Below are 54,063 nucleotides of genomic sequence, written 5' to 3' on the forward strand. Positions count from 1 at the left end.
CGCACACACCGTTTTTCACGGCCTGCCAGGTCTCGGCCACGTTATGGCCCAGGGGATTGACGCTCCCCATGCCGGTAATGACGACTCTGCGTTTTTCCATATTCGTTCCTCCTTACATGCCCATTCCGCCATCGACGGAAAGGACCTGTCCGGTGATGTAGGCGGCCTCATCCGAGGCCAGGAAGGCCACCGCGGCGGCTACGTCCTCCGGCGTGCCGGCCCGGCCGGCGGGAATGGAGGCCAGCATGGCCTCCCGGGCGGCTTCGGGCAGGGCGGCAGTCATGTCGGTGCCGATATAGCCGGGGGCCACCGCGTTGACGGTGATGCCACGGCCGCCCAGCTCCCGGGCCAGAGACTTGGTCATGCCGATGACGCCCGCCTTGCTGGCGCAGTAGTTGATCTGGCCCGGATTGCCCCGGAGAGCCACCACTGAGGAGAGGTTGATGATGCGGCCGTACTTGGCTTTCATCATGGGCCGGGCGGCGGCCTTCATGCACAGAAAGGCCCCCTTCAGGTTGGTGGCGATGACGGCGTCAAAGTCCTCTTCCTTCAGCATCATGGCCAGATTGTCCCGGGTGATGCCGGCGTTGTTCACCAGAATGTGGAGTCCGCCCAGTTCCTTCACGGCGGTGTCCATGAGGGTTTTCACGGCGGCGGCGTCGGCCACGTCCCCCTGGACAGCACGGGCCTCCACGCCCAGCTCCTTCAGGGCGGCCAGGGTCTCCTCCGCGGCGGCGGTGTTGCCGGCGTAGGAGAATACCACGTTGGCGCCCCGGCGGGCCAGCTCCAGACAGATGGCCCGGCCGATGCCCCGGCTGCCGCCGGTGACCACGGCGGTCTTTCCAGTCATACTCATAGCGTTATCCTTTCAGAGCGGCAGAGAGCGCGTCAATGTCGGCGCAGGTCTCCACGGCGTAGGTCTTGATGGAGGGCGCGGTCTTTTTCACAAAGCCACTGAGGGCCTTGCCCGGCCCGATCTCCACGATGGTGTCCACTCCCAGCGCCTCCAGACGGCGGATGGTGTCCTCCATGTAAACGGAGGACTGCACCTGCTTTTCCAGCAGGGCGGGGATGGTATCCTCCGGGCCCATCTCGTGGCCCAGACAGTTGAAGAGCACCGGGAACTTGGGGGTGCCGAAGGGGATCTCCTTGAACTTCTCCCGCAGGGCGTCCCCGGCGGGGCGCAGCAGGGAGGTATGGAAGGGACCGCTGACCTTCAGGGGCAGGCAGCGCTTGGCCCCCAGCTCCTTGGCCAGGGCGGAGGCCTTGTCCACGGCATCCTTCTGCCCGGCGATGACCAGCTGGCCGGGGCAGTTGTAGTTGGCAATCTCCACCACGCCCAGGTCGGAGGCCTGATCGCAGGCCTGCTGCAGTTTCTCCCGGTCCAGACCCAGCACGGCGGTCATGCCGCAGGCCATGCCGGCACAGGCGGAAGCCATGGCCTTGCCCCGGAAAGCGGCCAGAGAGATGGCCTGCTGGGGGGTAAATACCCCGGCGGCCTGGAGGGCGGAGTACTCGCCCAGGCTGAGGCCGGCGGCGTAGTCAGGGGTAATGCCCAGTCCGGCCAGGATGGCGGTCATGCCCGCGGCGAAGGCCACCATGCAGGGCTGGGTGTACTGGGTCTGATTCAGCACCCCGTCGGGGTCGGTAAAGGACACCGCTTTCAGATCAAAATCCACGTCGGCGCTGTCCAGGATCTCCTTGAATACCGGATAGGCCTCATAGAGGTCAGCACCCATGCCGGGGTGCTGGCTGCCCTGTCCGGCGTACAGAAACGCGAGGCTCATACGTTCAGTCCTTTCACCACGGCCTCACAGCCGCGCATCAGATCTTCAAAAATGGCGCGCAGGGGGCGGATCTCGTGGATCATGCCCGCCACCTGACCGGCCATAAAGCTGCCGGTGTCCACATCGCCGTCGAATACCGCCCGGCGCAGGGAGCCCAGGGTGAGCTTCTCCATCTCCTCCAGAGGCAGGTTCTGCTTCTCCATGCGCAGGTATTCCCGGGCCATCTTGTTCTTCAGCACCCGGACGGGAGCCCCGCCGGTACGGCCGGTGACGGTGGTGTCGTTGGCGCCGGCCTTGAGGACGGCCTGCTTGTAATTGGCATGGATGGGGCACTCCTCACTGGCCAGCAGGCAGGTGCCCACCTGGACGCCACAGGCGCCCAGGGCGAAGGCCGCGGCCATCTGCCGGCCGTCGGCAATGCCGCCGGCGGCGATGACGGGCACGCTCACCGCGTCCACCACCTGGGGCACCAGGGCCATGGTGGTCATCTCGCCCACGTGGCCGCCGCTCTCGGTGCCCTCGGCGATGACGCCGTCAATGCCATAGCGCTCCAGGCGCTTGGCCAGGATGGGGGCGGCCACCACGGGGAAAACCTTGATGCCCGCGTCCTTCCAGGCCGGGACGTACTTGCCCGGATTGCCCGCGCCGGTGGTGACCACCTGGACGCCCTCTTCCACCACAACCTTGGCCAGAGCCTCGATATGGGGGTTCATCAGCATCAGGTTGACGCCGAAGGGCTTGTCGGTGGCGGCCCGGGCGGCGCGAATCTCAGCGCGCAGGGCTTCGGCGTCCATGCCGCCGGAGCCGATGAGGCCCAGGGCGCCGGCGTTGGAGACGGCGGCGGCAAAAGCGCCGGTGGCCACGTTGGCCATGCCGCCCTGGATAATGGGGAATTCGGTCCCCAGCAATTCATTCAGTTTCATAGCAAACTCCTTGTTGGACGTTCATGCCAGTTCCAGCAGCGCGCCGGCCCAGGTGAGCCCGCCGCCGAAGCCCACGCACAGGGCCTTCTGGCCCGAGCGGAGCTGACCGGCGCATACCAGTTCATCCAGCAGAATGGGGACGCTGGCGGCGGAGGTGTTGCCGGTGCGGGCGATGTTGCCGGTGCATTTGGCCGGGTCCACACCCAGCTTCTTCACGGCAAAGTCGATGATGCGCTGATTGGCCTGGTGAAAGACAAAGCGGTCCACCTGGTCGGCGGTCAGGCCGGCCTGCTCCAGCACCTGGCGGGTGCAGCGGGGCAGGGCCTCCACGGCAAAGCGGAACACCGCCTGGCCGTCCATGTGGATAAAGGAAGGGGAGGCGGTATTTACCCCGGGGACGTAAAGGGCCTCCTGGTTGCCCCGGCAGCCCAGTACGGCGTGGAGTGAAGGGTAGTCCTCCCGCCACTCCACCACGGCCGCTCCCGCGCCGTCGCCGAAGAGCACGCAGGTGCTGCGGTCGGTGAAGTCGGTGATGCGGCTGAGTACCTCTGCGCCGAGGACCAGCCCCAGCTTCCGGGGGGCGGCGGCGAGCAGGCACTGGGCGGTGTGCAGGGCGTAGACAAAGCCGGAACAGGCGGCGTTCAGATCAAAACACACGGTGTCCTCCGGAAAGCCCAGCTCCCGCTGCAGCACGCAGGCAGTGGCGGGGGTGAGGCTGTCGGCGGAGAGGGTGGCCACAATGCACACGCCGATCTGCTCGGGGGAAATGCCGGAGCGCTCCAGCGCCTGCCGGGCGGCGGCCAGACACAGGCCGGTGTGGGTTTCCTCACCGGTGCAGTGGTGGCGGCTGCGGATCCCGGTGCGGGAGACGATCCACTCGTCGGAGGTGTCCACCCGGCGGGCCATATCCTCGTTGGTCAGGCACTGCCGGGGCAGGGCAGAGCCGGTGCTCAAAAGCTTGATCCCGTTCATGCGCGCTCCTTTCTCAGGGCCTTGGCGCCCATCAGACGGAATTTCTTATAGCGCCCCGCGGCCAGGGCGGAGGGGCTGAGTTTGCTCAGGGCGTTCAGTTCCCGGGCCAGAGCATAGTCCAGGGCCTGATAGAGAACGTGGGGATTGGTATGGGCCCCGCCGTCGGGCTCAGGAATGACGCCGTCGATGACGCCCAGTTCCAACAGGTCGGCGGCGGTGAGCTTCATCACGTCGCAGGCCTCGTCGCTGCGGGAGGCGTCCTTCCACAGAATGGCGGCAAAGCCCTCGGGAGAGAGGACGGAGTAGACCGCGTTCTCCAGCATGAGCACCTTATTGCCCACGCCAAGGGCCAGTGCTCCGCCGCTGCCGCCCTCGCCGGTGACCACGGCCACCACCGGTACGGTGAGACCGGACAGAAGAGCCAGGGTGCGGGCGATGGCCTCGCCCTGACCGTGGGCCTCGGCCTCCAGACCGGGATAGGCGCCGGGCGTGTCGATAAAGGTGATGATGGGCCGGCGGAACTTCTCCGCCTGGAGCATGAGCCGCTGGGCCTTGCGGTAGCCCTCAGGGGAGGGCATGCCGAAGTGATAGGCCATGTGCTCCTCCAGGGTGCGGCCCTTCCGGTGGCCGATGACCGTGACCGGTTTGCCGTGGAAGAGGGCCACGCCGCCCAGAATGCTGCCGTCGTCGGCGCACAGGCGGTCGCCCCGCTGCTCAAAGAATTCGGTGAAGAGGGCGGCGATGAAATCCGCCGTGCCCGGGCGCTCCGGATGGCGGGCCAGGGCCACCCGCTGGGCGGGTGTCAGCTTATTTGCCACGGGTGTCCTCCCCCTTTCCATGCAGTTTCAGCAGCTGGAGCAGGGTGGCGCGCAGTTCAGTCCGGGGGACGATGGCGTCCAGAAAACCGTGCTCCAGCAGGTATTCGGCGCTCTGGAAGCCCTCGGGGAGCTTCTCGCCGATGGTCTGTTCGATGACCCGGGGACCGGCAAAGCCGATGAGGGCCCCGGGTTCAGCCAGCATGACGTCGCCCAGGCTGGCAAAGCTGGCGGTGACGCCGCCGGTGGTGGGGTGGGTGAGCACCGAGATATACAGTCCGCCCTTCTGGGAGAACTTCTCCAGGGCGGCGGCGGTCTTGGCCATCTGCATCAGGGAGAGGATGCCCTCCTGCATCCGGGCCCCGCCGCTGGCCGAGAAGAGAATGAGGGGCAGCTTATACTTTGCGGCGAACTCCACCAGCCGGGTGACCTTTTCTCCCAGGGCGGCGCTCATGCTGCCCATGAAGAAGCGGCTGTCCAGCGCACCGACCGCCACCTTCTGGCCGCCGATGCGGCCGGTGGCGGTGACTACCGCCTCGTTCATACCGGTACGGCGGCGGGCGGTATCCAGCTTGGCGGCATAGCCGGGGAAGGACAGCGGGTCATTGGAGGACAGCGGGGCGTCCAGTTCCCGAAATGAGCCCTTATCCAGTACCAGGCTCAGCCGGTAATAGGCCCCGATGGGGTAGTGATGGCCGCACAGAGGGCAGACGTACCGCCCGGCCACCAGATCCCGGCGGCTGACCGTGCCGCCGCAGGAGGGGCAGGTCTCCTCCGTGTGGGCCGGAGCGGGGGAGGAGCCCCGCAGAGCCTTCAGAGAGAGCAGCTTCTGCCGCCGCTGGGCAAATACGTTGCTCATGCTTCACGCGCCTCCCCGCTGTTGCTCCAGGCCAGGAGGGTCTGCATATTGGCCTCCAGGAACCCGGTGTTGTAATTGCCCCGGACGAAGTCGGGGTGATGCAGGATCTGATGGAGCAGGTCGGCGTTGGTGGCCGGCCCCTCGATGATGAGCTCCTCCAGCGCCCGGCGCATCCGGCGGATGGCCTCCAGACGGGTGGGCGCGTGGACGATGACCTTGGCCATGAGGGAGTCGTAATAGGGGGGCAGCTCATAGCCGTTATACAGACAGGTGTCCACCCGCACTCCGCAGCCGCCGGGCAGGTGGACGAACTCCACCTTGCCGGGACAGGGCTGGAAGTTCCGGGCCGGGTCCTCGGCGTTGATGCGGCACTCGATGGCGTGGCCGTGGAGCTGTACCTCCTCCTGCGTGCGGGAGAGAGGGAGCCCGGCGGCCACCCGGATCTGCTCGCGCACCAGGTCCATGCCGGTGACCAGCTCGGTGACCGGGTGTTCCACCTGGATACGGGTATTCATCTCGATGAAATAGAAATGGCCCTCCGGGTCCAGCACGAACTCGATGGTGCCGGCGTTCTCATAGTGGGCGGCCTTGGCCGCGGCCACCGCCGCCGCCCCCATCTGCTCCCGCAGCTCAGGGGTGAGGGCTTTGGAGGGGGATTCCTCCAGCAGCTTCTGGTTGCGCCGCTGGATGGAGCAGTCCCGGTCGCCCAGCTGGATGACGTTGCCGTGGCGATCGGCCATGATCTGAAATTCGATGTGCCGGGGGTTGAGGATGAGCTTTTCCAGGTACATCTCCCCGCTGCCGAAGCAGGCCTCCGACTCGCTCCGGGCCTCCTCGAAGAGGGGGATGAGCTGCTCGGGGTCAAACACCCGGCGCATACCCCGGCCGCCGCCGCCGGCGGAGGCCTTGATGAGGACCGGGTAGCCGATGGAGTCGGCCAGGGCCTTGGCCTGCTCAGCGGTGTCCACCGCCCCGTCGGAGCCGGGGACCACCGGTACCCCGGCCTGCTGCATCAGCTTGCGAGCGGCGGCCTTGTTGCCCATGGCGCGGATCACGTCCCCGGAGGGACCGATGAAGGTGATCCCCTCCTGGGCACAGGCGTCGGCAAAGGTATCGTTCTCCGAGAGAAACCCGTAGCCGGGGTGGATGGCGTCACACCCGGTGGCCTTGGCCACGGTGAGGATGGCGTCCAGATTCAGATAGCTGTCCGCCGACCGGGCCGGGCCGATGCAGAAGGCCTGCTCAGCCAGCTGCACGTGAAGGGCCTCCCGGTCCGCCTCGGAATAGACCACCACGGGCTCGATGTCCAGCTCCCGGCAGGCGCGGAAGATGCGTACGGCGATCTCGCCGCGGTTGGCAATCAGAACACGCTTGAACATGGACTCACCCTTCCCGATAGCGGATGAGCGGCTCCCCGAAGGACACCAGCGCGCCGTCCTGGGGCAGCACCGCCTCAATGACGCAGTCGCAGGGGGCCTGGACCTCGTTCATCATCTTCATGGCCTCCATGAGGCACACGGTCTGGCCCTTCTTCACGTGGTCGCCCGGCTGGACAAAGGGGGCGGCGTCGGGAGAGGAGGCGGCATAGAAGGTGCCCACCAGCGGGGCGGTGATGTACAGACCCGCCGGCTCGGCACTGGCAGCGGGTGCGGCGGCAGCCGCAGGGGCGGCCGCCGTGGGAGCAGCCGCAGGGGCAGACGCGACGGCGCCCTTGCCCAGCTCCAGAGAGAAATCCTTGGTGGAGAGCTTGAAAGTGGTGGCGGCGCTGGCATCGAAGCGGGCCATCAGCTCAAAAATCTCTTGATTGGTCATAACGGCTCCTTTCGGAAAAATGGCACCGGTCAGCACCGGTGCCATTTGTCTGCTTGCTTACTCCGCGTGGTCTTCCAGATACTTGATCAGATCGCCCACCGTCTTCATGTTGGGCAGGTCCTCGTCGGCGATGGTCACGCCGAACTCCTCCTCCAGAGCCATGGACAGCTCCACGGCAGCCAGGGAATCGGCCTCCAGATCCTCAGCCAGGCGCGCCTCGGGGGTCACCTTGTCGGCGTCGCAGCTCAGGGTCTCCACAATGATCTCTTTAACCTTCTCAAAATCCATGACAGATTCTCCTTGTTCAAATAGTTCAACTATTTTACTTAAAAATTTTTAAATAAAATAATTTAAGCACATTTTATCAGCAGATGGTGATTTGTCAAGAATTTTTTTTGTAAAACCATGGGTTTGAATTTGGAAAACCATTGAGCCGCAAGGGGTTGAAGGCTGGAAAAAATTTGGCACTGCAGCTTGCCAATTCCGCTGCAGCGCGGTATCATAGCAGAAAAGGAGGGGCAGTTATGAAGGTATTTATCAGCGCAGATATTGAGGGGACCGCCATTACCATGGCACGGGAGGCCTGCCGTCCGGAAGGCTTTGACTATGAACGCAGCCGGAAGGAGATGACCCAGGAGGTGGTGGCCGCTGCGGAAGGGGCCCATGCCGCCGGTGCCGAGCTGGTCGTGGTAAAAGACGCACACGGGCCGGGCGTCAACCTCTACCCCGAGTGCATGCCCGAGTATGTCCGCCTCATCCGCGGCTGGAGCAACGAGCCCCGGCTGATGATCGAGGGATTGGACGAGAGCTTTGACGCGGCTATGTTTGTGGGCTACCACAGCGCTGCGGGGCAGGAGGGCAATGTCCTCAGCCACACCATCAATGGCCGAATGGTGCAGAAAATCACGGTCAATGGCCAGCCGGCTTCGGAATTTCTGATCTACAGTTGGCTGGCGGCCTATTATGGCGTGCCCAGTGTCCTGCTGGCGGGGGACGGCGCGCTGTGTGAGGCAAGCCGGCCGCTCCACCCGGGCCTGGTGACGGTGCCTGTCAAGTGGGATGTGGGCGGCCGTTCGGAGGGGCTCAGCCCGGTCTTGGCCCAGCGGCGCATCCGGGAGGGGGCTCAGCGGGCCCTGCAGCAGGATCTGGCGGCGGCCCGGATCGCGCTGCCGTCCCATTTCCGCCTGGAACTGACCTATAAGGATCACGCCGACGCCTACACGAAGGGATTCTATCCCGGGGCGGAGCGGGTGGATGCCACGACGTTGGCCTTCGAGTCGGAGGATTGGTATGAAGTAAACCGGTTCCTGCTCTTTGCCATCTAACCAAAAAACAGCGGGGCGCCCGGATTCCGGGCGCCCCGCTTGGTTTGGGGGTATTGTGTTTTTAAGTAGCCGCCCCGGCCGGGGCGGCATGGGACTCAGCCGCGGCAGCAGCCGCAGCCGGAAGTGTCGTCATCGGTATCGGTCTCCCACAAAAAGGCGGGGACAGAGACGTAAACGGGCCAGCGGGTATTGCTTACCGTACCATTGCCGGGATAGACCGGCAGATCCGGGAAGGAGGGGAGCGTCGTGATCCCGCTGTTACCGGAGCCGGACCCGTTCCCACACCCGCAGCAGCACTGGCAGCGGCAGGACTGACGATTGCAACAACACATTGAAGGATACCCCCATTCCAATTTGTGGCGGGCAGCTGCCCTCCACACCAACAGTATACGCCGGGAAGGGAGGAGCGTGCCGAACAAAAAAAGAGCCGGTCCATTTGGACCGGCTCTTTGGATATGTGGGAACTCAGGCAGCCACAACGTTGACCGCACGCAGCTTGTCGGCGTTCTTGGGATCGGGCTCCACATCATAGGTGACCTTCTGGCCCTCCTGAAGAGTCTTGAAGCCGTCGCACACGATGGCGGAGAAATGCACGAACACGTCGTCGCCGCCCTCGTCGTTGGAAATGAAGCCGAAGCCCTTGGTCTCGTTGAACCACTTCACAGTACCGTGATACATAATGGTACCTCCTGAAAAAGATTTGGAGCTAAATGCCTAAAAAAAACCCACACCTTTTCCTCACCGTCCGCAGAGCCGACGGTGACTACAAAGATGTGAGTTCAGGTCGTACATTTAGACTACCTAACTATTATAGCATGACAGAAAGAGTTCCGTCAAGAGAAAATCAAAAACGCTCCCGGTCGGTGTTGGCCTGGATCATACGGGAGATCACATCTTCCGGGTAGGAGAGCAGCTGGCCGTATTCCCAGGCCACCCGGCTGCGGTTGCCGCCGAAATAGGCGCCCTCGGTGACCAGCGCGGCCTTGCGGGCCTTCAGGCGGAGATACTGCTCCAGAATGTGGTCCGCCCGGTAGAATAAAATGTGGAATTTCCCCTGGTTCTGAGAAAGGGGGAACAGGTCGGTGATGAGCGGCGCATCTTCCAGATACAGCTTATTGCCGTAGCTTCGGCAAAGCTGCATGGCATAGGGGACCAGGGCGTCCCGTTCTACGGCGCTGTCCATGGGATGGCTCAGAGCCAGGGATTTTATCCCCACACGTACCATCTCGTTGAAGCAGTCCATCACACCGCACTGATAGGAATAAGAGTCGATCGTCTGCATGGTAAAGGGCCTCCAGTCTTATGCGGCATCCGCCCGGCAGATGCAACAGCCCTATTGTACTCGCATTGCCGCTCGAGTGCAAGGGGAAATTAGGGCTGCGCCCAGCCACGGCAGCGCGCCACCGCCCGGTGCCACTGCCCGAGCAGGTGCTCCCGCTGAGGGGCGGGCATGGCAGGGGTGAAGCAGGCGCTGCACTGCCACAGGCGGCGCAGTTCCTCCCGGTCGCTCCAAAAGCCGGTGGCCAGTCCCGCCAGGTAGGCCGCGCCCAGCGCCGTAGTCTCCCGAATGGCGGGGCGCAGGACCTGACGGTCCAGTACGTCCGCCTGAAACTGCATGAGAAAGCCGTCCCGGCTGGCTCCGCCGTCGGCCCGCAGCTGCCGCAGGGGCAGACCGGTGTCGGCTTCCATGGCATGGACCAGATCAGCGACCTGGTAAGCGATGGATTCCTGCGCGGCCCGGGTGATGTGCTCCCGCTTGGTGCCGCGGGTGAGGCCCACCAGAATGCCACGGGCATACATGTCCCAGTACGGAGCGCCCAAACCGGTGAAGGCGGGTACCAGATAGACCCCGCCGTTGTCACTGGCCTTGCGGGCAAAGTATTCTGCGTCCCGGCTCTCGGGGAAAAAGCGCAGCTCGTCCCGCAGCCACTGGATCACCGCCCCGCCCACAAAGACCGAGCCCTCCAGGGCGTATTCCACCCGGCCGTCCAACCCGATGGCGATGGTGGTCAGCAGGCCGTTGCGGCTTACACAAGGGGTATCACCGGTGTTCATCAGCAGGAAACAACCGGTACCGTAGGTGTTTTTGGCGTCTCCGGGGGTAAAGCAGGTCTGGCCGAACAGGGCCGCCTGCTGGTCGCCCGCAATGCCGGCGATGGGTACCCGGGCACCCTGAATGTCGGTATAGCCGTAGATCTCGCTGGAGGAGCGCACCTGAGGCAGCATGGCCCTGGGAATGTCCAGGGCCTGAAGCAGCGTGTCGTCCCAGTCCAGTTTGTGAATGTCATAGAGCATGGTGCGGGAGGCGTTGGTGGGGTCGGTGGCATGGACCGCTCCGCCGGTCAGCTTCCACAAAAGCCAGGTGTCCACGGTGCCGAAGAGTACCTCGCCCCGTCGGGCCTTTTCCCGGGCACCGTCCACATGGTCCAGGATCCAGCTGATCTTGGTGGCGGAAAAATAGGCGTCCGGGATGAGCCCGGTGGTTTGCCGGATATGGCCCTCCAGCCCATTGGCCCGCAGACGGTCCACCAGCTCGGCTGTGCGCCGGCACTGCCAGACCACGGCGTTGTAAATGGGCCGCCCGGTGGCCCGGTCCCAGAGAATGGTGGTCTCCCGCTGGTTGGTGATGCCGATGGCGGCGATATCCGCCGGACGTATGCCGGACTGAGCGATGACCTCCATCATAACGCCGTACTGGGAGGACCAGATCTCCATGGCGTCATGCTCCACCCAGCCCTCCTGGGGATAGTACTGGGTAAATTCCTTTTGGGCCACACCGATGATGTTTTGCGCCCGGTCGAACAGAATGGCCCTGGAACTGGTGGTCCCCTGGTCCAGGGAAAGGATGTAATCGCCCATAATACGCGCCTCCTCGACTCGTTTCTCCCATCATAGCAAAAACCGCAGGGAAACACAAGGCGGCGGGGTTGAAAGTAAGGGGAAAGCTTGGTAAAATGAAGCAACGAAACAAGAAAAACGGAGGGTAAAATTATGACAGCTGAACAATCCATCGGTGTGCTGTTTCTGGTATTGGGCGGTATTTTTCTGCTGGTCCCACTGCCCACGCTGCAAAAGGTCTTTCATCGGATGCGGTCCAAATGGGGCACCAAGATCGGAGGGGGGGTCCTGGCGGTGGCCGGCGTGGCCATGCTGCTGTGGGTGAGATTCTAAGGAGAAGGAGGCGAGCGGTGCTGTGATCCGAGAGGAGAGCGAGGAGAAAAAATTCCTTTATAACCGGATGTCCCTGCGCAGCCCGGTTCTGGTGCTGGGGGCGGGATTCTCCAGGGGAGTGGAAAACGGAGGCGGAAAAGAACTGCCGGATGGCACGCATCTGGCGAATGAGTTGTTTTCCGCCGTTTTGGAGTCCCACAAAAAGCAGATCGAGCCGGAGGATATGGAACTCTACCGGGAGGACCGGGACGACCTGAAAAAGACCTGTGATAACATCCGCCTGGAAAAACTGGTGAAGGAGCGGGACGACTATCTGACCAGCCGCATGAGCGGCTGTCACTGCCGGCCGGACGACTACCACATGTGGCTGCGGGAATACCCGTGGCGGCATATCTTTACCCTGAACATCGACGATCTGGTGGAGTTTATCTATGCCGACCTGCCCAAGAGCCGACAGCCCCACGTGCATATCCGCCAGTCGTCCACCCTGAACAGCGGGGCTGCCACGGAGCTGTACAAACTCCACGGTTCGGTGAAGCGGCCGGACCTGGAATACGTATTTGACTCCACAGAGTATCGCCGGTATGCCGCCACGCCCAGCTGGACCCTGGAGTCCTTTGGCACGCTCTTTCTGACCAATGACGTGGTGTTTCTGGGAACCGAGTTTCAGGAAGAGGATCTGCTCATCATGCTGGAGCGGCTGATGGATCTGGTAAAGATCGACTGCCCCTATCACTACTTTTTCCTGACGCCCAGGCTGAACAACCGGCAGCTGCGCAGGCGAATCCGGGATGAGAGCAATCTGCACCTGCTGGAATGGGACAGCCGGAAGTTCCTGCACTTTATCAATCAGAACTTCACGGTCATGCGGGATATCCGCAGAAAGATGCGGGACTATGGCATGGTGTTTTACGACGAGAAGCAGCAGGAGGCCCAAGCGGAAGGCGTACGGTACATGAGCGAGCTGTACCTGGGAGCGCCGCCGCGCCCCATCGATTTCTTTAAAAATCTGGATATCGTCCGGCCGGAGCTGAAGGAGCGGGCAGGCCAGCTGGCCCAGCGCGGCGGACGGCAGCTGGTGGTGCTGTACGGTCAGGCCTATGTGGGCAAGACCTGCGCGGCCATCCGGCTGGGGGTGGACCTGATGGGGAAGGGGTATGAGTTCTGCCGCTTTGACATGAGCTATTCCATGAATGCCAGCAATTATCAGGACCTGGTGCTGGAGTATCTGGCTGCCCTTCCGGAAGGGACCAAGGTGGCCATCATGGCAGAGAATATGTCCTATTATTACAGCCATATCAAGCAGATCCTGGAGCGGTGCCCGGAGAATGTGGAGAGCCTGATTGTCCTGTGTACCGCCAACCGCCAGGACCACGTTTCCAAGCGGTATCTGCTGGATCAGTATGAGACGCTGGAGGAGATCCCGATCTCGGAACATACCAGCGACAGCCGCTTTGCAAACGAGATCTATAACCAGCTGGAGCAGACCAATCACCTCAACAAGCTGCGCACTTACGGCGACAACCGCAGAGAACGGGTGGCCTATATCCGGCAGCTGAACGACCTCATCGATGTGCTCTATGTGTCCCAGGAGGGCCGCCGCTTTGTCCGTCATTACGCCGACTGGCTGGACGAAAAGCCGGATGACGTCAATCGCCGGGCCTTCCTGATGCTGTGCGGCTTTGCCGCGCTGGGCGTGTCTCACCTGTCCATGAAGCCGTTTTTGGATATGACCACCCAGTGCGGAATGTCGGTGGATATGCAGTCGTTCCTGAAGGCATATGGCGATGCAGTCCAGCTGCAGGACAACCGGCTGCAGCTGCGCTGCTCCAGACTGCTGTGGGCGGCCATCCAGAAGTGGCTGAATGCGGATGAGCTGCTGGAGTGGATTCGTGCCACAGTCTGCTTCCTGGCCCGCAATCTGCGGGAAAAGGAGGAAAATCAGCGCAATGAGATGTTCCAGAAACTGATCAAGGTCAACACCCTCCACAAACAGCTGGGCATCCCGCTGGACAAGATCCTGGATCAGCTGCTGCTGGGTCTGGAGCCGCTGTGCAAGCACCTGAGCTATTATTGGGTGCAGCGCGGCATCTGCCATCGGGATCTGACCCATTTTGAAGAGGCCAACAGCGCGTTCTCCGAGGCTTCCGAGATCCGAAACAATACGTCGTTCCACATCCGGCACGCACAGGCGAAAAATTATATGGAATGGGGCGTGTGGGCGCTGGAACACGAAGAAGGCCGGGCCTATTACTACTTTGACATCGGTCGGGAGCGGCTGGAAACGTTGATCGAAAAGGCACCCTATCGTTACTTTGCCTATTCCGTGCACACCTATGTGGATATGATGGTGCGGTATTATCGGAAAAGTGGAGAGCGGATGTCGGAGGAAAAGCTCCAGACACTGGCCCTTCTGCTCCAGCGGCTGCTGGAACAAAACGACCGTCTGGGCCCCGGAATCACAAAGACGTTTCTGGACTATTGCCACGAAAACGGCTGCAAAATAGCAGAGGCAGTTGCGGAACTGGGCGAAAAATACAGGGCGCGGTATCCCAACTATTCGTTTGACCATGCAGAGGTCGTGTTTGACAGCGACGACATAGATGGCGATGACGAGCTGGAAAATGCCGGGTAAAATAAAAACAGGGGGAGCGTCTCAACGAGACGCTCCCCCTGTTTTGCATGGCAAAGGAAAAAGGACACGCACAAAGCGTGTCCTTTTTTGGTGCGCGAGGCGGGACTTGAACCCGCACGTGCGTAATGCACACTAGAACCTGAATCTAGCGAGTCTGCCAATTCCACCACTCGCGCATTTCGTTTGTGCGCTTGATTCAGCGCGAGTGTTATATTACCACGTAAGTTCGCCATTGTCAATGCTTTTTTTCAAAAATATTTGTTTTTTCTTTTCCCGGCAGACGGGAGATGGAAACTATGCTATAATCAAAGTAATCTGTTAACGGGTTCCAAAGGAGCGTGGAACGATGGGACAACAGGATCGGCTCCGCCAACTGGAAGAGGAGATCGAGCGGCGCATCGAGGTGCTGGAGGCTGACGGTCAGACGGGAAAGCGATTCTCCAAGCGGGATTATGTCCTGGTGACGCTTGTGGTACTGCTGTGTCTGGCGGCAGTTATCTGGGGGGCGTGGCTGTGAAACGGGGAAGCGCGGTGGAGGAGCGTGTGGCCCGGGAGGCGCTTTTTGGGACGGCTCCCGTTTTGCCGGGGGAGCGGCTGTACGGCTTTGTGGACGCGGTGCTGATCCTGTCCGGCTACTGCATCGCTACCTGGAGCTACACGCAGGGGGCCTATCTCACCACGCTGGTGGGCTTTCGGCAGCTGCTGATCGGGGCGTTCCTGGGGGCGCTGCTCATGCTGTGCATCTACCAGCTGCCGGTGATCCTGTCGGTGCGCTACGGCATCGACATCTGGGTCTGGCTGCGGGCGGTGTTCGGTACCCGGGGCGTGCTGGTGCTGATGCTGGCCGTCATTCTGGTCAACTACCCCTGGTATGCCGTGTGCGCCGACCTGTTTGCCTCCTCCATGACCAACCTGGCGGCCCTTTTTGGCTGGCAGGCTCCCCGGGGCATACATACCCTGCTGGCGCTGGGCTGTGTGCTGCTGGGCAGCGCACTGGCCTGGCGGGGACTGGGGGCTATTACCTGGACCACACGCATTCTGGTCCCGCTGCTGCTGGCGGTGGGGGCCGTGGTGGTGGCGGTGGGGTTCCGGGCCGTACCGGCCGAGGTGATCTGGAACTATATGCCGCCGGACCAGGGGCGGGGAGTTATCCCCTATATTCTCTCCATTGAGGCCAATTTTGCCTTTGTCATTACCCTGGTGGGCGGCATGGCCGAGGTGCCGCGGCTGACAGGTACAGAGCGGGCCGGCTACTGGGCCGGCGTGCTGGGACAGGGGGCGGCAGGCTCGTTCTTTGTGGTGGTGGGGGCGGTGATGGCCATCGCCATGCAGGCGGTCACCGGTACCCCGGCGGAGGATCCCACCCTGATGCTGGCCACCCTGGCCGCACCCGCGCTGGCCCTGTGCAGCCTGCTGCTGGTGGCCTTTGCCAATATAGGCACACAGGCGGTGGGAGCCTATATCTATGGCGTGATGCTGAAATCCGCCTTCCCGACGGCCCGGTACCGCACCATTGTGGCGGTGCTGGCGGCCTATGTGTGCGCGCTGTGCCTGTGGGGCGGCGTGGTGGAGTATTTCGGCAGCTTTCTCACCATCGGGGCGGGGATCTATGCGCCGCTGGCCGCCCTGCTGTTTGCCGACTTTTTCGTGGTCCGGAGGCAGAAGCTGGATTTGCGCTCGGCCTACGGGCTGCCCGGGCACACGGCCTACCGGTACTCCGGCGGCTTCAACTGGGTAGGACTGGGGTGCGCCGGGTTTGGAGTGGCCCTGTCCCTGGCGGTTTACGACCCGGTCAACGGCGTGGTGCATCTGCCCATGCTGTTCCATCTCACGCCCACGGGGTGTGCCTTTCTGGGTACCGGGGCGCTGTATATCCTGCTCAGCCGGGTGGGGCCCGTGCGGCGCTACCTGCTGCGGGACCAAGAGGAGGGGAGAACGTGAAGCGGCCCATTGATACGACCCCTTTTGACCGGGAGCGGATCCCGCCGCCGCAAAACCCGCTGATCATGCCCGCGCTGTGGGCGTTTTGCTGGCTGCAGACCCGGCCGGGGCGGCTCAGGATCCGGAAGGTGAATATGCAGGGGATACGCCCGCCCTTTCTGGTACTGGCCACCCACCACGCCTTTATGGATTTTTACGTCACCCCCCTGGCTCTGTTCCCCCACCGGGCCAATTATGTCTCCGAGCTGGAAGGGTTTGAGTATTACGGCGAGTGGGCCTACCGCCAGGTGGGCTGCCTGGGGACACGGAAGTTCGTCAATGATCTGGCCCTGGTGCGCAACATCCGCCGGGTCATGGAGCGGGGCGGCATTCTGGTGCTCTATCCCGAGGCGCGCTACGCCAACGTGGGGGTGAGCGCGCCGCTGCCGCCCTCCACCGGCAAGCTGGCCAAATATCTGAAGGTCCCGGTGGTCACGCTGAACATGAAAGGCAACTACCTTCAGTCCCCCATCTGGAACCTGAAGCGCCGGAAGGGCGTGCGTCTGGAGGCCACCCTGACGGGCCTCTACACGCCGCAGCAGCTGGAACAGGCCACGGCGGAGCAGGTGCAGGAGGGGATCCGAAAGGAGCTGGAGTACGACGAATACGCCTGGCAGGAGCAGACCGGTCAGCGCATCGCGGCGCCCTGGCGGGCCGAGGGGCTGGAGATGCCCCTCTACCAGTGTCCGGTGTGCGGAACGGAATTCCACATGCACAGCCAGGGCGCAGAGCTGTTCTGCGGCAATTGCTCCAGCCGCTGGCGGATGACGGAGCTGGGACAGCTGGAGGGACCCCGCTTTTCCCGCATCCCGGATTGGTACGCCTGGGAGCAGGAGCAGGTGGGCAAGGCTCTGGCGGCGGGATGCTACGGGCTGGACCTGGCGGTACATGTGGAATCGCTGCCCAACGCGGTGAACTTCATCGACCTGGGGACCGGACGCCTCCGGCACGGGCCGGAGGGGTTTGAACTGACGGTGACCGATTATGGCCAGACCGAGCCACGCACCCTGCGTTTCCCGGCCCGGGCCACCTTTTCGCTCCACACGGAATATGACTACCGGGGGAAGGGGCAGTGTATCACCCTCTCTACCCCGGATAACACCTACTTTATTTATCCGCTGGAGCCGGGCTTCAATGCCACCAAGCTCCAGTTTGCCACGGAACAGCTGTGGCAGAACTGTCAGAGTGAACGCCGCCGCAGGGCGGAGGCACTGAAATAGACCGAGTAGATGGAGGTATTTTGATGAAGCAGGATATGATCGTGATCCTGGATCTGGGCAGTGAGCAAAATGCGCAGATCGCCAGAGAGGTGCGCGCCCTGGGCGTGTACAGTGAGATCCATCCCCACGACATCACAGCGCAGGCGCTGAGCGCGCTGCCCAATGTGAAGGGGATCATCCTCAACGGAGGACCCAATCGAGTGGTGGACGGCGTGGAGATCGATGCCTCCCGCGCCGTCTATGACAGCGGACTGCCGCTGATGGCGGTGGATCACAAGGGAGAGCCGGACTGGCCGGCGGACGACGATGCGCGCCGCGCCATGCTCTCCGGGTTTGTGTTCGACCTGTGCAAGGCGCAGCCCAACTGGAACATGGAGAATTTTATCGCTGATCAGGTGGAGTTGATCCGCCGACAGATCGGGGAGAAGAAGGTGCTGCTGGCCCTGTCCGGCGGCGTGGACTCCTCCGTGGTGGCGGCCCTGCTCATTCGGGCGGTGGGAAAGCAGCTGACGTGTGTGCATGTCAACCACGGCCTGCTCCGTCAGGGCGAGCCGGAGCAGGTGGTGCAGGTCTTCCGTCACCAGATGGACGCCAATCTCATCTATGTGGATGCGGTGGATCGGTTCCTGGACAAGCTGGCCGGCGTGGCCGACCCCGAGCGCAAGCGCAAGATCATCGGCGCAGAGTTTATCCGAGTGTTTGAAGAGGAGGCCCGCAAGCTGGAGGGTATCGACTTCCTGGCTCAGGGCACCATCTATCCCGATATCATCGAATCTGGAACCAAGACGGCAAAGGCCGTCAAGGCCCACCATAATGTGGGCGGCCTGCCGGAGGACCTGAAGTTTGAGTTGGTGGAGCCGCTGAAAATGCTCTTTAAGGATGAGGTGCGTGCATGCGGCAAAGCCCTGGGCCTGCCGGACGCTATGGTCTACCGGCAGCCGTTCCCCGGCCCCGGACTGGGCGTACGGTGCCTGGGGGCGATCACCCGGGACCGGCTGGAGGCGGTCCGGGCTTCCGACGCCATTTTGCGGGAGGAATTCCACAACGCCGGACTGGAGGGCAAGGTGTGGCAGTATTTTACCGTCGTGCCGGATTTCAAGTCCGTAGGTGTGCGGGACAATAAGCGTACCTTTGACTGGCCGGTGATCCTCCGGGCGGTCAACACCGTGGACGCCATGACCGCTACCGTGGAGGACGTGCCCTTTGCCCTGCTGCAGAAGATCACCGCACGCATCACCGCCGAGGTGCCCGGGGTCAATCGGGTTCTCTATGATTTGACGCCGAAGCCTACCGGCACCATTGAATGGGAATAATTGGAATAAATTTTGGCGATACCACAAGCCAACAGCCCTCAAAATCTGATTTGGATGGAAGGTGAGTCGAGTGGGAGGTTTATACAATGCCCTTGTACAGACGTTTGGTCCTGCGCTGCAGGCGGCGTGTTTCCTGTTTCTCCTGCTTCTAGCCATATGGTGTATTGGGTTTGCCGCATTCTGGAGTGAGAGACGACTCATACGGATTCCCTATCCCGTTTTGTGGACGCTTCCGTTCCCAATCCTCGCAGCCGGTCTGCTGTATGGCGGTTTGCGTTTCTCGGGCTGGCTGCTCTATCCCACAGATGGGTGGGACCCAGGGGGGAGTTGGAACTACACGCATCAAAATGGCGGTGCATGCGTCCTTTTCGTCTGCGGGTGCCTGCTGGCTGGTGCGATTGTGGCCGTGTACAAAGAAAAAAGCTCCAGGAAGAAGGAACACGGCGTTTCACTGGGCTGAAAAGCTGCGCGACCGGAAAGGACGGTCCGTGGAGAAAGCGACAGCGCTTGTGACCCGTACATAAAAGAAAATTGCAGCGCTGCGGGATTCCGATGGATGGAATCCCGCAGCGCTTTTGTATCTGGACCGTATCGCTGCCTTGCCGTCAGGTGCTGTGATGCTCCAGACTCATACGGCTGACCGTATCCCCGTCAAAATAGAACAGGATGGCGGCGCCATAGCCGTCGGCGCGGCGGCAGTACCAGAGGTAATCCCCTGTCTCATCCCAGTAGGGAGTGTCGTAGAGCGCGTCCCCGTAGGCCTCCTCCACCTCGGCCCGGGTGGAGCCGATGCCGATGCCCCGTGTGGTGACGATGTCGGCGCGGGTGGTGGTGATGGAGTCGATGGAGTAGAAATCCACGTCGTCCAGAGAGTGAAAGTCGGTCTTACTCACGCTGCACACGGCGGTAAGGTCGTTCCACTCCAGGCGGTACCAGGCATACCCGTCGCTGGTGGGGGCACGGTCCTCCAGGAGAAGGATACTGTGGGGCGGATCGCCCATAAACTGGATGCCGCTGTTTCCAGGCCCGGCGGGGATGGGGTGTCCCAGGCGCCAGAAGGCCACATCGCCGTCCATCAGCTGATAGCTCTGCTCCAGGATGGCGCTGGTGGTGTGTTCCGTGGGGGAGCCCTCCCCCAGGACCGCGGAGAAGGTCTCATCCATTTGCAGGCGCAGCACCACCTGGGTGGGCTCCAGAGCGGTCCATGCGCCGTTTTCATAGCGGCTTTTTTCCACGATGTACGCCACGCCCTGGGATTCATAGAGAAAATAGAGCCCGGTGAATTCCGTCCGGTCGATCCGCGTTGCCCCATCCTGCACCGACAGGGGCGGAGTGTCGGCAAAGAACACCGGCGCCCCCTGGTTATGTGCGCCCTGCTGGTCGTAGTAGAAGGTTAGAAGGGACATGAGGGCGGACTGAGGCATGGGGGTATCTTGCAGCATGGCGGCGGTATCGGGCTGTTCGGTGATGGCGCCCGCATCCAGCAGGACGTTTCGTACCTTCCAATTGTAGGGCCCCACAGCGGCCAGACGGGTGGGCTCCACCGCGCAGAAATCCCCGGAAGCGAAGACGCCCAGATAGGAATAGTCCGTCCCCCGCCGGAGAAAGACCAGATCCACGGCAGAGGTGGTGTCCAGCTGTGTGTAGATGAGCTGATAGCTCTCCACGGCGTCACAGCCGGCCCAGCCCTCGGCCCAGGACAGTCCGCTCAGGTCGGTAAAGGCGGTGTGGAGCAGCAGGCGGTCCGGCGGACCGTCGCAGCCCTGCTGGGCCAGATAGGTCTGAGCCTGCTGCTGCACCGGCTCCGGGATGTCCGTCAGGGCAAAACCGCCCTCCGGCTCGCTACCGGAGGGGCCCCACTCGTACCAGAGGGGGGTGTCCAGGGCGGTCAGCTCCTCCGCGGGGACCAGAAGTGCGTCCGGGTCCACCGGACCGGCGTGGCAGTTGTAATGGCGATAGGTCCTGTCGCGGTACACCAGCAGGTGCAGCCAGCCGTCGTACCAGTCTTCTGCCGGGTCGGCGTCGTCCACCAGACAGGTGAGATAGAAGTCCGCACCGCCGTCTGCCCGCAGGCGGAAGCCGGTCACCGAGGCGTCCCGGGCGGCCAGGCCGGATTCCTTATCCAGGGAGGAGGCCAGGTAGACCTCCGCGCCTCTGCACAGCTCGGTTTCGGAGACTCCGGCCAGAGTCAGTGCCTCATCCAGCTCCACCAGCCGGTCCTCCTGCCGGTCGTAGGTTAGGGTGTATACGTCGCCGTCGTTTCCGGAGCTGGAGCCGTCCAGATAAAAGACCAGGCTGTCATAGCGCTCTGTGACGGTGGGATAGAGTATGCAGTGGTTTCCACCTACCTGGTTGTAGGGGGCGGCCAGGATGGACTGATACTGGCTGTTCAAGAGAGCCAGGGACTCGTTGGCGGCCCGGGCCCCGGCGGGGAGGTCGCCGCTGGAGAGGGTGAAGGCGGGGATCTCCACATAGTTGTCCATGGCATCGTAATACTGGGTGGCCATGGTGAGGCTCACCGCGGGGGGCGTGCTTCGGCAGGAGACCAGCGTGCCACACATCCCGATGAGGCCAGCCGCGGCCAGCAGCAGCACCAGGGCAGGGCGGCGGTGGACGGTGAACAGGGCCCGGATGCGCCGCTCGGTCTCCTTGGCCGAGCCGGACATGCGGGTGGAGAAGGGGGTTTTGGGCGGTGTCATATCAAGGCTCCTTTCCGGCCGCGGCGGCCTGCAGAATGGCCCGGCCATAGGCGGCCCGCTCGCTTTGGGAGAGCCACTTCAGGGCTCCCTCGTCGCAGGCCAGTTCCGTATCCTGCTCCACCGACCGGGTCATGAGCCAGACGGCGGGGTTGAACCAGTGCAGAGCGCGCACCCACACCATCAGGGTCTTGAGCCAGATGTCCCGGCGGCGGTAATGGGTCAGCTCATGGAGCAGGGAATAGCACCGGGCTTCGCCAGGCGGGAAATCCTCCGGCAGCAGGAGGACGGGGCGGAGGATGCCGGCCAGCATGGGGACCGCCAGCCCCGCGCAGGTGCGCAGCCGGGGGCGGCGGCCCAGGCCCAGGCGGTCTGCCAGCCAGTGGAACTCCCGAAGGAGAAGCGGGTCCTCCGCCGGAGCGCTCCACCGGCGCAGATAGCGGCAAAAGCGCAGGTGCGCCCCTCCGTTCCAGACCAGCACCCCGGCGGCCCCCACCAGCCAGAGCCCGGTCAGCAGCTGCTCCAGCGTGAGGGAAACGGCGGGGGCCTCGGCCGTCTCCGCTGCGGCCGCAGGGCGCTGCGAAGGTACGGCCGGCTGGCCGGACGAAGGCGAGACGCCCTGGGTGGCAGGGGGCGGCGTGGGGACGGGGAGCGTAGCCTGGGCCGGGGCAGAGGGGCCGGAGCGGTACAGCACCACATGCTCCGGCGCGGAGAGGACGATGGGGGAGACCGTGGGGGCGCTCTGGGGCAGCAGGGAGAAGGGGAGAGCCAGCCGCAGCCCCAGCAGCACCCAGGCCCAGCACCGCCACTGGGCGGCGTAGCGTCCGCCGGTGAGGCGGGCGAGAAGGAGCAGCAGCAAAATCACCCCGCCGCCTCCCAGACTGACCCCGGCCAGTTGCAGCAGCAGGTCCATCAGTTCCGGCCTCCGTTCAGCTCGTCCAGCAGGGCCTGGAGGTCGTCCAGCTCCTCCTGCTTCAGGCCGTTCCGGGCCAGAGCGGCCACAAAGTTCCGGGGGGAGCTGCCGTAGAGCCTGGACAGCACCGCCTGGCTGTCGAAAGCCAGGTACTCTTCCCGGCTCACCAGGGGCGTGTAGCGGTTGCTCTTCCCCTCCCGGCGGACCGAGACGAACCCCTTTTCCTCCAGACGCTTGAGGTAGGTATTCACCGTGTTGGGGGCCCAGCCGAAGGGGACCAGGGCCTCCTCCAGCTGGGCGCGGGCGGTATCCGGGCCCAGGGTCCACAGGGCTTTGAGTACTTCCAGTTCGGTATCGGGCAGCCGTTTCATCGTATCACCTATTTCAAATGTAGTAGATATTGATATACTACATTTGAAGTAGAAAAATGTCCAGTTACAATTTGGAAACAGAGCGCGGGGAACAGAAAGCGGGACTGCCTCCGCTGGAGGCAGTCCCGGTGAGTCATTCGTTTTTGATGGCCTCCAGGGCGGGGATCTGGACCGCCTTGTTGGCCGGATAATACCCCGAGCCAAGGCCGATGAAGATGGAGAACACGATGGCAAACAGCAGCAGCCACGGGGGGATGATGGAGACCCGGCTGACATCCTCGCCGCCCAAAATGGCAGCGGGAAGGTTGTCCGGAGACAGACCGAGCGAGACCAGATTGATGATGACTGAGGCGATGAAACTGATCACACAGCCGATGACGCCGCCGATGAGACCGATGGCGCCCGCCTCGGAGAGAAACATGATCCGGATGTCCCGGACATAGCAGCCCAGGGACTTCATGATGCCGATCTCCCGGGTGCGCTCGGAGATGGACATGATCATGGTGTTGGTGATGCCCAGGGCTGCCACGAAAAGGGAGATGGCCCCCAGACCGCCCAGCATCATCTGCTTCTGGCGGGCCTCTTTTTCCAGAGGCTTGCGGATGCTCTCCATGGATTCGGTGGAATAGCCCATGGCTTTGATCTGGCTTTCCACGTCGGCCACGTTGCGGATATCAGCCACCTTGACCAGAATGGAGTCATAGGGGACGGACTTTTTCTGCTTTCCCTGGATCTTGTCCAGCAGCTTGCGCAGGTCGCCCAGATCCATGATGATCCCCTCGGAGGTCTCCATTCCCTTGGAATAGTCCTCCTTGGTGACGCAGACCGGCGTGATGGGGATCGAGATCTTTCCGCTCTGGGTCTCGATCTCCATGGTGAGGCGCTGCTTCAGCAGGTCCAGATAGGGGGGCGGCACGTCGGTCAGGTTGCCGTTTTCATCCCAGGTGCCGCTCCAGCGGTCCACCATGTTGCGCCCCTCCGGGCGCAGGGTGTCTTTGAAGCTGTAGGCCAGATACTGCCCGACGATGACCTCGCCGCTGTGCTTGATGTTGGACCCCTCGATCAGGCGGTATCCGATCTGCTCGATCTGGCTGGCATCCAGTCCCACCACCGAGGTCCAGTCGGCCACGTAGCGGTTGCCCGTCCCGGTGACCAGGCGGATGTTGTCCACGTCCAGCCTTTGCTTGGGGGTGACGGCCACCACGCCGGTAAGGCCCCGCAGGCGCCTGAGCAGCGGCTCGTCCAGCTTTACCTTTCCGCGGCCGTTCTGAGGGGCGTTGACCGTGATGATGGTCAGGTCCCCCATCTCCGCCAGTACCTTTTCCTGGGATTCCTTCATCCCGATGCCCAGGGAGATCATGATGACGATGGAGCAGCAGCCGATGAGGACCCCCAATACCGTCAGAAACGTGCGGGATTTCCGGCGCATCAGGTTTTGCAGGCAGATGCGCAGCAGGTCGTTGTGTCTCAAGCGTTACCGCCTCCTTCGGGCTTGTCGTCCTCCCAGTCGTCCCAGGCGCCGGTGTCGCTCTCCGCGCGGCGGGCCCGCCATCTGCGCATCAGAAGGAATCCGCCCACGGCCAGCACCAGCGCGCCCGCGCCGCCGGCCAGCAGGAGCCAGGGCGGGGAGGCCGCGTCGCTCTGGGCGTCCATATCGTCAAAGTCCACCGGGGGAGGCGGCTCCACGGCGTGGAGCGTGACGGGAAATTCCCGGGTCTGCACCTGCTGGTCGGCGTCTTCATAGCTGATCTTCAGGACAAGCTCAATGTCGCCTTCGCTCACAGGGGAGAGGGCAAAGCCAATGTTGCCGTTGGTACCGGCGGTGATGTTGCCCAGGTACTGGGTGCGGGCCGGGGTGTCCACCCCGTCGCCCACCACGGTGGCCTCCAGATTCGCCAGATCGTCCTTGCCCTTGTTGACGTAGGGGAGGAGCAGCTCGGCCTCTTCTCCCACATTGACCGACTCGGGCACGGTGGGAGCGGTGATCTGGAAGCGGTCCGGCTGATAGATGGGCACGGAGATCTTGATGTCGGATGTGGCCTGAGTGCGCTTTTCTCCGTCCATGTACTCATACTTAAAGGAGACGCTGATGCTCTGGGCGCCGCTTTTGGCCGCCGGGACGGAGCGCATGGGCACTTCTTGGGTCTGGGCGCCCCCGGCAGGCAGGGCTTTGTAGTAAAACGTGTTGGTGCTGCCGTCCATGGTGAAGTTCTCGCCGCCGTCCACCGTGACCACGATGTTCTCGATGCCGATGGTGCCGGTGTTTTCAAAGGCAAAGCTCAGCGGGAACTTGCTGCCCGCCGCCACCGAGCTCTCCCCGTAGGTGTATTTGCGGATGACGATGTTGGGAGAGGGGGTGTCCCCCTTGGCGGTGAGGTTGGCGGAGATGTTCACCTTGTCGGAGGAAGTGGCCTGGGTCATGGTCTCGCCGTTGTCGTAGCTGTACTTGAGCTCGGTGCTGAGGGACTGGGTGGCCGAGGAGAGGTCCTTGGCGGCCTTGATCTGAAGGGCTACCGAGGCGGTGTCGCCCGGGGCGATGTCCCCCAGCAGGAAGGTGGAGGTGGGGTTGAGCAGGACCAGAGAGTCAGACGGGGAGACCGTGACGGAGGGGGCGACCAGCTTGGTGCTCCCGGCGTTTTGGAAGAAGAGGGTGACGTCCATGGACTCCCCCGGGGAGATGGGGCGGTTCAACTCCGAGCGGGTGAGCAGCACCACCGGCTGGGGGACGGCCTGCTTGGCCACAGCGGGGATGAGCAGCCGGTCGGAGGCGGTGGCCTGGGTCAGCACGCCGCCGTTGTCATAGCTGTACTTGAGCTCGGTGCTGAGGGACTGGGTGTTGGAGGAGACGGCGCCCACGGCCTTGATCCGGACGGTGACCGCGGCGTCCCTGCCGGGGTCGATATCCCCCAGCAGGAAAGTGGCCGTGTCGTTGAGCAGCATCAGCGAGTCGGACGGGGTGACCGAGACCACGGGGTTGACCAGCTTGGTGGTGCTGGTGTTCTGAAAGCGGATGGTGACCTCGGCGCTCTCCCCCGAGGCGATGGGCTGGGCCAGCGGGGTGCGGGTGACCAGCACCACCGGCTGGGGAACGCTCTCACGGGCCAGGGCGGGGACGGGGATCTTTTCGGTGGCGCTGCCCTGGGTCTGGGCGATGTTGTTGAAGTAGTTGAACTTCAGCTCCACCCCCAGAGACTGGGCGGGAGAGGAGATGACACTGGCGGCCTTGACCTTCACCTTGACGGTGCCGGTCTTTTGCCCGCCGATGTCGTCCAGGGAGAAGGAGGAGGCGCCCCCGACGATGGACAGCCCGTCTGTGGGAGTAAAGGTGGCGATGGGGGACTTGAGCCTCAGATTGCTCAGGTTCTGGAAGGTGACGGTGAGGGTGGCCTCCTGGCCGGCCTCCAGCGGCTTGTTCAGCTCGCTGTAGCGGATCAGGACCATGGGGGCGGGGGCGGCCTCGGCGGGAGAATCCGGGAGGATCTGGGGCTTTTCATACACCACGGCCTCGGTGATGGTCACCTCCAGGGTCTGGTAGGAGTCGGGCGCGCCCGCCGTGCCTACCTGGAGCTTCAGGCTCTGCCCCACGCCCTTGTATTGCAGGCCGGAGAGCTTGACGGCATAGGTCAGGGGACGGCCGTCCTCCGAGGTCTTCTGCACGCTGGCGGTGCCGCCGGTGAAGCTGTCCTCCAGCTTGGTGACGTCCAGAGTGCTAAGGTCCCCCGAGCTGCTGCCGGTATCCTTGAGGGAGACGGTGATGTCCACGGTGGAGCCGCGGCTGATGCTGGAGACCGAAGAGCCGGAGCTGTTGGTGACGGTATAGCCGGTGACGAACAGGGTGCCCTCCGCAGCGACGGCGGCGGGCAGCAGGGCGGCCAGCATGGCCAGCAGCACCAGCAGGACAAGGCCTTGTTTGGGTCGGTTACGCTTCATGGTGCGTTCTCTCCTTTTTGTTGATTTCGTTGCGGACGATCTCCCCGTCGATGAGGGTGACGATCCGGTCGGCGTAGGCGGCCATCTCCGGATCGTGGGTGACCAGGATAATGGTCTGGTGATAGTCCCGGGCAAAGGAACAGATCATGGACATGATCTCCACCGTGGTTTTGGAGTCCAGGTTGCCCGTGGGCTCGTCGGCAAAGACCACGTCGGGCCGGGCGATGAAGGCCCGGGCGATACCGGCCCGCTGCTGCTGGCCGCCGGACATCTGCCGGGGAAAGTGGTCCAGGCGGTGGCCCAGCCCCACCCGGGTCAGGAGCTTGCGGGCGGCCGCCTCCCGCTGGGCCTTGGGGATGCCGCGGAAGAGCAGCGGCATGGCCACGTTTTCCGTGGCGGTGAGGTTGGGCAGCAGGTTATAGGACTGGAACACGAAGCCCAGGTGTTTCTGCCGGAAGGACGCCAGCTGATTTTCATTCAGGCGGGAGATGGGAACGCCGCCAATGCGCACCTCGCCCCGGGTGGGCTTCTCCATCCCGGCCAGCTGGTTGAGCAGGGTGCTTTTTCCGGAACCGGAGGTGCCGAAGATGCAGCAGATCTCTCCCCGCATGACCGTCAGATTGATGCGCTTGAGGGCCACCACTGTCTCGTCGCCGATGGGATACTCCTTGCGGATGTCCTTGACTTCAATGATGGGGCGGCTGCGCAGGTCAGGTCCGTTCATGGGTGTTGCCCCCTTTCTGAAACAGAGCATACAGGAACAGACTTCATTTCCCGTGTGGCTTTCATTAAGATTCCTAAAGAAAACAGAACGAGGCCCGGAGCGTTCAAACGCTCCGGGCCTCGGCCCGCGGGGGTTATCTGGATGAGTCCAGGGGAAGCTTCAGAATAAATTCGGTGCTCCACCCCGGTGTGGGGCGGGCGGCGAGGGAGATGGAGCCGCCGTGCTTTTCCATGATGCGGCGGGTGATGGACAGCCCCAGGCCGCTGCCCTTGCCGGAGCGGGCGTCGCTGCCCACGGTGAAGGGTTCAAAGATATGCCGGGCCCGGTCGGGCGGGATGCCCGTGCCGTTGTCGGCCACCCGGAGCACCGCCGCTGTGTCGGTGCAGGAGAGGGCAAAGCACAGCCGGGTCCCCAGACGGTTGTGGCGCAGGGCGTTGGAGAGCAGGTTGTCCAGCACCCGGCGGAACTGGGGCTGATCCAGAGCGCAGAACAGGGGCTGCTCAGGGATGGAGATCTCCAGCGTGAAGCCGGCCAGGTCGATCTCGCTGTACTTGCCGGCAAGATAGGCCCGCAGGAACTCGCACACATCGGAGCGCTCGGGGTGCAGAACGAACTCCGGATGCTCCACCTTGCTGTATTCATGGAAGGTGTTGACCAGCTCGGTCAGCGCTTCCGCCCGGTTCTGAATGGCCCGGAGATAGCGCTCCTGCTCCGGGGGCGGGACCTTTCCGTCGCAGATGGCGTCGATGTAGCCGGCGATGACGGTGATGGGGGTCTTGAGGTCGTGGGAGATGTCGGCAATCAGCTTCTGCCGGCCCTGGTCCAGGCGCTGGCGCTCGGCCTCGCTCTCGGCCAGACGGTCGGAAAAGCGGTCAAAGCTCTCCCCGATGCTTCGGATCTCCCGGGTGCCGCCGCAGTCCCCCACCCGGACGGTGCGGCCCTCGGCCTGAGCGTTCACCGCGTCGTTCAGACGCCGCAGCGGCCGGCCGATCTTGCAGCCCATCCACCAGATGAACAGCCCCGCGCTGAGCAGATACAGGGGGATGGAGAGCAGCCAGATCCGCCAGGAGCTGCGGTAGAGCTGGTCGGCGGAGGGGTCGGAGAGGGAACGCTCCAGCAGCAGCAGGGTCCGGGCGCCGCCGTCCGTTGCGTAAAAGGTGTCCCGGAACAGGCTCCCCCCCGGAAAGCGGCGGCCGGTGAGGTACTGGTATTCCCCGGGGGTGTAGGTATCCTTGCCGGGCTCCAGACCGCCGTAGAGCACCTGATAGTCCTGGTCCAGTACCATGACGTCCATGGTCTGGCCGTCCTGCTGATAGGTATAACGCACCACCAGACGGCGGATGGAGCCGTCCTCCCCGGTCTGCTCAAACGCGTCCACCCCCGTGTTGGAGCTCCAGAGGGGGACGCAGGCCAGCTCCTCCGGAGTGCAGGCCGCGTCAAAGCCGTCAGCGGAGGCGTAGAGCAGCGTGCCGGCCCCGTCGTATATGGCAAAGGCGTCCCCCTTGCCGCTCAGATAGGGGCGCAGGCTGTCGTAGTCCTCCGCGTACAGGGCGGGGTCGCCCATCAGCGCGTCCCAGTCGGTGAAGCGGTACAGCCGGGATACCGAGGCGTTCCAGAGGCAAAATACGCCCCCCGCGATGGCCAGCAGGGTGAGGGTGAACAGCAGGTAGTTGCGTACCAGCAGGCCAAACAGACTGCCGGGCAGACGTTTATTTTTCAATTTTATACCCCAGTCCTCTCACGGTGATGATGTAGCGGGGATTTTTGGGGTCGTCCTCAATCTTTTCCCGCAGGTTGGAGATGTGGACCATCATGGTGTTGTCGTCCCCCTCGAAGTAGGCGCCGATGACCCCCTCATAGAGCTGGATCTTGGTGAAGATCCGGCCGGGGGAGCGCATGAGCAGGGCCAGGATCTTGTACTCCATGGGGGTGAGGAGGATGGGCTGGCCGTTTTTGGTCAGCTGGAAGGCGGAGGTGTCCAGGCAGAGGTCCCGGACGGTGAGCACGTCCCGCCCCGCTCGCTTGCTCCGGCGGAGCTGGGCCCGCACCCGGGCCACGATCTCCACGGGGTTGAAAGGCTTGGCGATGTAGTCGTCCGCCCCCAGATTGAGCCCCAGGATCTTGTCGTTGTCCTCGCTCTTGGCCGAGAGAATGAGAATGGGCAGGTCGCTGTACTTGCGCAGGGCACGGGTCAGCTCAAAGCCGTTGAGCCCCGGCATCATGATGTCCAGCACGGCCATGTCCGGGGTGTGCTCCCGGGCCAGCTCCAGGGCCTGGGCGCCGTCGGATGCCTCCAGTACCCGCATGCCCTCGCTTTCCAGGTACAGGCGCAGCAGGGCGCGGATGTCCGGATCATCCTCGGCAATAAGGATCAGAGATTCCAAAGAGATGCCCTCCTTTCCGTTGGTGTGCTCATTGTATCAGACTTGGCCCTCCGGGAAAAGAGGCAAAAAAGCGCGGGACCCCGAAAACAGGGTCCCGCGCGTATGCAACGGCCTTCAGGACAGGCCCGCGGCCGCCCGGATGCCGAAGAAGAGCAGTACCAGCACGCCCAGCACGATGCGGTACCAGCCGAAGGGTTTGAAGTCGTGCTTTTTCACAAAGTCCATCAGGAAGCGGATGCACAGCATGGACACCACAAAGGAGACCACGAAGCCCACCGCCAGGATGGCGGCCTCCTCCCCGGTGAAGAGAGCCTGACCGGCGGCGAGCTTCTCGGCGAAAAATTTCCCCAGCTTCAGAACGCTCACCCCCACCATGGTGGGAATGGCCAGGAAGAAGGAAAACTCCGCCGCCACCGGCCGGGCACAGCCCAGGATGATGGCGCCCAGAATGGTGGCGCCCGAGCGGGAGGTGCCGGGGATGATGGACAGGGTCTGGAACAGACCGATGAACAGAGCGGTCTGCCAGGTGAGCTCCTCCGTGCGCCGGAGGGTGGGGGCCTGGCGGCGGTTTTCGATGAGCAGGAAGCCCACGCCGTATACGATGAGCGCGGCGGCCACCACCCAGGGGTTCATCAGGTGTTCATCCATCCAGTCGTTGAGGGGCAGGCCCACCACGGCCGACGGGATACAGGCCAGCACCACCTTGCCCCACAGGGACCAGGTGCGGTTTTTCTGGAGCGCGCTTTTCCGGGAGGAGAAGGGGTTGAGCTTGTGGAAAAACAGCACCAGCACCGCCAGAATGGCGCCCAGCTGGATGACATAGCGGTACATGTCCATAAACTCAGTGGAGACGTTGAGCTTGATAAATTCGTCCACCAGGATCAGGTGTCCGGTGGAGCTGATGGGCAGCCACTCGGTGATGCCCTCCACCACGCCCAGGAAAAAGGACTTGAGCAGTTCAAGGATCAGCATGGAAAAACTCCTTTCTGACGTCTGTACCTGCCCCCGGTCCGCCGGGCGCAGCATCAATCGTTTGCCAAGTATAGCACCAAAGCGGGAAAGAAACAAGGCTGAATTCGTCTGAACGGGGGCGCTTGACTTTTTCAGGCATTTATATTACGCTCATGGAACAAGCGCGAAACGGGGCGAAAAGCGCGCACATTCCTCCCGGCGCAGGGCGTGGCTGCGCAGAACGGTGCGTCCGGGACATGCGAAGTGGAAAGGCAGGGGAAACGTGGCGGAGCGATCACAGCGGTGGGCGGAGGACTATGTTCGGGTGCAGGCCGCGCTGAGAGGAGAGCAGACGGCCTGGGACACACTGTACCGGGACGCCTATCCCCCGGCGCTGTACATGGCCCGGCGCGTCGGCGCCCTTGGGCCGCTGGGAGAGGAGGAGATCCAGGATGTAGTGGCGGAGGCCTTCCGGCGCTGCCTGGTGCGGCTGGACTGTTTCCGGCCGGTCAGCCGGTTTTCCACCTGGGTGTGCGGATTTGTCCGCTATGTGGCCCTGGAGAGTGTCCGCGGGGCCTACAGCCGCCGGGAACGGCTGCGGCAATGGAGCGGGGCGGAGGCGCCGGCGGATGGAACAGACCCGGAGCAGTGGCTGCTGCGGCGGGAGCGGGACGGGTTCCTACGGCTAGCCTTCCGCTCCCTGTCGCCCCGGCATCAGGTGCTCATCGGATGCTTTGTTTTGGGCTGGAGCACCCGCAGGCAGGTCCGGGCTCAGACGGGGCTGCGCCAGCCGGAGGAGATGCAGCAGGCGCTGGAGGAGGCGCTGCACACCCTGCGGCGGCGCTTTTTGGAACTATATTGACATAGAGAGGAGCAGGCAGTGATGCAGGCAGAACGGAGCGAAACACTGGAACAGGAGCTGGAGGAATTTTATCAGGCCCATCCGGACCGGTATCACCCCTTCCTCTGGCGGGAGCGGGAGCAGCTGCTGGCGGACGGGACCGATCTGGAGCGCCTGGATGAGACCACCTTTGCGCTGTTTTCCGAGATCCTCAGCGTAAGGATGGGCTTTGACCGCAACGACGTGCCCCAGCGCCGCTACTATGAGTATGTCTGCCAGCAGGTCTACTGCTTTTTCCGGAGCGACGCCTACCACGGCGAGCGGCTCACCGCCGAGGCGCTCAAGCAGATGCTCATCACCGGCGCGGCCCTGCAGATCATCCAGTGGACGGGGTGGAGCGCGGCGCTGGTGACGGCTGCGGTGAGCCTGGTGGCCAGCACGGCCATCAAGATCGGGGTGGAGGCGTGGTGCCGGTACTACGAGCAGCAGCACCCGGAGGTACTGGATGAACACCGGTAACTACGACTACGACAATTTTGTCCGGGTGGACTGCGGCCTGCCGCCCGAGGCGTTCCGGAACAGCGCGGTACACGAGATCGCCCACTTTACCCTCATCAAGCAGACCAGCTATGGACTGCTCTGCTTTTTCCTGCGGCAGGACGCGCGGGACCCAAACAGCCCCTACGAGGACAGCCTGCGGGTGCTGGAGCAGGGGTTTGAGCGGGTCAACGAGTGCTATGCCCGCACCCGGGAACTGCTGGCGGGCTTCCGGCTGGCCGAAATGGGGCGGCAGGCGCGGCGGGCCCGGCTGGACCAGGAGCGGGAGCAGCCCTACTACGCCCGCTACCGCATGGGCCGGCTGGAGCCGCTGCTGGACCGGGAGGAGCCCTGCCTGCCGGATTTCCTGTTTCTGCTGGCGGCGGACGTGGAGCTGGAGCCGCTGCTCCGGCTGGAGCTGACCGACGCCGGGGCGGTGCAGAGAGCCCTGCTGGAGCATCCGGAGCAGCTCTACCCGGACGGCCGGCTGGACCGGCTGGTCCAGACCTGCCTGGCGCTGGCCGAGCGCTTCCCGCCGGACCGGATTACCCCGGAGCGGCTGATGGCGGCCAGCGGGCTGGCGTTTGCCTCGTGGTCGCCGGCGGCCCAGCGGGCGCGCTTTCAGGCCATGGCCGCCGCCTTTGCCCGGCGGCCGGCGCTGGCGGCGCTGGTGGAGAACAACCTGCGCCGCATGGAGAGATTGGGCTATATGGAGCGGACACAGGAGAGCCTGGACGACTCGGTGCAGATGTCCATGGACGACTGCGTCATCCCCGCCGCGCTGAGCGGCCGGTTTTCCGGCCGGGAGAGCGAGCGGCCCGTCTTCCGGCCGGAGAAAAACGTGCTGGGCATTTTCCTGGAGCCGGCCGGCGTGCTGCGGGCCGATCTGGTGGAGCAGAACCAACTGCCGCTGGGGCCCCGCTCGGCCATGCTGCGCTTTACGGATACCGCGGCGGGCGTCCACTACAGCGACACCTTTGCCTCAGACCTGGAGCAGTTCCGGCCGCTGCTGGAGCTGTACCAGGGAAGCGTGTATCTGTTTTTGGACGATTATCCGGCCTGGCGGAAGCATGGGGGCTTCCGCTCCGCCCCGGTGTTTTTCCGGGTCGACGTGCCCTGGGGGGAGATGGGCGCCCAGCTGGCCCTGGCCGGCGTACAGCTGCGGTACTTTTTCCTGCAGGCCTATTCCGAGAGCGCGTTCTTTTTCTTCGGCATGCTGCCGGGGGGCGATGTGCTGTGCTCCATGCTGGCCTACTGGGAGATGGAGAAGATCGGCCGCCTGGTGCAGGAGGGACGTCTGCTCCGGTGCCCCGACGCGCCGGAGGCCTGCTACGGGCGCATGGGATGGAGGGCGTTCCGGGACCTGATGGCGGCCATGACCGAGGATCAGGCCTATGGCCGGCTGGAGAAGTCGGAGTTCCTCCGAAGGCGCATCCTGTAAAAAACCAAAACGCCGCAGGCGGTCCGGCCTGCGGCGTTTGCTGTATTTACTCCGGCTTTGAAGCGCCGGCGCGGTACTTCAGCTTGCAGATGCCCTGGGTCATGGTGCCCATGGGGCAGAAGGCGCACCAGGTCCGGGGCTTGTAGAGCAGCATGACGATGAGCCCCAGCAGCAGCGAGGTGAGCATCATGCTGTAAAACCCGAAGCTGAACTGCCCCACCCAGTCGGGCACAAGACCGGCGGTGTAGGTCCAGCCCCAGGGGAGGCGGAAGGTCCAGAACAGCTGGATGGCCTCCCGCAGCGAGGCGGCGCCGGCTGCCACCAGCCAGGTCTGGAACACCATGTTGCCGAACATGGCCAGGAAAAAGATCAGAAAGCCGTAGCGAAACCAGCGGGAGGACATCCACCGGGGGGCGGAGCGGTACTGGGAACGCCCCAGAGCGCCGCCCAGCCGGGCAAAGAGCTGGCCCCGGCCGCACAGGTGGTTGCAGAAAAACTTGTTGCCCCCGAAGGCCGCCAGGATCAGAGGAAGCAGAAAGTCGATCATGCCCAGCCAGGCGAACAGGATGTTGAAAAAGCCCAGGGCAAAATAGACGATGGACCAGATCCAGAGATAGTCGTACCAGCGTGTGCGCTTCATGCCGTCACCTCCCGCTCCCGCAGCGCGATGCAGTCGGCAGGGCAGGCCCTGGCGCACAGGCCGCAGCCCACGCAGCGGGCGGCGTCCACCCGGGCAAAGCAGCCGTGGAACAGTTCCGCCGCCGCTTTGGGACAGACGTTGATGCAGGTCCCGCAGGCCACGCAGCGCTCCGGTTCCACACAGGCGTATCGTTTTGACAACATAGCAGATATCCTCCCGGTCCATGTGATCTCCAGGGGGAGCGCAAAACGCCCCCACACTCTGGCGAAAGTATACCAGAGCGCGGGGGCGGCTGTCTGTGACCGGGTCACATTAGAGCCGGGCGCGGAGCTTTTCCCGGTCCAGCAGGGTGAGCTTGCCCCGGCCCAGCGCCACGATGCCCTCCTCAGCGAAATAGTGGAGCACCTTGGTCACCACCTCCCGGGCGCTGCCGATGTAGCGGGCGATGGCCTCATGGGTGAGGGGGAGCACGTCCCCGCAGCGCAGAAACTCATCCCACAGGAAAATGGCCACCCGCCGGTCCACCCCCAGAAACAGGATCTGCTGCATGGTCCACATGATCTCGGAAAAGCGCTCGCTGGCGGTCTTGTAGAGAAACAGCTCCGCCCTGGGGTGGGCGGCCAGCACCCGGGAGAGGGCGGCCGAGGGGAGGGTGAGAGCGCGGAGGTCCTCCACCGCCTCCATCAGCACATCAAAGACGATGGCGTCCATCAGACAGGTGGCCGACATGACGCATACCTCGCCGGCGTGCACCCGGTAGAGGGTCACCTCCCGCCCCTCCTCGGAGGCGATGTACACCCGCATCTGGCCAGAGAGAAGCAGCAACAGGCCGCGGCACCCCTGCTCCTGCCGGTGCACCACGCTCCCCTTGGCCAGGGTGAGGGGGGAGCAGGCCCGGAGCAGCTGGTCCTGCTCCTCCGGGGAGAGCTCCCCCCAGAAGGGCAGCGCGGCGGAAAAGAGGGCGTTGGGCTCAGACATAGGATGCGTCCTTTCAGCCGTCGGGGGTGACGGCGATTTTGATGACCCCGTCCTTCCGCCCCTCGAACAGGTCATAGGCCGCGGCGATGTCCCGCAGGGGGAAGGTGTGGGTGATGAGGGCGGTGGTGTCCAGCTTGCCGGAGGCGATGAGGGACAGGATATCGGCGCACCGGCAGCCGTCCACCCCGCCGGTCTTGAAGGTGAGGTTCTTGCCGTACATCTCGGGCAGGGGCAGGACCTGGGGGGCGTCGTACAGGGCCACCACGGTCACCACCGCGTTGGGGCGGGCGCACTGCCAGGCCAGGGAGAAGCTGTCCCGGCTCCCCGCCACCTCCAGCACCACGTCCGCGCCGCCGTGGGCGCTGTTGGCCCGCACAAAGGCGGGGGCCTGCCCGGGCTCCACGCACAGCACCTGGGGATAGTGTTCCGCCACGAAGCGGCGGCGCAGGGGGTCCGGCTCGCAGACGATGACCCGGCCGGGCTGCTGCAGAAGCACGCACTGCAGCGTGCACAGCCCCGTGGGGCCCGCACCCAGCAGGAGCACCGTGTCCCCCGGCCGGATCTCGGAGATCTGAGCGGCCCAGTAGCCGGTGGCCAGCAGGTCGCCCACCAGCAGGGCCTGCCGGTCGGAGACGCCGGCGGGGATGGGGGTGAGCCCCTGATCGGCATAGGGGACGCGGACATACTCGGCCTGGCCGCCGTCGATGCGGCAGCCCAGCGCCCAGCCGCCGTTGGGGTCGGTGCAGTTGTTCACCCAGCCGTTGCGGCAGAAAAAGCACTCCCCGCAGAAAGTCTCCACATTGACGGCCACCCGGTCCCCCGGGCGGAGGGTGGTCACGGCGGAGCCCACCGCCTCCACCACGCCCACCATCTCATGGCCCACGGTGACGCCGGGCACCGCCCGGGGCACCGAGCCGTGCTTGATGTGCAGATCGCTGGTGCAGATGCTGGCCAGGGTCACCCGGACGATGGCGTCCCGGTCGTGGAGCAGGGTGGGACGGGGCTTTTCCAGCAGGGCAAACTGCCCCGGCTTCACATAGGTATATGCCAGCATGCTCATTCCTCCTCCAAAAGGTCCAGGACCTCGTCCACCAGGTCCTCCAGCTCCTCGTGCTGGTCGCCCCAGCGCTCGTAGACCTCGCTCTCCGGGTCCTCCGGCTCACACTGGTCCAGCTGGTCCAGCTGCGCCCGCAGGCGCTCCAGCAGCGCCAGCAGGGCCGGCCGGTCCAGCCCTTCCAGCTCCTCCGGCTGGGGAAATGCGGGGAACGAAAGGATATCAGCCATGAAAACGCCCTCTTTCTCGTTTGGTGCTCTTATTGTACCAGATTCCGGCCTCGGTGCAAAGACTGCGGGAACTTTAATAGAAACGTAAGATATTCGGCAGGAAGGTATGCTATGATAGCGGCATGAGGCAACCCACAGGAAAGGAGCGGTTTGTATGATCATTACCACGACCCAGTCCGTAGAGGGAAGGACTATCCGGGAGTACAGAGGCATCGTGTTCGGCGAAGTGGTGGCCGGCGTGGACATGTTCCGGGACATCGGGGCGGGGCTGCGCAACATCTTCGGCGGGCGCAGCGCCGGCTACGAGGAGGAGCTGCAGCACGCCCGGGAGGAGGCCCTGGCCGAGCTGGGCCGCCGGGCCGAGGCCCTGGGGGCCGACGCCGTGGTGGGCGTGGATGTGGACTATGAGGTGCTGGGCAGCAACAACGGCATGCTCATGGTCAGCGTATCGGGCACCGCGGTGGTGCTGAACTGAGACGAAAAGGGCCCGGGACACTGTCCCGGGCCCTTTTCGTCATGCCTGTGTGCCGGACGGCGGCAGCAGTTCCCTGGCCGCCTTTCCGCTCAGATGCTCCACCCGGAGCTCCAGCAGGCACAGATGCGCGCCGAACCGCTCCAGCTCCCGCTCCAGCCCCGCACGGTCGCCCGGAGCGTACTTGTCCGACAGCAGCGTGAGGGCCGCCCGGGCCTCCGCCGGGTCCTCCAGAACGCGGATGCGGCCAAAGGCGATGGCGCTGCGGAAGTAGGTGGTGAATTCCGCCGGTACCACCTGGTCCTGGCCGATGACGCAGAAGGAGGCCTTCTCACAGCGCCGGATGGCGTCCAGCTTGTGGCCGGCGTCGGCGCAGTGGAAGTAGAGCCGGTCCTGGTCGTAGACATAGCTCATGGGCACGGCGTAGGGGTAGCCGTCGTCGCCGCTCAGGGCCAGCACGCCGGAGGTGCCGGCGCGCAGGATGGCCTCGGTCTCGGAGCGGGAGAGGGTCTGGCGGACACGTCGGAGCGGACGGAACATAATATGACCTCCTTGATCGGATGGATGGGGGTTCAGCGCTTTTCCTCGGCAAAACGCCAGGCGGCTTCCAGCCAGCCCAGCAGCTCTTCGTCGATCTCCTCCGGCCGGGCCACCACCACGTGGTGGGTCCAGCGCCGGGGATAGGGCTCGGTGGACAGGGCGATGCGGGGGGAATCCAGCCGGAAACCCAGACCGAAGCTCACCAGCAGGCACTGCCTGGGCCAGTCCTTTTTCCGGCGCAGGGGGAGGGAGGCGGCGGCAAACAGGTGGCGGCCGTAAAAGCTGATCTGGCTTTTCTGCACCTTCACCCGAAGCCCCGGCAGGGCGGCGGCCAAGGCCGCCGCCAGGCGCTCGTACAGCGACAGCTCCAGCGGCCTGTCCTGAAAGAAAAACAGCAGATCGGCGCTATAATGTTCCGGCAGCTCCATGGAGCGCCCCCCTTTCCGGGGCGCTCAGGCCCCGCTTTTGAGAAAGACGTAGTGGTCCGGTCGGGAGTATTCCGGAGCGTAGCGGTATCCCAGCTGGGAAAAGGCCCGCAGCTGCTCCGGCCGGTCCACCCCCTGGCCGGCCATCCAGCGCACCATCTGCCCCCGGGCCATTTTGCACAGCGTGCCCTTTTCCACCACACGCCCCTGCTCCAGCACGCCGAAGGTGCAGCGCACCAGGCGGACCCCGCCGGGCAGGTGGGGGATCACCGCGCGGCTGTACTCCCGGGAGGCCAGGTCCACCACCAGGTCGGTCTCGGCCGCCAGCAGGGCGGCCAGCCGGTCCCCCCAGAAGGCGTACAGATCCCGGCAGCCATCCACGTGCAGCCGGGCCTGCATCTCCAGCCGGTAGGGAGTTACCCCGTCAAAGGGCCGCAGCACGCCGTAAAAACCGGACAGGATCCGCAGGTGGGTCCGCAGATAGTCCAGCTCGCCCCGCTCCAGCACACCGGGGGCCAGATAGCGGTACTGGATGCCCTCGTAGGCCAGCAGGGCCGGGGTCTGGGCCCGCTCCAGCTCCATGGTGCGCAGGCGCTCCACATTGAGCCGGGCAATGGCCGGATTGCACTTCCAGAGGGCCTGCAGCGCCTCCTCCGGCAGGGCACGCATGGCCGCCAGCAGGCGCCGGGTCTGGGGCAGCAGGGCGGGCAGCTGCTCGGGCGCAAAGGTGTCGGTGTCTTCCACCATTTTTTTCGCGGGGGAGAGGAGAATGCGCATGGCAATGCAGTTCCTTTCTGGTACGGCAGGGTAGAGTGGGCGCCGGTTTGCCCCAGTATAGCACGTTTTGTGTCTCTTTGCCATGTGAAAAATAAGCGCCAAAAAGCAAAAAGAAGAACACATGATAGGTGTCCTTCTTTTTTGGAGCAGGCAAGGAGAATCAATCATCGTGTTTAGTACGAGAATCTGAAAACCTTCAGCTGCTGTCCATTACAGTTCTAGTATTGCGATTAGATTACCTTTTCATTTCCACCAGCTTTTCCGCTGGGGCCATCCAGCAGGCAAGGTAGTGGGGCGACATGATATGGATCTCTTTGTGTTCAAAGGCCACATTTGCCCAATTGAGCGCCGTCGCCGTACCCAGGCGCATCCCGGTATACAGCAGGGCAAGGATATACAGGTCCGCTGGGCCTTCAGCAGGACCTTGCGCTCCTCGTCTGTGAGGCTACGGTGAGTGCCATCCTTGGCCTCTGGAAGCTCCAGGTTCTCAGAAGGATCATAGGTGATCAGCTGTGATTTCCTGGCCCGAGGAAAGATTTCCCGCAACACCTGACAGATCTTCTCCACATGGGATCTGGACTTGCCAGCTCCTGCATTTAGGATGCACTGCTTGGCTGCCGCCAGCTTTTCTGACAGCTTAGTCATGGCCTCCGATTCTGTCTTTCCGGTGGCTTCATACTTTTTCCCATTGTACCGAGCTGTTTTCGGATATATTGTATTTTATACGTCATCTGATAAAATAAAGGGGCAGATGGCCCATCAAAACCTCTGCCCCTTTGCCCCGTTCGGTGCGCCAACACCAAACGGGGGAATGAATTGCAATATACTGTTGCGCATCGCCTTTATCGCCGGGCGATAATAATTACTCTAGTCCTATCTGAGCTTTTGCGCTTACCATCCCGTTGGTAAACGTGATGCTTGCATTGGATCCAGCAGTTCCATTACCGTACCAAGTATACATATCAATTTGATAATTCCCAGATCCAGAAGATGCGGTGGACTCTCCGGGGCCTCCAATAATTTCAACTACTTGGTCATAAGTCATCCCGCTTTGAATCTGGTTGTACTCTTCCATTGTTATGTACTGGGATTCGTCGGTTACACCAGATACATTTTTTTGAAGTAAGTCATTGGACATATTGAAAAAAAGTCCGAACCCGCCCAGTACGATAATAACGGCCAGAATGGAAATTAGACACCCATGACGCTGCTTCAACACATGTTTACACACCGGGCAAACCGTTGCCTTTGCGTCAATATCTGATTGACAGTATTTGCACTTTTTTGTTTTCCTTTCCTCTGCTTTCATTGTATCTCCCTCTTTTTATTTACTCCGCCCTCCAGCGGTGGGACACTTTGCATAGCTCAAACTGTCTTTTGCGGTTTTTCGTTCATCTGGTACATGTCCTCAGCCATCTTATAGCCCGTGGGTGTAGAGGTAACACCTTCCTGCTCCCTCTATAATTTTTGGAAATTACTGTATTTTTTAGCGGTAAAATCATCCCTCTATTTTTTTATCACACTTTCTGTCCGTTTTCAGGACACATACAGTTTTGGCATATAGAAAAAACTACTAAATTGGTGTACAGAAACGTGCAACTTAAAATTTTGCTTGCTATTATCTGGCAGGGCGTGCGCTGTTAAACAACGGCTTTGCCGATTTGCCCCTACCACGCGGGAGGAGGGCGCTATATGTCTCCGAAAGGAAACAACATACATACCAACAAATATGCAGAACCGCCCACTGAGGATGCTGCGGGCCATCGTGTCACTCGCTGAACCACTGCCGGATGGCGGCGATCATTGCCTCCAGAAAACGTAAATCCTCATCGGATAAAGCCTTCCCCTTGGGGACTATCCCGACCTGTACAAACGCCTCTACAACTTTATCCATCCTCAACGCCTCCGTATCGTTTTCGGACGATGTGGAAGTGTTTTCGTTTTTGTATAAGTCCTCAAGCGTGTATCCCAGATAATATACAAGTTTTTGCATTGTTGGAAGCTTTGGGTCTTTTGTTGCTCCCGCAAAAAGCTTTTCAAGCGTCGGCTCTGGAATCCCAGATCCAACCGCAATCTCGGACGTGGTTTTTCCAGATGCAGCTTTCATTCGCTTGAGCGAATCAAGCCACATTTCAAACACCTTCTTTTTTAAAAGTACGATATCACACTTAATGGAAAGAATCAAGAAAAAATTTCCTTTAACGGCGGAAAGTGCTTATGAATTCCACCGCTAAAGATAGCATAATGCAGATATAGACCACCATGTACGGTGGAAAGTGGGCGCGATATGATGTTTGAGAATTTGCAGGCCGAAATGGTGCGCCGCAACGTTACGCCGATTGCTGTTTTTCTAAGGCGATCAATAGGACGGAGAAAAGCACCAGAGTAAAGCTTTTTGGTCAGCACTCATTTTACTTTTCTCTAGACAAAGATTGTGCGGGACACCTTTTTCGCTGGGATGGACCTGGATTTTTTGTTTCAGGCCGACAACGCACAGCGAGGGGGTGGTAAACAGTGTTTCACAGGCTGAAGATTACGACTGACAAGGACGGCATGACCAAGCTTTTGCTTGACAGCGTTCCGATGTCAAAGGGCGGCCTGCGGTTCAGCCCGGAGCAGAACAAAAAAATACCGCCCACAACGGGGCGGTACAGCGGAATATAGGTCACAGATCTTCCAGATCGGCTGCGGGAAGGTCGTTTTCTACGTTGTCCCGGGCCAGATCGGTGTCCAGCACCGGGTAGACCCTTGAGGAGATGGGTTTTTCATGCCAGACCTTCATATGGGGGCCGGAAGTGCCTGCAATGATGGGATTTGCCTTTTCCTTCCCATGCTTGGCCTTGCCCTGAATCTCGGGCACGGGAGGCTCTGCGTTTCGGGGCTCGGTGTGGGTCCATTCGGGACGGGCCATGCCTTGTTTCGCCATATTATCACCTCAACGATTGTTCAAAATACCTGTTTGGACTCGTTGGCCATGCGTTTGAGATCCTCCAGAGAGGCGGGCTGGTGTTCACGGGCCCGGATCTGTGCCTGGATATAGCCGGGAAGCTGTGAAAAGTAGGTTTCCATAGCCGGATCCTTTTTCAAATGGGTGTACAAATCGCTGTACGTGGGTTCCATGCGATCACCTCCGATGATAGCTTGCCCACAGGCGGCGGCTTATAGCAACAGAAGGGAGGTGGCAATATTGACCACGAACGGTCTGCCAGCGGGACCGCCTCTATTGGGGGATCAGGTGACCCTCACTGCCCCGCCAGAGGTTACAGTCAACGTATCAGCCAGACTCACGCTGTCGCCGGGGTATGACCTGGAGAACGTGCAGCCTATTCTTGAGTTTTCCATGAAAGCGTACATGCTGTTCATCCGGCAGGCGTGGGGGCTCAGTTAGGGGCGTTGTGGCAATGACCGCGTCAAAGGGGCTGTCCTTATTTCAGCTCTCGATAGGCAGATCACCGGATCCAGTCTGGGAATAATCTACACTGCCTCTCAAGAGCAAGCGGCGTAGATTACTCAGGTGGAGCTCCTAGATGCGGAAACAACTTCCTGACATCTTCCACAGTGCCCAAATCCACTATCTCCGTCGCGGAAGGAGTGAAAAACAATGGCTAATGACCCTATCACGGTCCAGCTTCCACGGAATCTATCCACCAACTGGTTCTATGGGCAGACGATCGTGCCAAATGAGACAGATGTAGGCCTTACTCAGCAGCATGGATACAATTTTACCTCATGAAGCAGGCCAACGCCACCCAGCAGGCAGTAGAGGAGCTGGGGAAAGCTTTTGGAGATGTACTCACTGCCGGCGAATATGAGTTTCCAACGGAAGACGCGCCGCAAAAGCAGCATAGCTAACGTGGATACTGTAGCTATTACAGACAGTGCCGGGGGAAAATTCCACTTACCAGTGGTGTCCTTTCTGTACCGTGTGGCAGAATGGGAAAAGCAAGTTTTACTGCAAATAGGTTAATGTATGCCAGCTTCTTCGACTACGTTAGCGTCTGTATCCGGCCCTTCCCAACAACTCTATCTTGACATGTAGACCCAATAGTGTACCCTCTTGGGCCAGCCTGCAGCTTATAGCAAGCGTGTTGGACTTAGCAAACGTCATATACGGGAAGTGGGCAGGGCGGGGAGAGTTCCCCAACTTCTATGGAGTTTGAATCTTCTCTAAAGGCCATCTTTATTTCGAAAGCCTTTGAGTTATCCGATCCCAGTTCGTCTTACGAGGGAGACAGTGCGATCATTATCAGGGCCGACGCGCAGACCGGCGCGGTGGGCATGCTCTGGTCCGGTTTGCCCGCGGCATGCCGCAAAAGACAACGAAAAGCGCCGCCGCAGTCCTCCTGTACAAGGACTGCGGCGGCGCTTTGTCTGGAGCAGGTAAAGGGAATCGAACCCTCATATTCAGCTTGGGAAGCTGACGTTCTACCACTGAACTATACCTGCATGATTTTGCTGACTCGATTAGTATAGCACAGCCGGAGGTATTTGGCAAGAGTTTTTTCCCGTCGGAATGGGGCGCATTGCCGCGTCAGGGCCGGAAACGGGCGAAAAAGGGCCCGGGAGACGAGATTACGGGCAAAATAGGGTTGATAAGAAAGGAAAATCATGATATCATTTCCTAAACCGTTGGTATAATAATATGGAAAGGGCGGGACAAACCATGAGCAAAAAACAGGCGCTGACCGAGTTTCACCGGGGCTCGATCCTGGCCGCTGCCGAGCGGCTGTTCGCGGAAAAGGGGACGGAGCGGACCACCATGGACGACATCGCCCGGGAGGCGGAGTACAGCAAGGCGACGCTGTATGTCTATTTCCAGAGCAAGGAAGAGATCATCACCGCCATCCTGCTCAGCGGCATGGTCCTGCTGAAGAAAAAGGTGCATGAGGCCATTGAGAGCCAAAGCGATTGGCACCAGGCCTACGACGCGGTGTGCCGGACCATTGTGCGCTTTTATGAGGAGAATCCCACGGCCTACGACGCGGCCACCGGGATGCTGCCGCTGGTGCAGAAGCTGGGCGACGCGCAGAAGGGAATGGCGGACATCCTGCGGGTGAGCGGGGAGATCGACGAAGAGCTGGCGGCCTTTCTGGCGCGCGGGGCGCAGGAGGGGGCGGTGCGCACCCGGCTTGCGCCGCTGGAGGCGGTCATGCTCTTCTGGTCGTCGCTGGCCGGGATGGTGCACACCGCCGAGCTGCGGGAGCGGTATATTCAGGACACGCTGAAGCTCTCCCGGGAGGAGTTTCTGCACCACGGCGCCCGGCTGCTGCTGGCGGCCTTCACCCAGGAGGAGATCTGAGGGGCGCTATGGCTGAGATCCGAGAGATCACCGACCTGTCCGCCCCGGAGCTGCAGGTCTACACCGGGCTGACCCACGCGCAGCTGCGCAGCCGCCGCCAGCCCGGGCAGGGGCTCTTTATCGCGGAGAGTGAGAAGGTCATCGCCTGCGCGCTGGCGGCGGGGTGCCGTCCGGTCTCCTTCCTCATGGAGCGGCGGCAGGCCGAGGGGCTTTCGCCGCAGGTGCTGGAAGGGTGGGGGGACGTGCCCGTCTATACCGCCGAGCGGGATGTGCTGGCGGGGCTCACCGGCTATGCGCTCACCCGGGGCTATCTGTGCGCCATGCACCGGCCCGTCCTGCCCGCGGCGGCGGACCTGTGCCGGGCCAGCCGCCGGGTGGCCGTGCTGGAGCACATCACCGACGCCAGCAATGTGGGCGCCATCTTCCGTTCCGCCGCCGCGCTGGGGATGGACGCGGTGCTGGTGACGCCCTCCTGCTGCGACCCGCTCTACCGCCGGGCGGTCCGGGTCAGCATGGGCACGGTGTTCCAGATCCCGTGGGCCTGGCTGGAGGGGGAGTTTGCCCCCTGGCCCGGGTCGGGCGTGGCCCGTCTGCGGGAGCTGGGGTTCAAAACCGTGGCCATGGCCCTGGACGACCGGGCGGTCAGCATCGACGACCCGGTCCTGGCCGGTGAGGAGAAGCTGGCCGTTGTGCTGGGCTCGGAGGGGGACGGGCTGTCGGCGGAGACCATCGCGGCCTGCGACTATACCGCGCGCATTCCCATGTTCCACGGGGTGGATTCCCTCAACGTGGCCGCCGCCGGAGCGGTCATATTCTGGCAGCTCCGGAGCGGGGCGCAGGAAAAGTAACCTATAGACAAACGCGGCCCCCGTCCTGTGGCGGGGGCCGCGTTGTTGTATGCTTATGCGTCGTTGTTGATGGCGCGGTTGATGGCCGAGAGGATGCCCTTGAGGGGCGCCAGGTTGATGTTGTGGCTCATCCCCACGCCGAACCAGTCCCGGCCGGCCTGATCCTGCAGGTGGATGTAGGCCACGGCCTGGGAGTCGGAGCCCTGCTTGATGGCGTGCTCCTTATAGTCCACAAAGGTGAAGCGGTCCATCTTCTGGCCGTGGACGGCGTTGAAGAAGGCGTCGATGGGGCCGTTGCCCGAGCCCTGGACCTGGAAGAGGGTGTCCGTATGGCGGATGGTGCCGGCGAAGGTGACGTGGGAGTGCCCCTGCTCGTCGGTGAATTCGGCAAAGGAGTGCTGCACCAGCTGATAGGGCAGGGTGGCGTCGATGTAGTGGGTCTTGAACAGCGCGTAGATGGCGTCGGGCTTGAGCTCGGTGCCCACCCGGTCGGTCTCGGCCTGGACGATGCGGCCGAACTCCGGGTGCATGGCCTTGGGCAGGTCGAAGCCGAAGGAGTGCTGCATGACGAAGGCGGCGCCGCCCTTGCCGGACTGGGAGTTGATGCGGATGATAGGCTCATACTGCCGACCCACGTCGGCCGGGTCGATGGGCAGGTAGGGGACCTCCCAGTATTCGGTGCCGCTCTCCTCCATGTAGTGGGTGCCCTTGTTGATGGCGTCCTGATGAGAACCGGAGAAGGCGGTAAAGACCAGCTCGCCCACGTAGGGCTGCCGCTCGCCGATCTTCATCTTGGTGACCTTCTCGTACACGTCCCGGATGTGGTTGATGTCGGAGAAGTCCAGCTTGGGGTCCACGCCCTGGGTGTACAGGTTGAGGGCCAGGGTGACCATATCCACGTTGCCGGTGCGCTCGCCGTTGCCGAAGAGGGTTGCCTCCACCCGCTCGGCCCCGGCCAGCAGGCCCATCTCGGCGGTGGCCACACCCTCGCCCCGGTCGTTGTGGGGGTGCAGAGAGATGATGGCGCACTCCCGGCTGGGCAGCTTGGAGATGAAGTACTCGATCTCATCGGCAAAGTAGTTGGGCATGCAGTTTTCCACCGTGGTGGGGAGATTGAGGATGACCTTGCGCTCCGGCGTGGCGTGGAGGGCCTCCAGCACCGCCTGGCAGATCTCCACCGCCGCGTCCATCTCGGTGCCCATGAAGGACTCCGGAGAGTACTGATACCGCAGGTCCATGCCGGCCTCGATGGCGGGCTGGGACAGCTGGCGGATGAGCTCGGCGGCATCCACGGCGATCTTGGTCACGCCGGCCACGTCGGTGTGGAACACCACCTTGCGCTGCAGGGTGGAGGTGGAGTTATAAAAGTGGAAGATGACGTGCTTGGCCCCCTCGATGGCCTGGAAGGTCTTGCGGATCAGGTGCTCCCGGGCCTGGACCAGCACCTGGATGGTCACGTCGTCGGGGATGTGCCCGCCCTCGATCAGGGTACGGATGAACTCATACTCGGTCTCCGAAGCGGAGGGGAACCCCACTTCGATCTCCTTGACGCCGATGTCCACCAGCGTGTGGAACAGCTCCAGCTTTTCCTCCACGTTCATGGGGTCGATGAGGGCCTGGTTGCCGTCCCGCAGGTCCACCGAGCACCAGACGGGGGGCGCTTTGAGCTGCTTGTCGGGCCAGGCGCGGTGCTCCATGCGGATGGGGACAAAGGGAATGTACTTTTCGTGTGCGGGCTTCATGGCAGATTCCTCCTGTTTTGCTGGGCCGGGGTATGAAAAAACGCCCCTGACCCGAATCGGTCAGGGGCGTATCAAAACGCGGTACCACCCTGGTTCCGCCCGTCGTCTCCGACGGACGCTCATGGCCTCAAACAAGGCCGCGGCCGGTAACGTGGCCGTGACGGCCCGCCCTACGCGCAGAGGTTCAGGCGGGCGGCTCCGGGACCAGTATGCGCCCGTCCGTCCGCACCGGTTCGCACCGACCACCGGTTCTCTGAGCGGGACAAAAGCGGGCCTTCTTCCCATCATAGCCTGTTTTGGATGTGATTGAAACCAATTTTAGCCGACACAGGCAGATTTGTCAAGATAGGATTTCCGCGCGAAAAGGGCGCCTGCCGGGGAAAGCCGGCAGGCGCCCTCTGGGCTGCACAGTGCGGTTTACTTGGTGCCGAAGATCCGGTCGCCGGCGTCGCCCAGACCGGGGACGATGTAGCCGTGCTCATTGAGCTTCTCGTCCAGAGCGGCGCAGTAGATATCCACGTCAGGATGATCGTGATGTACCCGCTCAATGCCCTCGGGGGCGGCGATGATGTTCATCAGCTTGATGTGCTTGACCTCATAGTTCTTGATGAACTGGATGGCCGCGGAGGCGGAGCCGCCGGTGGCCAGCATGGGGTCGAGGATGATGACCTCGCGCTCGGCGATGTCGGTGGGCATCTTGCAGTAATACTCCACCGGCTCCAGCGTGTCGGGATCGCGGTACAGGCCGATGTGGCCCACCTTGGCGGAGGGGATCAGGGTAAGGATGCCGTCCACCATGCCCAGACCGGCCCGGAGCACGGGAACGATGGCCAGCTTCTTGCCGGCGATGGTCTTGAACGTGGCGGTGGTGATGGGAGTCTTGATCTCCACGTCCTCCAGGGGCAGGTCGCGGGTGGCCTCATAGCACATCAGGGTGGCGATCTCGGAGACGACCTCACGGAAATCCTTGACGCCGGTGGTCTCATCCCGCAGGATGGAAACCTTGTGTTGGAGCAGAGGGTGGTCCAGAATGTGTACTTTTTCCATTTCCATGGCGCTATTCCCCTTTATTTCGTTCTTTTTCCAGCCGCTCCCGTTCCGCCTGGGAGAGCCGGTGGTAATTGGGCGCAAGGCCGGCCGCGCTGGTCAGCTGTTGCGCTCTGGCCAGATCCAGAGCACAGCGGGCCACGCCCCAGGCGCTCTGATACCGCAGGTGGGGCGGAGCAAGGCGCACGTCCAGCCCCTGTTCCTTGAGGGTAGTATAGCATAAATTCGCGCCGTCTCCAACCAGTATTTGCGGATTTCCGCTCTTTTTTAACTCGGCGGCCAGATCGGCCAGGGCGATGGCCCGGTCGGGGCAGAGCCGGGTCAGCCCGTCGCCGGTGCCCAGGAAGCGGGCGTTGTACACCTGGTTGCGCCGGGCGTCCATGACGGCGCAGATCTCCATGCCGGTGTGGGCCAGGTTCCAGGCCATGGACTCCAGGGTGGAGCAGGCCGCGCAGGGCTTGTCCTCGGTCCAGGCCAGGCCCTTGGCGGCCGCCACCCCGATGCGCAGGCCGGTGAAGGAGCCGGGGCCCGCCGCCACGGCGATGAGATCCACCTCATGCAGCGTGGTGCCGCAGGTCTCCAACAGGGAGGATACCATGGGCAGCAGCGTGCGGGAATGGGTCAGGCCGTTGTTTTGAAAGGATTGGGCAATGAGGGTTTCGTCCTCACACAGCGCCGTCGAGCAGGCGGTGGCGGAGGATTCCATAGCGAGTAGTTTCATCCCTGCGTTCCTCCCGTGATGGTGATGATGCGCTGCTCGTCGTGGGCGCCCCGGCGGATGTCCACCCGGATGGTATCCGATTCCAGCGCGTCGGCGATGATCTCGCTCCACTCCACGGCGCACACGCCGCCCCGGGCCAGATAGTCCTCCCAGCCGATGTCGAACAGCTCCTCGGAAGAACTCAGCCGGTACATGTCGAAGTGGAACAGGGGCAGCCGCCCGCCCTCATATTCGTTGACGATGGTAAAGGTGGGGCTGGTGATGGGTTCATCAATGCCCAGCCCCCGGGCCAGGCCGCGGGTGAACGCAGTCTTGCCCGCGCCCAGGTCGCCGGTAAAGGCCACCACGCTCCCGGGCTCCAGCCGGGCTGCCAGGGCCGCGCCGGCGGCCTCGGTCTCCGCAGGTGAGTTGGATATAAGTTCCATAGAGCACCTCAAATGTGAAAATTAACTTAATTATTATAACACAGCCGTTTACCAAACGCAAAAAAGATGGTAAACTAGATTGATTTCTCGCGAAGGAGGTATACCGTTGTCCTGGTTCAGCGATTCCATACGGGAGTTTTTCCGGCGGGGCGACCGGCTGCTGCTGACCCTCTGCCTGCTGGCCAGCGCCTTTGGCCTGGTACTCATATACAGCGCCACCCGTTGGATGGACCCGTCGGAAGGCCTGCGCTGCATGCTGGTCCAGACGGCTGCCATCCTGCTGGGCGTGCTGGTCTATATCCTCATGTCCTCGGTGGACATTGAGCTGTTCACCGAAAAATCCTGGAAGTGGCTGCTGGCCTTTAACGTGGTGATCAACGTGCTGCTGCGTACGCCGCTGGGCGTGGAGGCGGGCGGCAACCGCAGCTGGCTGCACATTCCGGGCTTCCCGGTGAACCTCCAGCCGGCCGAGATCGCCAAGCTGACCTTTGTTCTTCTGCTGGCCTGGCAGATGTGTCGGCTGCGGGAGCGGGACATCAGCCGGCCGGCGTCGGTGTTCCAGCTGGCGGGGCACACTCTGTTCATGTTCGGCATCATCGCGGTGACCTCGGGCGACTTCGGGATGGGGCTGACCTATCTGTTCATTTTTGTGATCATGGCCTGGGCCGGCGGCGTCAAGAAGCGCTGGTTTTTGCTGGCCGTGGTGGTGGCAGTGGTGGGCGTGGTGCTCATCTGGCCCCATGTCAGCGACAAGTATTTCATGAAGCGCTTTACCGTGGTCATCGACCACCTGATGGGCAATACGGAGACCCTCTACGATCAGACCCAGGGGACCGGCTGGCAGCAGACCCGCAGCATCCTGGCCATCGGCAGCGGCGGACTCACCGGTATGGGGTATCTCAACGGCATCCAGACCCAGAGCGGGTATGAGCAGTCCCTGCCCGCCCGCTACACCGATGAGATCTTTGCCGTCTGCGGGGAGGAGTTCGGCCTGGTGGGCTGCATGCTGCTGCTGCTGCTGCTCTCCTGCATCATCCTGCGCTGTGTCTGGGTGGCCCGGCGGGCCTGTTCGCCCCAGAGCGCCTTCATCGCCATGGGCTATGCCGGCATGCTCATCGCCCAGGTGGGGGTCAACGTGGGGATGTGTCTGTATGTGTTCCCGGTGGTGGGGCTGACGCTGCCCTTCATCAGCTACGGCGGCTCCTCTATCGTGACCATGTTCGCGGCCATGGGCATCGTCTCCAGCATTAAAATGCGCTCGCTGCCCAGCTGGCTGCGGGACCGGAGCCGGATCTAGACAAAAGAGCAACGACCGTGCGGTCGTTGCTCTTTTTGCTTGGGGCAGGCCGTTGCAATCCGGCTTCAGGCTGGTATAATAAAATAGCATTGTTGTGCGACAGAAACGAGCAGGAGGTATCGGTATGCAGGACATCAACATCGGCGCAAAGGTCCAGGAGTTTCGCCTGCAGAGAAAGCTGAGCCTGCGCCAGCTGGGAGCCAAGGTCCATCTGACCCCTTCCATGCTGAGCCAGATCGAAAATAACGTGGTCAATCCGTCCATCAATACCCTCAAAGAGATCGCATGGGCCCTGGATGTGCCCATGTTCAAATTTTTTCAGGACACGACCCTTCCGGAACGGATGATCGTGCGCAAGGGACAGAACAAGCAGATCGGCAACCCGGGCGCAGAGGTGTTTTATCAGCTGCTGACGCCAGACACCAGCGGAAACATCGAATTTTGTCTCATGGAGATCCCGCCCCACTCCGCCTCGTCCGACGTCCCCCACGAGCACAACGGGGAAGAGGTGGCCTATGTGCTGGAGGGCACGGTGGAGATTTACATCGGGACCCGCAAGGAGCGCATGGAGGCCGGGGACAGCATTCGGATCCCAGCGTTAACTGCACATAAATGGTCCAATGGGGAGCAGACCCCCGCACGGGTGGTGTTTGCCGTGACGCCGCCAGGATTTTAACTAAAAATAGGTGAATGGATAAAGGCAATACCCACAAAAATAACCAATCGTTTTATGTATAATAAACAAACGTTTAATATTATTTAACAAATGGATTGACATTCCTTCGACGTGATGTTTAAATACACTTAACAGCTGCAAGGCTGAGAAGAGGCCCTGGAGCGCAGTGGCGCCGGCGGTCCTGGGGCGGAGAGAACACACAACGGGAGGAATGAACTATGGCAACCGAGAAAAAACTGGAGTTCATAGGCGGCAACGGCACATCCCTATTGCCATTCATCGTGTTCATCGTCATCACCATCGGGCTTTCCTTTGTGAATGCGGCGGATCTGAACATGATGATCGCCTCCGGCGTGATCGGATTGATCGTCGGAATGCTGTTTTGTAAGAACAAGACGATGTATTGGGACTTTATTCTGGATGGACTGGGCGACAAAATGGCTATGACAGCCGTATTGATCTGGCTGATCGTGGGCATTTACGGCACGATCCTCCGGCAGGGGCAGCTGGTGGAGGGGCTGGTGTGGCTCTCCGTGAAGCTGAACCTCTCCGGTGCGGCGTTCTGTGTGGCGGCCTTCCTGTTTTCCGCGGCCTTCGCGCTGGCCACCGGCGCGGCCTTCGGAACGGTGGCGGCCATGACCCCCATCCTGTATCCGGTCGGCATCATCATGGGCTGTGATGCGGCGGTCCTGGGCGGCGCCATCATCTCCGGCGCCATCTTCGGCGACAACATCGCCCCTGTTTCGGATACCACCATCGTTTCCACCACCGGGCAGCTCTACCGCAACAAGCCCGGCTGCGCGGAGATCGGCGGCGCGGTGAAAGACCGCTCCAAGTATGTGCTGCCGGCATTTGTCGTCTCCGCGGTGCTGTTTTTCCTCTTTGGCGGCGCCAAGGGCGGCGCTGGGCTGGACGCCTCCGTGGCCGAGGGCCTGGTGGCTTCCCACCAGAACCCCGCCGGCCTGCTGATGCTCATCCCCACTGCGGTCGTCATCATCATGGCCGTTACCGGCAAGAATCTGTTTGTGACCCTGCCGGTGGGCATCATCGTGGCGGTAGTCGTGGGCCTGGGCGCCGGGCTGTTCGGCGTGAGCGATCTGTTCCATCTGGAGAACGGCGTGGCCGCCGGCGCGCTGCCCACCGGTGTGGCGGGCATGCTCAACGTGTGCATCCTGCTGATGGTCGTGGTCTCCATGGGCAACCTGCTGATCAAGAGCGGCTTTATGGAGCAGCTGGTGGAGCGGCTGTCCCGGAACATCAAGACCACCCGCGGCGCCGAGCTGCTGATCTTCCTCTTCTCCACGGCCTTCTCCGTGCTCATCAGCGCCATCAACACCATTCCCAACATCTGTGCCTCGCCTCTGGTCAATGCGCTGGGGCAGAAGGCCAAGCTGCATCCCATCCGCAGAGCCAATTTCCTGGCGGTGGCCTGCGACTCCTTTAACGCCTGCATGCCCTTCGGCGGCTCGGTGCTGCTGCTGCTGGGCTGCATCAAGACGCTGGCGGCCGATGCCAGCTACATCACGGTCCCCTCGCCCAATGCGTTCCTGACGACCTGCTTCTATCCCTGCGTGCTGTGGGTGGTCATGCTCATCGCGGTGCTGACCGGCTGGGGCCGAATCTATGAGGGCAAAAACGGCGAGCCTGTGAAGGAACTGCCCAAGGACTGACGGGTAAGGAGACGAACGGGATATGATGGAAGCGACGATTCTCAACAGCCGGGGCAAGGACATGCTCTGTCTGATCGAGTATAAAGATCCCTCCGTGCGGGGGAAGCGGGTCGTGCTCTACAAGCACGGCTTCTGCGGCAACAAGATCGCCCCTCACCGGATGATGGCCAATCTGGGCCACCAGCTGGCGGAGGAGGGCTACACGGTCATCCGCTTTGACTGCGTGGGCGCCGGCGACAGCGAGGGCGACTGGTCGGATATGACCATCTCCGGTGAGATCCAGGACCTCAAGCTGGTGCTGCACTGGATCCGCCGGGAGCTGTGCCCGGAGAAGCTGATGGTGATCGGCTACAGCATGGGCGGTCTGGAGACCGCGGTGTGCTGCCGGGAGGTGCCGCTGGACGGCATCCTGTTCTGGAGCCCGGTGAGCCAGGCGGTGGACTGCTTCCGCCACCTTTTGGGGGAGGAGCGTTTTGCCGCCGGAATGGGCGGACAGAACGTGGATTTCTGCGGCGACCGGGTAGGCAAGGAGTTCTTCCAGGACTTGGAGAGCCCGGCGCTGGACGGCCTTGCGGCCATCCGGGGCTTTGAGAGGCCGGTGTTTCTCATCCACGGCAGCGCGGATACCGATGTGCTCCCCGAAAATTCCCGGCGGTATATGGACGTACTGCCCGGCGCGGAGCGCCATCTGGTGGAGGGCGCGGGCCACGGCTACGATGGCTGGGCGCTGCAGGACGAGCTGTGGAAGTGGTCGAAGGAGTACATACACCGGATCATGAACAGGTAGGTCAGACCGCAGGCGGCAAAAACATAGGACAGCGAGGTAATTGGAAAAAATGAATATAGAGCAGTTGGAACAGGCCCATCCGATCCTCCGGGAGATGGCCCGGGGCCAGGAGGTCACGTGGATCAATCCCGATCTGGCGGATGTGGAAACGGCCATGCGGGGCGTCACCCTTTCCGCGGACGATGTGGAGCAGGCCGAGCAGCGCCTGCAGCGGTTTGCGCCCTTTATCCGGGCCAGCTTTCCCGAAACTGCGGCCACCGGCGGGCTGATCGAATCGCCCCTGCGGGCGATCCCCGCCATGCAGGCGGCCCTGAACCGGGAGGGGTGCGGGCTCCGCGGCCGGCTGATGCTGAAGATGGACAGCCATCTGGCGGTGGCCGGCTCGGTGAAGGCCCGGGGCGGAATCTACGAGATTCTGAAGTACGCGGAGGATCTGGCCCTGTCCCATGGGAAAATTACGCCGGGGGAGAGCTATGAGCGCTTTGCCGCGCCGGACATGAAGCGCTTTTTCTCGGACTACTCCGTCCATGTGGGCTCCACCGGGAACCTCGGGCTGTCCATCGGCATCATCAGCGCCGCGCTGGGTTTCCGTGTGAACGTACACATGTCGGCCGACGCCAAGCAGTGGAAAAAGGACCTGCTGCGGGCCAGGGGCGTCAACGTGATCGAGTACACCGGCGACTACGGCAGAGCGGTGCAGGAGGGCCGGGCTCTGGCCCAGCGGGATCCGGAGAGCTACTTTGTGGACGATGAAAACTCCCAGAATCTGTTTTTGGGATACGCCGTGGCCGCCGGCCGGCTGCGCCGCCAGATGGAGGAGCAGAACATCGCCGTG

Annotated in this window: 60 protein-coding genes, 2 tRNA genes and 1 other annotated feature (2 of these 63 running past the window's edge); of the genes, 21 read left to right on the forward strand and 41 right to left on the reverse strand. The window is 62.5% G+C overall.

All coding sequences use genetic code 11. The features are described from left to right. The 10 genes in view from fabF to acpP are tightly spaced (at most 57 nt apart) and all read right to left on the reverse strand, a layout consistent with a single transcriptional unit that may run on beyond the window. Positions 1 to 100, reverse strand: partial view of a beta-ketoacyl-ACP synthase II gene (gene fabF / locus WMO45_RS06985; protein ID WP_349139850.1) — the start only. Its footprint begins 1,142 nt before the window's first position; the window shows 100 of its 1,242 coding nt (coding positions 1-100); its start codon is at positions 98 to 100; its stop codon lies off the left edge, out of view. Between the two features lie 12 nt (positions 101 to 112). Next, on the reverse strand, positions 113 to 856 hold the full coding sequence (gene fabG, locus WMO45_RS06990; protein WP_349139851.1) for a 3-oxoacyl-[acyl-carrier-protein] reductase: 744 nt from the start codon (positions 854 to 856) through the stop codon (positions 113 to 115). 4 nt (positions 857 to 860) lie between these two features. Further along, entirely contained in the window at positions 861 to 1,787 is a 927-nt protein-coding gene (gene fabD, locus WMO45_RS06995) for an ACP S-malonyltransferase (protein ID WP_349139853.1), read from the reverse strand. Next, the gene (locus WMO45_RS07000; protein ID WP_349139855.1) at positions 1,784 to 2,710 is read right to left on the reverse strand and encodes a DUF561 domain-containing protein; all 927 of its coding nucleotides are present in this window, start codon (positions 2,708 to 2,710) and stop codon (positions 1,784 to 1,786) included. The genes fabD and WMO45_RS07000 overlap by 4 nt, the downstream gene beginning before the upstream one ends. A gap of 21 nt (positions 2,711 to 2,731) precedes the next feature. Continuing rightward, positions 2,732 to 3,682: a beta-ketoacyl-ACP synthase III gene (locus WMO45_RS07005; protein WP_349139857.1), complete on the reverse strand. Its 951-nt coding sequence runs from the start codon at positions 3,680 to 3,682 to the stop codon at positions 2,732 to 2,734. Continuing rightward, the gene (locus tag WMO45_RS07010) at positions 3,679 to 4,521 is read right to left on the reverse strand and encodes an acetyl-CoA carboxylase carboxyltransferase subunit alpha (protein ID WP_349139859.1); all 843 of its coding nucleotides are present in this window, start codon (positions 4,519 to 4,521) and stop codon (positions 3,679 to 3,681) included. Before WMO45_RS07010 ends, WMO45_RS07005 begins: the two co-directional genes overlap by 4 nt. Continuing rightward, positions 4,490 to 5,356, reverse strand: coding sequence for an acetyl-CoA carboxylase, carboxyltransferase subunit beta (gene accD, locus WMO45_RS07015; protein ID WP_349139861.1), 867 nt, complete (start codon positions 5,354 to 5,356; stop codon positions 4,490 to 4,492). The genes WMO45_RS07010 and accD overlap by 32 nt, the downstream gene beginning before the upstream one ends. After that, positions 5,353 to 6,735 carry an acetyl-CoA carboxylase biotin carboxylase subunit gene (gene accC, locus WMO45_RS07020; RefSeq protein WP_349139862.1) on the reverse strand — a complete coding sequence of 461 codons (1,383 nt, stop codon included), beginning with the start codon at positions 6,733 to 6,735 and terminating at the stop codon, positions 5,353 to 5,355. Before accC ends, accD begins: the two co-directional genes overlap by 4 nt. 4 nt (positions 6,736 to 6,739) lie before the next feature. Beyond that, positions 6,740 to 7,168 (reverse strand): acetyl-CoA carboxylase biotin carboxyl carrier protein, encoded by a 429-nt coding sequence (accB, locus tag WMO45_RS07025; protein WP_349139863.1) that lies wholly within the window; start codon positions 7,166 to 7,168, stop codon positions 6,740 to 6,742. 57 nt (positions 7,169 to 7,225) lie between these two features. Further along, on the reverse strand, positions 7,226 to 7,456 hold the full coding sequence (gene acpP, locus WMO45_RS07030) for an acyl carrier protein (RefSeq protein ID WP_349139864.1): 231 nt from the start codon (positions 7,454 to 7,456) through the stop codon (positions 7,226 to 7,228). 236 nt (positions 7,457 to 7,692) lie between these two features. Here acpP and WMO45_RS07035 point away from each other — a divergent pair, with 236 nt between their 5' ends. Further along, positions 7,693 to 8,493 (forward strand): M55 family metallopeptidase, encoded by an 801-nt coding sequence (locus WMO45_RS07035; protein ID WP_349139865.1) that lies wholly within the window; start codon positions 7,693 to 7,695, stop codon positions 8,491 to 8,493. 95 nt (positions 8,494 to 8,588) lie between these two features. Here WMO45_RS07035 and WMO45_RS07040 read toward each other — a convergent pair whose 3' ends face one another. The 4 genes from WMO45_RS07040 to glpK form a co-directional block, all read right to left on the reverse strand. Beyond that, positions 8,589 to 8,825, reverse strand: a complete 237-nt coding sequence (locus WMO45_RS07040) for a hypothetical protein (RefSeq protein WP_349139866.1) — start codon at positions 8,823 to 8,825, stop codon at positions 8,589 to 8,591. Between the two features lie 133 nt (positions 8,826 to 8,958). Beyond that, positions 8,959 to 9,171 (reverse strand): cold-shock protein, encoded by a 213-nt coding sequence (locus WMO45_RS07045; RefSeq protein WP_009259878.1) that lies wholly within the window; start codon positions 9,169 to 9,171, stop codon positions 8,959 to 8,961. A gap of 166 nt (positions 9,172 to 9,337) precedes the next feature. Beyond that, a complete protein-coding gene (locus WMO45_RS07050) occupies positions 9,338 to 9,775 on the reverse strand; it encodes a hypothetical protein (RefSeq protein ID WP_349139867.1) in 438 nt (145 codons plus the stop codon). Positions 9,776 to 9,864: 89 nt separating this feature from the next. Continuing rightward, positions 9,865 to 11,352 carry a glycerol kinase GlpK gene (gene glpK, locus WMO45_RS07055; protein ID WP_349139868.1) on the reverse strand — a complete coding sequence of 496 codons (1,488 nt, stop codon included), beginning with the start codon at positions 11,350 to 11,352 and terminating at the stop codon, positions 9,865 to 9,867. A gap of 132 nt (positions 11,353 to 11,484) precedes the next feature. Between glpK and WMO45_RS07060 the strand changes: the two genes are divergently transcribed. Further along, the gene (locus tag WMO45_RS07060; RefSeq protein WP_349139869.1) at positions 11,485 to 11,664 is read left to right on the forward strand and encodes a hypothetical protein; all 180 of its coding nucleotides are present in this window, start codon (positions 11,485 to 11,487) and stop codon (positions 11,662 to 11,664) included. Between the two features lie 22 nt (positions 11,665 to 11,686). Further along, positions 11,687 to 14,299: an SIR2 family protein gene (locus WMO45_RS07065; RefSeq protein ID WP_349139870.1), complete on the forward strand. Its 2,613-nt coding sequence runs from the start codon at positions 11,687 to 11,689 to the stop codon at positions 14,297 to 14,299. Positions 14,300 to 14,387: 88 nt separating this feature from the next. Here the strand turns inward: WMO45_RS07065 and WMO45_RS07070 are convergent. After that, positions 14,388 to 14,475, reverse strand: a tRNA-Leu gene (locus WMO45_RS07070). Between the two features lie 170 nt (positions 14,476 to 14,645). Between WMO45_RS07070 and WMO45_RS07075 the strand changes: the two genes are divergently transcribed. From WMO45_RS07075 to guaA, 4 genes are read left to right on the forward strand one after another with little or no spacing between them, the layout of a single operon-like run. Further along, the gene (locus WMO45_RS07075) at positions 14,646 to 14,816 is read left to right on the forward strand and encodes a hypothetical protein (RefSeq protein ID WP_349139871.1); all 171 of its coding nucleotides are present in this window, start codon (positions 14,646 to 14,648) and stop codon (positions 14,814 to 14,816) included. Beyond that, positions 14,813 to 16,240 carry a cytosine permease gene (locus tag WMO45_RS07080; protein WP_349139873.1) on the forward strand — a complete coding sequence of 476 codons (1,428 nt, stop codon included), beginning with the start codon at positions 14,813 to 14,815 and terminating at the stop codon, positions 16,238 to 16,240. Before WMO45_RS07075 ends, WMO45_RS07080 begins: the two co-directional genes overlap by 4 nt. After that, on the forward strand, positions 16,237 to 17,499 hold the full coding sequence (locus WMO45_RS07085; RefSeq protein ID WP_349139874.1) for a lysophospholipid acyltransferase family protein: 1,263 nt from the start codon (positions 16,237 to 16,239) through the stop codon (positions 17,497 to 17,499). The genes WMO45_RS07080 and WMO45_RS07085 overlap by 4 nt, the downstream gene beginning before the upstream one ends. Positions 17,500 to 17,522: 23 nt before the next feature. Further along, on the forward strand, positions 17,523 to 18,812 hold the full coding sequence (guaA, locus tag WMO45_RS07090) for a glutamine-hydrolyzing GMP synthase (protein ID WP_349139875.1): 1,290 nt from the start codon (positions 17,523 to 17,525) through the stop codon (positions 18,810 to 18,812). Positions 18,813 to 19,417: 605 nt separating this feature from the next. On the opposite strand, the gene WMO45_RS07095 is transcribed toward guaA, so the two are convergent. The 9 genes from WMO45_RS07095 to WMO45_RS07135 all read right to left on the reverse strand — a co-directional run bounded on the left by WMO45_RS07095 (position 19,418) and on the right by WMO45_RS07135 (position 30,802). Further along, positions 19,418 to 21,511, reverse strand: coding sequence for a hypothetical protein (locus WMO45_RS07095; protein WP_349139876.1), 2,094 nt, complete (start codon positions 21,509 to 21,511; stop codon positions 19,418 to 19,420). Position 21,512: 1 nt separating this feature from the next. Continuing rightward, positions 21,513 to 22,421 carry a M56 family metallopeptidase gene (locus WMO45_RS07100; RefSeq protein WP_349139877.1) on the reverse strand — a complete coding sequence of 303 codons (909 nt, stop codon included), beginning with the start codon at positions 22,419 to 22,421 and terminating at the stop codon, positions 21,513 to 21,515. Beyond that, positions 22,421 to 22,792, reverse strand: a complete 372-nt coding sequence (locus WMO45_RS07105) for a BlaI/MecI/CopY family transcriptional regulator (protein WP_349139878.1) — start codon at positions 22,790 to 22,792, stop codon at positions 22,421 to 22,423. Before WMO45_RS07105 ends, WMO45_RS07100 begins: the two co-directional genes overlap by 1 nt. 133 nt (positions 22,793 to 22,925) lie before the next feature. Further along, positions 22,926 to 24,263, reverse strand: a complete 1,338-nt coding sequence (locus WMO45_RS07110; RefSeq protein ID WP_349139879.1) for an ABC transporter permease — start codon at positions 24,261 to 24,263, stop codon at positions 22,926 to 22,928. Then, positions 24,260 to 26,722 (reverse strand): COG1361 S-layer family protein, encoded by a 2,463-nt coding sequence (locus WMO45_RS07115; protein WP_349139880.1) that lies wholly within the window; start codon positions 26,720 to 26,722, stop codon positions 24,260 to 24,262. The genes WMO45_RS07110 and WMO45_RS07115 overlap by 4 nt, the downstream gene beginning before the upstream one ends. Then, entirely contained in the window at positions 26,712 to 27,446 is a 735-nt protein-coding gene (locus tag WMO45_RS07120; RefSeq protein WP_349139881.1) for an ABC transporter ATP-binding protein, read from the reverse strand. Before WMO45_RS07120 ends, WMO45_RS07115 begins: the two co-directional genes overlap by 11 nt. Positions 27,447 to 27,579: 133 nt before the next feature. Beyond that, a complete protein-coding gene (locus WMO45_RS07125) occupies positions 27,580 to 29,166 on the reverse strand; it encodes a sensor histidine kinase (RefSeq protein WP_349139883.1) in 1,587 nt (528 codons plus the stop codon). Next, positions 29,156 to 29,830, reverse strand: coding sequence for a response regulator transcription factor (locus WMO45_RS07130; RefSeq protein WP_349139885.1), 675 nt, complete (start codon positions 29,828 to 29,830; stop codon positions 29,156 to 29,158). Before WMO45_RS07130 ends, WMO45_RS07125 begins: the two co-directional genes overlap by 11 nt. Positions 29,831 to 29,944: 114 nt before the next feature. Then, positions 29,945 to 30,802 carry an undecaprenyl-diphosphate phosphatase gene (locus tag WMO45_RS07135; RefSeq protein ID WP_349139886.1) on the reverse strand — a complete coding sequence of 286 codons (858 nt, stop codon included), beginning with the start codon at positions 30,800 to 30,802 and terminating at the stop codon, positions 29,945 to 29,947. A 262-nt stretch (positions 30,803 to 31,064) separates the two neighbouring features. On the opposite strand from WMO45_RS07135, the gene WMO45_RS07140 reads away from it, so the two are divergent. Genes WMO45_RS07140 through WMO45_RS07150 form a run of 3 tightly spaced genes read left to right on the forward strand, consistent with a single transcriptional unit; the run spans position 31,065 to position 33,600 of the window. After that, positions 31,065 to 31,643 carry an RNA polymerase sigma factor gene (locus WMO45_RS07140; protein WP_349139887.1) on the forward strand — a complete coding sequence of 193 codons (579 nt, stop codon included), beginning with the start codon at positions 31,065 to 31,067 and terminating at the stop codon, positions 31,641 to 31,643. A 21-nt stretch (positions 31,644 to 31,664) separates the two neighbouring features. Then, positions 31,665 to 32,141, forward strand: a complete 477-nt coding sequence (locus tag WMO45_RS07145) for a peptidylprolyl isomerase (RefSeq protein WP_349139889.1) — start codon at positions 31,665 to 31,667, stop codon at positions 32,139 to 32,141. After that, the gene (locus WMO45_RS07150; RefSeq protein ID WP_349139890.1) at positions 32,128 to 33,600 is read left to right on the forward strand and encodes a hypothetical protein; all 1,473 of its coding nucleotides are present in this window, start codon (positions 32,128 to 32,130) and stop codon (positions 33,598 to 33,600) included. The genes WMO45_RS07145 and WMO45_RS07150 overlap by 14 nt, the downstream gene beginning before the upstream one ends. A 46-nt stretch (positions 33,601 to 33,646) precedes the next feature. Here WMO45_RS07150 and WMO45_RS07155 read toward each other — a convergent pair whose 3' ends face one another. From WMO45_RS07155 to WMO45_RS07175, 5 genes are all read right to left on the reverse strand, one after another. Beyond that, positions 33,647 to 34,240, reverse strand: coding sequence for a 4Fe-4S binding protein (locus WMO45_RS07155; protein ID WP_349139892.1), 594 nt, complete (start codon positions 34,238 to 34,240; stop codon positions 33,647 to 33,649). Further along, positions 34,237 to 34,443, reverse strand: coding sequence for a 4Fe-4S binding protein (locus WMO45_RS07160; RefSeq protein ID WP_349139893.1), 207 nt, complete (start codon positions 34,441 to 34,443; stop codon positions 34,237 to 34,239). Before WMO45_RS07160 ends, WMO45_RS07155 begins: the two co-directional genes overlap by 4 nt. A gap of 109 nt (positions 34,444 to 34,552) precedes the next feature. Then, positions 34,553 to 35,218 carry a Crp/Fnr family transcriptional regulator gene (locus WMO45_RS07165; RefSeq protein ID WP_349139894.1) on the reverse strand — a complete coding sequence of 222 codons (666 nt, stop codon included), beginning with the start codon at positions 35,216 to 35,218 and terminating at the stop codon, positions 34,553 to 34,555. A gap of 13 nt (positions 35,219 to 35,231) precedes the next feature. Further along, a complete protein-coding gene (locus WMO45_RS07170; protein WP_349139895.1) occupies positions 35,232 to 36,272 on the reverse strand; it encodes an alcohol dehydrogenase in 1,041 nt (346 codons plus the stop codon). Between the two features lie 2 nt (positions 36,273 to 36,274). Beyond that, positions 36,275 to 36,502 carry a hypothetical protein gene (locus WMO45_RS07175; RefSeq protein WP_349139897.1) on the reverse strand — a complete coding sequence of 76 codons (228 nt, stop codon included), beginning with the start codon at positions 36,500 to 36,502 and terminating at the stop codon, positions 36,275 to 36,277. Positions 36,503 to 36,656: 154 nt separating this feature from the next. Here WMO45_RS07175 and WMO45_RS07180 point away from each other — a divergent pair, with 154 nt between their 5' ends. Continuing rightward, positions 36,657 to 36,977 (forward strand): putative heavy metal-binding protein, encoded by a 321-nt coding sequence (locus WMO45_RS07180; RefSeq protein ID WP_349139898.1) that lies wholly within the window; start codon positions 36,657 to 36,659, stop codon positions 36,975 to 36,977. Positions 36,978 to 37,016: 39 nt separating this feature from the next. On the opposite strand, the gene WMO45_RS07185 is transcribed toward WMO45_RS07180, so the two are convergent. Genes WMO45_RS07185 through yaaA form a run of 3 tightly spaced genes read right to left on the reverse strand, consistent with a single transcriptional unit; the run spans position 37,017 to position 38,716 of the window. Beyond that, the gene (locus WMO45_RS07185) at positions 37,017 to 37,514 is read right to left on the reverse strand and encodes a pyridoxamine 5'-phosphate oxidase family protein (protein ID WP_349139899.1); all 498 of its coding nucleotides are present in this window, start codon (positions 37,512 to 37,514) and stop codon (positions 37,017 to 37,019) included. 32 nt (positions 37,515 to 37,546) lie between these two features. After that, positions 37,547 to 37,942, reverse strand: coding sequence for a DUF5655 domain-containing protein (locus tag WMO45_RS07190; protein WP_349139900.1), 396 nt, complete (start codon positions 37,940 to 37,942; stop codon positions 37,547 to 37,549). A 24-nt stretch (positions 37,943 to 37,966) separates the two neighbouring features. After that, positions 37,967 to 38,716, reverse strand: coding sequence for a peroxide stress protein YaaA (gene yaaA, locus WMO45_RS07195; protein ID WP_349139901.1), 750 nt, complete (start codon positions 38,714 to 38,716; stop codon positions 37,967 to 37,969). Between the two features lie 610 nt (positions 38,717 to 39,326). Here yaaA and WMO45_RS07200 point away from each other — a divergent pair. Beyond that, on the forward strand, positions 39,327 to 39,575 hold the full coding sequence (locus tag WMO45_RS07200) for a hypothetical protein (RefSeq protein WP_349139902.1): 249 nt from the start codon (positions 39,327 to 39,329) through the stop codon (positions 39,573 to 39,575). Positions 39,576 to 39,578: 3 nt separating this feature from the next. Here WMO45_RS07200 and WMO45_RS07205 read toward each other — a convergent pair whose 3' ends face one another. From WMO45_RS07205 to WMO45_RS07220, 4 genes are all read right to left on the reverse strand, one after another. Further along, positions 39,579 to 40,025 carry a DUF3862 domain-containing protein gene (locus WMO45_RS07205; RefSeq protein WP_349139903.1) on the reverse strand — a complete coding sequence of 149 codons (447 nt, stop codon included), beginning with the start codon at positions 40,023 to 40,025 and terminating at the stop codon, positions 39,579 to 39,581. A 459-nt stretch (positions 40,026 to 40,484) separates the two neighbouring features. Then, on the reverse strand, positions 40,485 to 40,901 hold the full coding sequence (locus tag WMO45_RS07210) for a helix-turn-helix domain-containing protein (protein WP_349139904.1): 417 nt from the start codon (positions 40,899 to 40,901) through the stop codon (positions 40,485 to 40,487). Positions 40,902 to 41,381: 480 nt separating this feature from the next. Beyond that, positions 41,382 to 41,642: a hypothetical protein gene (locus WMO45_RS07215; RefSeq protein ID WP_349138618.1), complete on the reverse strand. Its 261-nt coding sequence runs from the start codon at positions 41,640 to 41,642 to the stop codon at positions 41,382 to 41,384. Between the two features lie 20 nt (positions 41,643 to 41,662). Beyond that, on the reverse strand, positions 41,663 to 41,836 hold the full coding sequence (locus WMO45_RS07220; RefSeq protein ID WP_349139905.1) for a hypothetical protein: 174 nt from the start codon (positions 41,834 to 41,836) through the stop codon (positions 41,663 to 41,665). A 67-nt stretch (positions 41,837 to 41,903) separates the two neighbouring features. Between WMO45_RS07220 and WMO45_RS07225 the strand changes: the two genes are divergently transcribed. Further along, the gene (locus WMO45_RS07225) at positions 41,904 to 42,104 is read left to right on the forward strand and encodes a hypothetical protein (RefSeq protein ID WP_349139906.1); all 201 of its coding nucleotides are present in this window, start codon (positions 41,904 to 41,906) and stop codon (positions 42,102 to 42,104) included. 341 nt (positions 42,105 to 42,445) lie between these two features. Continuing rightward, on the forward strand, positions 42,446 to 42,568 hold the full coding sequence (locus WMO45_RS07230; protein WP_349139907.1) for a hypothetical protein: 123 nt from the start codon (positions 42,446 to 42,448) through the stop codon (positions 42,566 to 42,568). A gap of 520 nt (positions 42,569 to 43,088) precedes the next feature. Here WMO45_RS07230 and WMO45_RS07235 read toward each other — a convergent pair. Further along, positions 43,089 to 43,162, reverse strand: a tRNA-Gly gene (locus WMO45_RS07235). A gap of 217 nt (positions 43,163 to 43,379) precedes the next feature. Here WMO45_RS07235 and WMO45_RS07240 point away from each other — a divergent pair. Both WMO45_RS07240 and WMO45_RS07245 read left to right on the forward strand, forming a co-directional pair. After that, the gene (locus WMO45_RS07240; RefSeq protein ID WP_349139908.1) at positions 43,380 to 44,015 is read left to right on the forward strand and encodes a TetR/AcrR family transcriptional regulator; all 636 of its coding nucleotides are present in this window, start codon (positions 43,380 to 43,382) and stop codon (positions 44,013 to 44,015) included. Between the two features lie 8 nt (positions 44,016 to 44,023). After that, positions 44,024 to 44,863: a TrmH family RNA methyltransferase gene (locus WMO45_RS07245; RefSeq protein ID WP_349139909.1), complete on the forward strand. Its 840-nt coding sequence runs from the start codon at positions 44,024 to 44,026 to the stop codon at positions 44,861 to 44,863. A gap of 53 nt (positions 44,864 to 44,916) precedes the next feature. Here WMO45_RS07245 and leuA read toward each other — a convergent pair whose 3' ends face one another. The 4 genes from leuA to tsaE form a co-directional block, all read right to left on the reverse strand. Then, positions 44,917 to 46,605, reverse strand: a complete 1,689-nt coding sequence (gene leuA / locus WMO45_RS07250) for a 2-isopropylmalate synthase (RefSeq protein WP_349139910.1) — start codon at positions 46,603 to 46,605, stop codon at positions 44,917 to 44,919. A gap of 59 nt (positions 46,606 to 46,664) precedes the next feature. After that, positions 46,665 to 46,902, reverse strand: a binding site (T-box leader). A gap of 120 nt (positions 46,903 to 47,022) precedes the next feature. Further along, positions 47,023 to 47,652, reverse strand: coding sequence for a uracil phosphoribosyltransferase (gene upp, locus WMO45_RS07255; protein ID WP_349140006.1), 630 nt, complete (start codon positions 47,650 to 47,652; stop codon positions 47,023 to 47,025). 10 nt (positions 47,653 to 47,662) lie between these two features. Then, positions 47,663 to 48,373, reverse strand: a complete 711-nt coding sequence (gene tsaB, locus WMO45_RS07260) for a tRNA (adenosine(37)-N6)-threonylcarbamoyltransferase complex dimerization subunit type 1 TsaB (RefSeq protein WP_349139911.1) — start codon at positions 48,371 to 48,373, stop codon at positions 47,663 to 47,665. Next, entirely contained in the window at positions 48,370 to 48,798 is a 429-nt protein-coding gene (tsaE, locus tag WMO45_RS07265; protein ID WP_349139912.1) for a tRNA (adenosine(37)-N6)-threonylcarbamoyltransferase complex ATPase subunit type 1 TsaE, read from the reverse strand. Before tsaE ends, tsaB begins: the two co-directional genes overlap by 4 nt. Before the next feature lie 106 nt (positions 48,799 to 48,904). Between tsaE and WMO45_RS07270 the strand changes: the two genes are divergently transcribed. From WMO45_RS07270 to dsdA, 5 genes are all read left to right on the forward strand, one after another. After that, positions 48,905 to 50,095, forward strand: coding sequence for an FtsW/RodA/SpoVE family cell cycle protein (locus tag WMO45_RS07270; protein ID WP_349139914.1), 1,191 nt, complete (start codon positions 48,905 to 48,907; stop codon positions 50,093 to 50,095). Positions 50,096 to 50,219: 124 nt separating this feature from the next. Then, positions 50,220 to 50,771, forward strand: a complete 552-nt coding sequence (locus WMO45_RS07275) for a helix-turn-helix domain-containing protein (protein WP_349139915.1) — start codon at positions 50,220 to 50,222, stop codon at positions 50,769 to 50,771. A gap of 218 nt (positions 50,772 to 50,989) precedes the next feature. Then, entirely contained in the window at positions 50,990 to 52,441 is a 1,452-nt protein-coding gene (locus tag WMO45_RS07280) for a Na+/H+ antiporter NhaC family protein (protein ID WP_349139917.1), read from the forward strand. A 22-nt stretch (positions 52,442 to 52,463) separates the two neighbouring features. Further along, positions 52,464 to 53,228 carry an alpha/beta hydrolase gene (locus tag WMO45_RS07285; RefSeq protein ID WP_349139918.1) on the forward strand — a complete coding sequence of 255 codons (765 nt, stop codon included), beginning with the start codon at positions 52,464 to 52,466 and terminating at the stop codon, positions 53,226 to 53,228. 49 nt (positions 53,229 to 53,277) lie between these two features. Continuing rightward, a protein-coding gene (gene dsdA / locus WMO45_RS07290) for a D-serine ammonia-lyase (RefSeq protein ID WP_349139919.1) crosses the window boundary here: on the forward strand, positions 53,278 to 54,063 show its 5' portion. 543 nt of this gene lie beyond the right edge of the window; 786 of the gene's 1,329 nt are visible here — the first part of the coding sequence; the start codon lies at positions 53,278 to 53,280; the stop codon falls past the right edge of the window.

Source organism: Flavonifractor hominis (genome assembly GCF_040095835.1).
GTDB classification, from domain to species: domain Bacteria; phylum Bacillota; class Clostridia; order Oscillospirales; family Oscillospiraceae; genus Flavonifractor; species Flavonifractor hominis.

Excerpts from the sequence above, each read along its gene's own strand:
- fabG (WP_349139851.1), bottom strand. The coding sequence starts at position 856 with ATGAGTATGACTGGAAAGACCGCCGTGGTCACCGGCGGCAGCCGGGGC.
- fabD (WP_349139853.1), bottom strand. The coding sequence starts at position 1,787 with ATGAGCCTCGCGTTTCTGTACGCCGGACAGGGCAGCCAGCACCCCGGC.
- WMO45_RS07000 (WP_349139855.1), bottom strand. The coding sequence starts at position 2,710 with ATGAAACTGAATGAATTGCTGGGGACCGAATTCCCCATTATCCAGGGC.
- WMO45_RS07005 (WP_349139857.1), bottom strand. The coding sequence starts at position 3,682 with ATGAACGGGATCAAGCTTTTGAGCACCGGCTCTGCCCTGCCCCGGCAG.
- WMO45_RS07010 (WP_349139859.1), bottom strand. The coding sequence starts at position 4,521 with ATGGAAAGGGGGAGGACACCCGTGGCAAATAAGCTGACACCCGCCCAG.
- accD (WP_349139861.1), bottom strand. The coding sequence starts at position 5,356 with ATGAGCAACGTATTTGCCCAGCGGCGGCAGAAGCTGCTCTCTCTGAAG.
- accC (WP_349139862.1), bottom strand. The coding sequence starts at position 6,735 with ATGTTCAAGCGTGTTCTGATTGCCAACCGCGGCGAGATCGCCGTACGC.
- accB (WP_349139863.1), bottom strand. The coding sequence starts at position 7,168 with ATGACCAATCAAGAGATTTTTGAGCTGATGGCCCGCTTCGATGCCAGC.
- acpP (WP_349139864.1), bottom strand. The coding sequence starts at position 7,456 with ATGGATTTTGAGAAGGTTAAAGAGATCATTGTGGAGACCCTGAGCTGC.
- WMO45_RS07035 (WP_349139865.1), top strand. The coding sequence starts at position 7,693 with ATGAAGGTATTTATCAGCGCAGATATTGAGGGGACCGCCATTACCATG.
- WMO45_RS07040 (WP_349139866.1), bottom strand. The coding sequence starts at position 8,825 with ATGTGTTGTTGCAATCGTCAGTCCTGCCGCTGCCAGTGCTGCTGCGGG.
- WMO45_RS07045 (WP_009259878.1), bottom strand. The coding sequence starts at position 9,171 with ATGTATCACGGTACTGTGAAGTGGTTCAACGAGACCAAGGGCTTCGGC.
- WMO45_RS07050 (WP_349139867.1), bottom strand. The coding sequence starts at position 9,775 with ATGCAGACGATCGACTCTTATTCCTATCAGTGCGGTGTGATGGACTGC.
- glpK (WP_349139868.1), bottom strand. The coding sequence starts at position 11,352 with ATGGGCGATTACATCCTTTCCCTGGACCAGGGGACCACCAGTTCCAGG.
- WMO45_RS07060 (WP_349139869.1), top strand. The coding sequence starts at position 11,485 with ATGACAGCTGAACAATCCATCGGTGTGCTGTTTCTGGTATTGGGCGGT.
- WMO45_RS07075 (WP_349139871.1), top strand. The coding sequence starts at position 14,646 with ATGGGACAACAGGATCGGCTCCGCCAACTGGAAGAGGAGATCGAGCGG.
- guaA (WP_349139875.1), top strand. The coding sequence starts at position 17,523 with ATGAAGCAGGATATGATCGTGATCCTGGATCTGGGCAGTGAGCAAAAT.
- WMO45_RS07095 (WP_349139876.1), bottom strand. The coding sequence starts at position 21,511 with ATGACACCGCCCAAAACCCCCTTCTCCACCCGCATGTCCGGCTCGGCC.
- WMO45_RS07100 (WP_349139877.1), bottom strand. The coding sequence starts at position 22,421 with ATGGACCTGCTGCTGCAACTGGCCGGGGTCAGTCTGGGAGGCGGCGGG.
- WMO45_RS07105 (WP_349139878.1), bottom strand. The coding sequence starts at position 22,792 with ATGAAACGGCTGCCCGATACCGAACTGGAAGTACTCAAAGCCCTGTGG.
- WMO45_RS07115 (WP_349139880.1), bottom strand. The coding sequence starts at position 26,722 with ATGAAGCGTAACCGACCCAAACAAGGCCTTGTCCTGCTGGTGCTGCTG.
- WMO45_RS07120 (WP_349139881.1), bottom strand. The coding sequence starts at position 27,446 with ATGAACGGACCTGACCTGCGCAGCCGCCCCATCATTGAAGTCAAGGAC.
- WMO45_RS07135 (WP_349139886.1), bottom strand. The coding sequence starts at position 30,802 with ATGCTGATCCTTGAACTGCTCAAGTCCTTTTTCCTGGGCGTGGTGGAG.
- WMO45_RS07145 (WP_349139889.1), top strand. The coding sequence starts at position 31,665 with ATGCAGGCAGAACGGAGCGAAACACTGGAACAGGAGCTGGAGGAATTT.
- WMO45_RS07150 (WP_349139890.1), top strand. The coding sequence starts at position 32,128 with ATGAACACCGGTAACTACGACTACGACAATTTTGTCCGGGTGGACTGC.
- WMO45_RS07155 (WP_349139892.1), bottom strand. The coding sequence starts at position 34,240 with ATGAAGCGCACACGCTGGTACGACTATCTCTGGATCTGGTCCATCGTC.
- WMO45_RS07160 (WP_349139893.1), bottom strand. The coding sequence starts at position 34,443 with ATGTTGTCAAAACGATACGCCTGTGTGGAACCGGAGCGCTGCGTGGCC.
- WMO45_RS07165 (WP_349139894.1), bottom strand. The coding sequence starts at position 35,218 with ATGTCTGAGCCCAACGCCCTCTTTTCCGCCGCGCTGCCCTTCTGGGGG.
- WMO45_RS07170 (WP_349139895.1), bottom strand. The coding sequence starts at position 36,272 with ATGCTGGCATATACCTATGTGAAGCCGGGGCAGTTTGCCCTGCTGGAA.
- WMO45_RS07175 (WP_349139897.1), bottom strand. The coding sequence starts at position 36,502 with ATGGCTGATATCCTTTCGTTCCCCGCATTTCCCCAGCCGGAGGAGCTG.
- WMO45_RS07180 (WP_349139898.1), top strand. The coding sequence starts at position 36,657 with ATGATCATTACCACGACCCAGTCCGTAGAGGGAAGGACTATCCGGGAG.
- WMO45_RS07185 (WP_349139899.1), bottom strand. The coding sequence starts at position 37,514 with ATGTTCCGTCCGCTCCGACGTGTCCGCCAGACCCTCTCCCGCTCCGAG.
- WMO45_RS07190 (WP_349139900.1), bottom strand. The coding sequence starts at position 37,942 with ATGGAGCTGCCGGAACATTATAGCGCCGATCTGCTGTTTTTCTTTCAG.
- yaaA (WP_349139901.1), bottom strand. The coding sequence starts at position 38,716 with ATGCGCATTCTCCTCTCCCCCGCGAAAAAAATGGTGGAAGACACCGAC.
- WMO45_RS07205 (WP_349139903.1), bottom strand. The coding sequence starts at position 40,025 with ATGAAAGCAGAGGAAAGGAAAACAAAAAAGTGCAAATACTGTCAATCA.
- WMO45_RS07215 (WP_349138618.1), bottom strand. The coding sequence starts at position 41,642 with ATGGCGAAACAAGGCATGGCCCGTCCCGAATGGACCCACACCGAGCCC.
- WMO45_RS07220 (WP_349139905.1), bottom strand. The coding sequence starts at position 41,836 with ATGGAACCCACGTACAGCGATTTGTACACCCATTTGAAAAAGGATCCG.
- WMO45_RS07230 (WP_349139907.1), top strand. The coding sequence starts at position 42,446 with ATGAAGCAGGCCAACGCCACCCAGCAGGCAGTAGAGGAGCTGGGGAAA.
- WMO45_RS07240 (WP_349139908.1), top strand. The coding sequence starts at position 43,380 with ATGAGCAAAAAACAGGCGCTGACCGAGTTTCACCGGGGCTCGATCCTG.
- WMO45_RS07245 (WP_349139909.1), top strand. The coding sequence starts at position 44,024 with ATGGCTGAGATCCGAGAGATCACCGACCTGTCCGCCCCGGAGCTGCAG.
- leuA (WP_349139910.1), bottom strand. The coding sequence starts at position 46,605 with ATGAAGCCCGCACACGAAAAGTACATTCCCTTTGTCCCCATCCGCATG.
- upp (WP_349140006.1), bottom strand. The coding sequence starts at position 47,652 with ATGGAAAAAGTACACATTCTGGACCACCCTCTGCTCCAACACAAGGTT.
- tsaB (WP_349139911.1), bottom strand. The coding sequence starts at position 48,373 with ATGAAACTACTCGCTATGGAATCCTCCGCCACCGCCTGCTCGACGGCG.
- tsaE (WP_349139912.1), bottom strand. The coding sequence starts at position 48,798 with ATGGAACTTATATCCAACTCACCTGCGGAGACCGAGGCCGCCGGCGCG.
- WMO45_RS07275 (WP_349139915.1), top strand. The coding sequence starts at position 50,220 with ATGCAGGACATCAACATCGGCGCAAAGGTCCAGGAGTTTCGCCTGCAG.
- WMO45_RS07280 (WP_349139917.1), top strand. The coding sequence starts at position 50,990 with ATGGCAACCGAGAAAAAACTGGAGTTCATAGGCGGCAACGGCACATCC.
- WMO45_RS07285 (WP_349139918.1), top strand. The coding sequence starts at position 52,464 with ATGATGGAAGCGACGATTCTCAACAGCCGGGGCAAGGACATGCTCTGT.